Source organism: Halorubrum salsamenti (assembly GCF_007671685.1).
Classification (GTDB): domain Archaea; phylum Halobacteriota; class Halobacteria; order Halobacteriales; family Haloferacaceae; genus Halorubrum; species Halorubrum salsamenti.
Genome location: NZ_VCNL01000009.1, coordinates 1 through 56055, shown reverse-complemented (window position 1 = coordinate 56055; position 56055 = coordinate 1). Strand labels below are relative to the sequence as shown.

Genomic DNA, 56055 nt, shown 5'->3' with positions numbered 1-56055 from the left:
TCATGCGGTTCTTCGCTTAGCTAAAGACGAATGCTGCTTGGGTATCATCCGGTACGGTCTCTGAGAGCTCGCCGGTGATATTCTCGCGAAGATATGATGCATACTGCTCGCAGCAGCTACATCCTGGTGAGCTAAATTGCTGTGCTGATGCCACTACTACTGGTTCATTAATATCCCATGAATTCGTGCTTGAGCCACCCAGACAGCCTGTAAGACCTAGTATTCCAATTGTTCCACCAAGTTGAAGCATCCGACGACGATTCCACTGTTGCGGCATTATCGGACGTTACAGCAGTAGCTCTCATACGCTTTATCCCTATTACTAATAACCAGGAATGTGATCACAGTCACCTTCGGTAGGGTTGTCTATACCAAGACACGTCAGTCCCACACTCTCGCCCCCTGTTTTCTTTCGATACGGGAGTGATCCAGCAAGGGCTACGCCCGGTGAACCCCTCAATTCACTATCCCAGAGACCATTCGGCCGGTTTCGATTCTTAACAGAAAGTGCGGTAAATCGTCGTTACGTATAGATATATATGAGCTCCCCACGCCGTCTAGAAGTTCGAGAAGGCCCGGACATCAACCTGTACAACCAGATACTCATTCCACTCTACGGAACTGATGTAGTGGACTCAGTGGTCCAATACAGTCTATCACTTGCAGAAACATATGATGCGGCTCTCCACGTATTATCTATTCAAGATGAGGACCGCACGGGGCTGGAATCCGACCAGATCACTACACAAGAGGAGTGGGACACAGCAGCGGTAATTGAACCCGTGGTGGATCAGGCCCACTCGCTCGGACTCAATGTGATACCAGCAGTGGATAGTGGACACTCTCCAGGTGTTATTCGGCAATACGCTGAAGAGAATGATATTGATTTGCTTGTCCACCAGAAACCTAAACAGACTAGATTAGCACGAGTTCTCCGGAGAGACGTCTCCAGTCACATCATTCAAAATGTCCCCCTTCCTGTCTTGACGATACCTGATAGGGACCCCTCTGATCCGGTTGGAGGTTCATCTACCAGCCAGTTCACCGATATTCTCGTGCCTACGGATGGGTATGATGAGGCGTCTGTTGCGTTCAAACATGGGCTACAAATTGCTAAACGGCATAATGCGACCCTGCATGGACTTTTTGTTGTGGATGAACAGTCCTATTCGAGTCGGCCTGGATACACGTGGGGTGAGGTTACTGACTCTTGGGAACAGCGGGGAACTCGGCTTCTAGAAGACATTACGGAGAAGGCAGCGACCTTAGACGTTCCTGTCCGAACTACGTTGAGTTATGGTCAAGCTCAACAGGAGATTCTCGAATATACTGAGGTAAATGGCATTGACCTTGTTACAATGGGGACACGAGGATTGACTGGTATTCGCCGACTGTTACAGGGAAGTGTGGCATCTCGAGTGATCGAGGAAGCAGATTGCCCCGTTCTAACGATCAATCGCACGACAGCAGAATTGAAAAAGCACCCGTACACGTTTCTTCGAAAGGAAAACCAGAATCGAATGTCAATCAATTAACTCCCACTGGTTGGTCATTCCTCCATAGACACGCTTTAAAACTCGCCGTCTCGAGAAAATACGGGCGAACAAGACAGGGTGACAGAGGAGACGCAGTAGAACTGTGCTCGGAGACCGGTCAACGTGTTCAATATCGATTCCGGCGGCGGCACGAATTGCTGCTCCCAGAATTTGTGGGTTGCGAGTTTCAAGAAAATATCTCACAACTGTGGCGAATATATACTCTGCTTTCATCGTCTGATATAATCTGTCGGGGTATGTGTGTAATTGGCCGCTTTTAGCCAGCTCTGCGGCCAGAAATCCTGATTCGACGGCCTGTGAAATCCCCTTTCCGGTGAGTCGGTTTGCGAGACCTGCAGCATCACCAACCCGTACGACAGAGTGCTCCGGAAGATACGTTCTGTCGGGATCGAGGCTTGGTCCCTCCGGAATGATTGCGACGTTCGTCCGTTGCTGTGACGGGGCTGGCCACCCATTCCGCTTACAAGTTTGCTTAAATGTCTTCATATAATCACTAGGCCGATCACTGACCGTCCAGCCGATACCAACGTTGGCCCGTTGAGGTGTCTTCGCGAATGCCCATGAGTACCCAGTATAGTTCTCTAGAACAATCCGGCTGTTCGGGTACAACTCGGTGAAGTCCCCTTCGACATCACTGTTAAGCGCCACCATATATCCTGAATACTCGTTGGTTGTTCCGAGCGCTTTACTGGAGAGTGATGGCTGACCGGTTGCATCAACGACGAGATCATACTCATCGGCGAACTCGTGGAAATCTGTCCGTGTGATAGACTGGTTTTCGTGGATGTCAACACTCTTCTCTGAGAGGTGTTCTGCCCAGGACTGCTCAACGATATTTCGGTCCGTTATATATGTATCCGCAGCAGGAAAGGTACCGGCTCCAGTGCGGTGGCGATCGGCGTCAATTCCGTCATACACCTCCACTTCCATCGCTGGCAGCGGATTGAGAAAGCCGTTCTCTACAGTCGGCTCGAGTGGTATCTTCGATACCGCTGTCATCGCTTCTCCGCAATTAACGCGTTTGCTGTCGTAGGACTGACGCTCATACAGTTCGACGTCGAATCCAGCGTCGTCGAATCCTGCAGCTGCTGCAAGTCCGGCCATCCCACCTCCTATTATCGCAATTCTGGATATTTGATTCATTGGTCAGGCCCTGATCGTGATTCATAGAGAAACCGACGCCACTGTCCACTACGAGGAACAAACATCGGAACGTCTTGTATATATGTTCGGTAGCTATCACCAAATTGAGTGTTCATTTCGCGTTCTTCTTTGCGTGCTAACCACGCAAACGTCAGAACAATAATGGGGAATAACCCGACAGAAAAGATAGTTGGCCAGTGAACAATTCCCTCACCAAAAAGAGCAATGAATAAGCCAGTATATTGTGGGTGTCGTACTACGCTGTATAGGCCCTCAGTAACAAGCTGATCTTCTTGCCGCGCCTGATGAACTTGCCTCCATCCCTGAATGAAGACGCCAATTCCAACGAATGCAAGACCATATCCCAGTGCCATTGAGATGATCATACCGGTCTCGCCTACGCCAACCAGTGTTGACCAGAGATTCGCGCTCACGTACTCACGGTCGAGCCCAAAGTATCGAACCAATAGATAAATCGTCAACGGGAAGCCAAACATTTCGGCGTACAACGCGATTACGAAGGCCTGTACAACACCAGCACCAGCCCATTCCCGCCAATTTTGCGGTGCAAAATAGCGATAGAATATCCATGAAACTAGTACGATAACGATCAACGCGATTGCCCATCCTCCAGAATGAGCAATCGTCCCGTCCCAGTTTGGTAAGTTTTGAATCATATTTTTTGAATATTACCAGCGCATAGTTGCCGCCTTTGTGACATCGAGATCCTTGAAATTCCGGTACAAGACAAGAATAATTCCAAGTCCGACGGTGACCTCCGCAGCAGCGAGGGCCATGACGAAGAGGCTGAACGTTTGCCCCGTGAGATTCCCCCATTGATATGAGAAGGCAACGAAATTTATGTTTGCCGCGTTGAGCATTAGTTCAACAGACATCAAGAACATTAACGCGTTTCGTCGGGTCAAAATCCCGAACAACCCGATACTGAACAGTCCTGCCGACAGCAACAGGTAGTATTGAACTGCAATCATTAGTACATCACTCTCAATATGTCCCGGACTGCCTTCCACCAACGGGAGGCCAACTGCTGATTCTGGACCATCCCCACATAGAATCGTCTCTGTCCGAATGAATCTGCTTCATTTTGGGAAGAGGGCAACTTAGTCATCGTTGCTGGCACCTTGAGGAGGAGTTTCAGATGTTGATTGCGTCCGTGTGAGCATTACAACAAAGCTGATCAGAATAAGTACACCGCCGACATATACAAGAACCTGCATCGCAGCGACAAACTCAGCCTGTAACATCACGTAATGTACTGCAATACTTAGAAGAGTTACACCCATCAGCAATGCAGAGTGCCACATATCCTCAACAAGGACCATTGCGAGAGCACTCCCGAGTGTGACTAACGCGAAGAAAGCAAAAACGAGCAGTTCTAGATGTTGGGTCATATGTAAATCACTCTCGAAGGACTATATTGACGTGACCGTTTTGGGTAGATTTCATCGTTTCTCATTATTTGGCTAATAGGTCTAATTCTTGTAGCTTTGATTCTACTATATCGAATGCTGTTCCAGTCTGCTCAATACTGGTTGCTCCCGTGACCACGGCCTTTCCACTCCCAAACAGCAATATTACGACATCTGGTCTCTCTAGTCGATATATGAGACCAGGAAACTGCTCCGGCTCATATTCAATATTCTTAAGCCCAACTCCAATTGCAACCGCATGTAAATTCAGTCGATGGTTGAAATCCCCACTCGAAACAATGTTCTGGATCTGTATTTCACGGTCACAATCGATAGCGATCCCGAGTGTTTGTAGTTCGTTGAACACGAATTCTAACGCGTTATTCATGTCTTGAACACTTTTTGCGCCAGTACAGACCGCTTTCCCAGAGCGAAAAATAAGTGTGGCAGCTTTGGGAGATTGGGTTCGAAAGACCAGCCCTGGGAAGGATTCCGGCTGATACTCTGTAGTGGGAAGGTCGTCGGCTAACAGCTCTAGATTCAGTTCCTGACCCAATTCGGTTGAAGCGACCACGTTCTGGATTTCGAGGGTCTCCTTTGACTCAGGCATGGTTTTCAAGGGCCACGATAGTTTTACTACTCCCGCTCATAACCGCTGATCGTGAACGAGTCTCGCAGAAGCCTGCTACTGTTCTACTCGACACCATAATCACCACCGTACTTCATGAAGACGTAAGTCAACCCGAGCGTGCTCACCATCGCGGCGAACGCTAAGATACCTAGGGTTTTTGCACTGTCCGGCACCTGTGGTGCTGGTTGTCCACTACCACTCTCGCCACTGCCACCACTCGCGGTGCCAGTAAACGGGTACGCAATCGACCCTTGATCGACGATCGTTTGGCTATCTGGCATCTGTCCGCTCGGAGGGTTGGTCGGGATAGAGCTCTCTGTTGCCGGTCCACCGGGACTTCCGACGACGATTCGCCCGACCTGTCCCAATGATACGTGAGCGGTGCAGTTGTAATCATATGTCCCCTCGACCTCGAACGTATGTTCGAATGTCTCTCCTTCTTGCAGTAACCCGCTGTCCCAAGGCTCTGCATCGCTTGGGATGCGGTCTTCGTAGGCCGTCGAGGAATGTGGGGCCCCCGGACCAATTTCAAACGTGACTGTTTCACCGGGTTCAACGTATAGACCAACCGGATCGATGAAGAAGTTCCCACCGTCCATCGTGATCTGGACCGTGTTTGCTTCTTGTGCGGCTGTCGGTCGTGCGAGGGTACTTGCTGCTGCGACTCCTCCTGCTGTTTGTAGAAATGTTCGGCGATTCATTATTCTATTATGATGTTCTGGTGAATTCCCAGTATTATGCTACCAGCGGCGGCTTCGAGAAGACGATCTTTTCGCAGAACGCGTTGTAGCGTCAATAACGGCTTTTCTGGCCAGGGTTGGCCCCCAGCAGAGTGGGTGGACATTATCACGTCAATATACGTGCTTCCTATTCATTCGGATTTCTGTTAGGAAAGCCCAGACTCAGAGGGCGTGTTCTTTCGACTATTCGGCTATGACATCGGACAATCGGTATAGTCGAATGATGTGAGAGAAGCGGAACAACAAAGAATATCACCAATCCGCTTTTATCAAGCCTGTTAGTGCCTGTTTCTATTGGTATGGAAGCTTCAATCCGAGAGGTTTCCCCTATATGAATACGTTGCCAACAAACCCAGTCCCACCTGTTTGGGCTGACATCAGTTCGCTCTGGTGAAGACGGAGTACGTCAATTCCACCTCGCCTTCTGGAAAACGACTCTGTTGATCACGGCTCTCACGATCGGCAGTTCCCTTGGAACGCCAGCGTCGCGATGCTGAAATATGGTACATTCATGGTTCCACGCATTATATCGGACTTCAGGGCGTTTTGAAGTAACTACCGATGCCGGACCTGGCAAGTCGTCGATGAGGGGCAACAGATTTGAAGTTAGCTGGAGCAGGTAGACATATGCTCACCTCGCTAAGCGGTGCTGTTTCGACGGGAGTAATTCTCGTAAGTACTGTGTATATCGCGGTGAGAACACCCGCAATCTGGCACCGGTACAAGGGACAATATGGTCGACTACTCGTCGGTGTCCCACTCGTTGGCCTCCTGTTCGGGCTCGCTCACCTCGGGATGCTCACGCCGCTCTCACATGGCCTGCTTGCCACGATTGAAACAGGGGCTATTCTCGGTGTAGCAGCAGTAATCGGCGGACTCGGATACATTCATCCCCGACTTGGATATTCGGGGGGAGAGCTGCGATGACCGTACTACTGCTTTCGCTTCTCTCGATATTCGTCGCTGGTGGACTTGCACTCTTTTGCTACGCGCTCCTCTATCGAGACGTTGTATTGGTGATTCAGCGTCCGTTCTTTTTCAGAATCGGGTTCGGGGCGTTCGGTACTGCAGTCATCGGAACAAGTGCAGTACTGGTTGACTGGCTCCCGCCACATCTGGTTCACGCGGTCTTTGTGGTCTCGGTTGCGGCAGCGGTTCACGCTGTTCAGGGTGGTCTCCACCCGGATACCGAATCGTGGTTCTATTCGCTCTTTCGAACGTGAGCATTGATTCGTGCGAGTTCCACCCCGGATCGGGTTGGTTTGGATTCCTAACGGCAAGTAGTCTAAAGGAGGCGACCGAAAAGCGAGACGATGAGCGAGAAGTTGGGTCTCCTCGGTGCTGTCTCAATTGCACTGGGCGGCATGATTGGAGGTGGGATCTTCGCCGTACTCGGCGTTGTCGCGGAAATGTCGGGGGCTGCAGCGTGGATTGCATTTTTTGGCGGCGGTATCGTCGCGTTCTGTGCCGGCTACTCGTACATTCGGCTCCAGCGAGTCGGTGATGTGAGCGGTGGCTCTGTTAGTTTCTTAGAGGAGTTCATTGACTCGACGACAATCACAGGAATGGTCGGCTGGACCCTCCTGTTCGGCTATATCGGGTCAATGGGGATGTACGCGTTCGCATTCGGTAGTTTTGCGACGCGACTCCTCGGCGTTGAAGCCGCCTTCGGCGTTCCTCTCCGCCCAATAGTGTCGATTGTTGCCATCTTGGGCTTCGTGGGATTGAACGTTGTAGGCGCGCGAGCGAGTGGGCTGACCGAGGTTCTCCTGGTCGGGGCAAAGGTTGGGATTCTCCTCGTCTTCGGCGTGTGGGGATTCTATTTTGGGGCCCGGACGGGGCAACTGACGACCGGACTATCGTCGTCGGTCGAAGCGGGTGGATTGCTCATGTCCGCGGCGCTGTCGTTCGTCGCCTTTCAGGGCTGGCAACTGCTCTTTTACGACGAAGAGAGCCTCCGAGACGCTCGAACGACCATCCCCCGGGCGATCTACCTCTCGATTCCGCTGTCTCTCGGACTATATATTCTCGTAGCGGTCGTCACCACGGGACTGCTCCAGCCTGAGACGATCGCTGCGAATCCGGAAGTATCGTTGGCCATCGCGGCCGAACCGTTCATGGGGCGGATTGGATTCGCTCTCATCTCGGTGGCGGCGCTATTCTCTACGGGGAGCGCAATCAACGCGACGTTGTTCTCAGCAGCCCGCTTCGCCACGGGGATGCTTGAAGACGACCTGCTTCCCGATCAGATCGGGGATGCCGATGCCGACGGTGCTCCCACGCGACCCCTCCTTGTTTTGGGGCTGATCACGGCCACGTTCACCGCCTACGGAAGCCTCCAGGGGATTACGTCGTTCGCGTCGCTTGCGTTCATTACCGTCTTCGGATCAATGAGTCTGCTCGCCTTCAGGAATCGAGAGGGACTCCGTACAGGCGTCCTCCCAGCGGTCGGGGTACTCGGTGCTGTGTTATTTTTCCCCTCATTAGTATACCATCTCGCTGTGATGGAACCTGCAGTCTTCGGCGTGGTTCTCGTTGTAACAGTCGTCCTCATTGGGCTAGAAGTCCTCTATTTCGAGCGTGAAACTATTCGTTCCGGGATTGATGGCGTACGACGATAACAGTATCGCGGTGCTTAAAAGATTAAATATGCTGAGTAGAATTATCGGGTGTACTCTTCTGGGTCCACGCTGTAGTTGCCTATCTCACATACCGAGGTATTCTTGCCGTTGGTTCTACTGACCGACCTCGCGATATCGATGTCTTGGCAGTTGTGGGTGCTGCATTACTCCCTGATATCGTCGATAAGCCGCTTTCCTTCGTGGTAACATCGCTACCGAGCCGCTCTGCCGCACACTCACTCTTCAACGTGGCCCTCGTTAGTCTAGTGATTCTCTACGTCACAAGACGAGCAGATCGGTGGGAGTTCGGGGCCGCGTCTGTCTTCGGATATCTCTCACATATCGGTGCAGACCTCGTCGACTCACAGATTATTCCTGCAGAACCTCTCGTGTTCGTCTACTGGCCGCTGATTACGGACTACCATCATATCGATTCAATCGGAGGATTACTAGCGTTGGTTAGACCGACACCATATGTCATCCTCCAGATGTTGCTCACCGTTCTTGGCGTTGGGTTGTGGGTTTACGACGGGAAACCAGGTCTGCCTTCCAACCAGGCTGAAAGCCGATAAACTCGTGGAATTTCTGCTCTCGTCTATCGGGTATCTTCGTGAATCCCGAATCACTCTACAATTACATTTCCGATCATCCCATTCTCCTCGTGTGGAAGGCAGAAATATCGATACGTCCCAGAAACCTCGAATGTATATTGGTACGTTTCGCCCCGCTCGAGAAATCCGCGTGCCGATGTACTTTGACGGACAGCCTGTTCCGATTCGTAGTCTCCACTGGCGAAATACGCCGCTCCCTCTGGAAGTGATTGCTCGTAGGCTGACGTCGTGTGAGGAACGTTACTGTCGTTCTCCCACGTGACGGTCTCTCCGGATTCGATTGTTACTTCTGCTGGGTCGAACCGTAGGTCACTCGTCATCGTCACAGTCGGTCCTGAGGAACCGCTGCGTCCGCCGAGACATCCCGAGAGGGCTTACCATTCCTCCCCCGATAGCTAGGCCACTTCGACGGAGCACAGTGCGTCTAGAGAGTGTGTTCAGTGCCATGAGTCGCTTCTAGAACGCAGTACCCTGTGTGACTGTATAATATGCTATGCCGAACTGTACAGCGTTGTACGTCCCGTGAATGAGGGCTGGGACAGCGAGGTTATCCGTGAGTTCGTATGCCACCCCGAGCACGAGTGCAAGGGTGAAGACCACACCGATGTACACGAATTTCCCGTTTCCTTGAAGGGAGAAGACGTGTACCATCGCAAAGATGAGGCTGGCCAAGATGATTGCTCGAGCCGGGTGGAAGGATTCTCGCAACGTCCCCTGGATGACCCCTCGGTGCAGAAGTTCTTCACCGGGACCGACCAACAGGAACGAGAGCGGGATCAGTACCAGGAAGACAGCTGGGGCTTCTTGGCCGACCTCGATGATCTGATTGGTGGCCTGCTCGAATCCGAGAGACGCGATTATCGCTGAGAGCGCGCGAACCGTAATCAGTAGCGTGAGGAGTCCTCCGATGAACCACCCGATATCCCGTCGCGTCGGAGTATGCACCTGAATGAAGCCTACAGCTCTGTCGCTGATCCGTAGATAGACGAGCGCGACGCCTCCGAACGCCACCCCTTGGAGTAATACTGTGCTCAAGCCAAGACGTAATGCTGGCCGATTCTGGAGCTGTATTCCGACCGTAGAGAGCGACTGTGAAACGAGCGTTAGGAGAACTGCTCCAACAACGAAACTCCCGAACCCAATCCCGAGGGTCACACCTACGGCACGGAGCCGTTCTTGGAGTGTCGTCATGACTCAAGCCCTCCATCAGGCTTGTCGGTTGGTTGGTTCCCTTCAAGGGTGGTGGAAGACCGCTGAAGTTGGACCTTCTTCACCCGTGTGGCGAGGGCCAGGAACGTCGCCGCGAGTGTGAGCGCTACTGCTGCCGCCGCGGCGAGATCGTGCGCTCGCAGTGAATGATCGAGTGTCGTGCCGACGAGCTCGGCCCGAAGAAACGTGTGGTGATAGTCGCCTACCAACGGGACGAAGTAGTCCACGAGGTCGTTGAACCCGTACCAGACGGTGGCGATAGCGACCGCCCCGACTGAAAACTTGGCGTAGCGATAGATCAGGAACGACTGCAGACTCATCGCGAGATGGCTCATGATGAGGAACCAGTAGAGCCAGGGTTCGATGCCCCCTGGCCCATTGAGAACCAACTGGACAAACGGCGTCCAGAGGCCGAGCTTGATATTTCCGAAGAAGGCGAGCATGTGGAGCCACTCGACATCGTAGTCCAGTTTCCACGCCGCGAGACTGAGCGCGACGAACAGCGTCGCAGCGGGACTATCGGGAACGAACGGCCACATCATCAGCGGGGTTTGAGCGAGCTGGAAGCGATAGTACCAGAATCCGAACGCGGTCCCTGCGAGGTTGATCGCGACGATGAGCCACGCATATCGGAGTGCGAGGTCCTCAACACGCTGGGGAAGCGGTGCGAGGTACAAGGGAAAATTGTCCCGAGAGACAGTAGCTACCATTGGTTTTCCTGCTTACATTCCCGACCCGCTGTCGAGGCGGTTCGTCATGATAATCCCACTGAGCAGCATCAAGACTGCGAGCGCAACCATCCCGAGGTCCCAGCCCATCCCAGCAGTCATCGATGAACCCATGCCGCCGCCCATCCCCCAGTTCGTACTCCCAGTAACGCCGACGAGCGCCTGGTTGAGCAACATCACCAGCGAGTACCCGATCATCAGCGGCCCACTCGCGTTCCCGAGCCGACTCGCATAAGGCGTGAGCAGAACGACGCCGTGGACGATCACGACAACGCCGAGGAGCGCCATGAGAAGGCCGCTGTTAGAACTCATCATCCCGCTGCCGGTTGTCGCCGAGAGCAGCGAGTAGACTCCCGAAACGAGCGCGATAGCTGCGCCGTACTGCCGTGTCGTACTGTTCGTGTTCATCGTATCCATTATCAGACTCCGAGCATCATCCGAAATGACCCCCGGACGCCCATCGGGAGCCCGATCGCCCCGATGAAGAACGTCATGAGCCACCACCACGTGTGGTCCATTTCGTCTTTCGCGTCCGCGAGGAACCACACGATGCCAACAATCACGAGGAGTTTGAGGACGAACGTCGACCCCGAGAATCCAGTCGCCTGGTACACGAGGTTCGTCACGAACAGCTTCGGGGAATAGCCGAGGAACGTGACGCCGATGAGGTTCTGTGCGGCGTCCCACATCTGTCCGAAGACGGCCAACAGAAACAGCGGGTGACGGATGTGTGCAATGTCGACGAAGCTCGTCCCCCAGTAATAGAGGGCGGTCACGCCGAGAGCAATCCCCGTCGTCGCGACAGGCACCCATAGGCGGAGTGGGGTCGACGTTGAGAGGCCGTGCCAAACTGCCCACCCGACGGCACCGACAGCCCACACCGACCCGACAAGCCCGACTGTTAGCGGGATAGAACCGATATTTTGGTCACGCACGAGTGCACCGACGCCGAGCGCGAGGACGGTGACAGCGGTGACGACGAAGTAGATCGACGGCGTAATGAACCACACCGCGTAGTCTCCCAGCAGGCCGATGTCCTCGAGCGCTCGCATCGCGCCGCCGGCGATAATGATCGGAGCGAATCCGTAAGCCAGGCGTGCGTCGAACGTTACATCGAGCTGGTCGAGATACGCCCGCAGTCCGGGGAGGCTGTACACGACCGCCGCGAGGTAGGTTACCGTGTTCACCGCATTGTAGCCCCGGACAGCACGAATCCCCTCGTGCGTGACTGGCTGACTAACGGCGTCGGCGACGACTGGCCCCCAGAGGTACTGCCAGATGAACCGGTCGTAGACCAGCGTCGGGAACACGAGGATGCCCCCACCGAGAAGGACGAGCGGGGCCAGCAGGTACAGCGCCCACCACTCGCGTGAGCCGGTCTCCGGAAGGACGGTTTCGACGCGTCGGGTGACAGTACTCACGACTCGTTCACCTCCAATCGCCACGTCGTACTCTTCGAGCGCCCCCACTGTTCGAGTGAGACGTTTGAGAGGTCGTCCTGAAGTTGACTGAGGTACTGTGCAACGGCCTTCGGCGATCCGTCAAGGTCGCCGGCGATCTCGCGAGCCCGGAGGTATGTCGGTTCGCTACTGGCTGTCTCGACGAGGTACCTCCGAACCGTTTGGCGGGAAATATTTGACATTGATATAGAGGTGACGTTCAGCGGAGGCGACCGAAGAGCTTGTAGTCGTGATCGGGGGTGTACCGCCGGAACAGCAAGCTGTTCGTCAGCACCGACACGCTGGAGAACGCCATTGCTGCTGCAGCGAGCACGGGCTGGAGCAGGCCGAGCGATGCTAACGGGATCATCGCCGTGTTGTAGCCGAGCGCCCACACGAGGTTCTGCTTGATCTTCTTGAGTGTCGCGTCCGAGATCCGGATCGCCTTCACCACGTCGAGCGGATCATCGCGCATCAGCGTAAGGTCCGCAGCCTCAATGGCGACGTCCGTGCCGGAGCCGATGGCTGTCCCGACGTGTGCGACCGCGAGCGCCGGCGCGTCGTTGACGCCGTCACCGACCATCATCGCCTGCCGACCCTCGTCCTGAATACTGTCGACGGCGTTGGACTTGTCCTCGGGAAGGACCTCTGCACGGACATTCTCCGGATCGATACCGACCTGTTTGGCGACCGCACGAGCAGTTCGTTCGTTGTCGCCCGTAATCATCATCACGTCAACGCCCCGTTCTTGCAGGGCCGTAACGGCCTGCTTGGAGCTCTCTTTGATTGTGTCGGCGTCAGCCACTACACCAACCAGTTCGCCCTCGAAAGCGACGAGCATCGCCGTCTTCCCCTCGTTTTCGAGGCGTTCCATCGTCTCTTCGGCGGGAGACGGGTCGATGTCGTTGTCTCGCAGCAACTTGCGGTTGCCGACCAGTACCTCGCTGTCACCAACGACCGCTTTGATCCCGTGACCAGGAACGTTCTCGAAGTCATCGGGCTCAGTCACGTCCAGCCCGCGTTCTTCGGCCCCCTCGACGATTGCGCGGGCGAGGGGGTGTTCGCTCCCGCTTTCGGCTGTCGCCGCCAGCCGCAGCACGTCGTTCTCAGAGAGACGTTCACGAGTGCTGAGCTGTCCACCATCCGGTGTCGGCTCGCCACCGTCAGTCACCGCATTTCCATCGCTATCGAAGACGACCACGTCGGTCAGTTCCATTTCACCCTTCGTGAGGGTGCCCGTCTTGTCGAAGACGACCGTGTCGACGTCTTTCGCGCGTTCGAGGATGTCACCGCCCTTGAACAGGACGCCGTTCTGAGCGCCGATAGTCGTCCCGACCATGGTGGCTGCGGGCGTCGCCAGCCCGAGCGCACAGGGACAGGCGATGAGGATCGAGGACGCGAAGACAATAATCGCGAACTCGAAGACCGAAACGCTCCCACCGACGGGGGCGGGGCCGCCAGCGACTTGACCCCACAGCGGAAGCCAGTCGACGAAGCCAGCCAGCACCTCCGGGAACAGGAACCAAATAACGCTCCAGAGGATAGCGTTCGCGATAACTGCCGGCACGAAATACGCCGAGATGCGGTCTGCTAGATTCTGGATATCTGGCTGGCGCGATTGTGCTTCCTTGACGGTCTGAACGATTTGCTGGAGAGCGGTATCTTCGCCGACGTTAGTGGCCTCCACGAGAAGAACGCCGTTCTCGTTAATCGTCGAGCCGACGACCTCATCTCCCTCCTCTTTTTCTACAGGGACAGACTCACCGGTAACCATCGACTCGTCGACGGCGGACTGGCCGTCAACGACGACCCCGTCGGTTGGGATCTTCTCACCGGGGCGGACTTTCATCTGGTCACCCGTTGTGACCTCTTCAAGTGGAATCTCTTCTTCACTACCATCCTCACGGACAATGGTCGCCGTTTCGGCTTCCATTTCGAGGAGCTTCCGGAGGGCCTCGCCCGCTTGACCCTTCGACCGAGCTTCAAGATAGTTACCGAGCGTAATGAACACGAGGATGAGGGCTGCCGTGTCGAAGTAGAGCCCACCTGCAATAAGTTCAGATAGGACTGCCACAGAGTATAGATAGGCGGTTGTTGAACCGATCGCGATCAGTACGTCCATATTGGCGCGGCCGTTTTTCACGATCGCCTTGTACGAGTTCTTATAGAACGGCCAGCCGAGGATCGCCTGTACCGGCGTGGCGAGCAGGAACTCGACCCAGCCGAGTTCCACGCCGAAAACGGTTTCAGGGACGAACACACCACCAAGAAGATAGCTGTCGATGAGGAAGAAGAGCAGTGGAACTGATAATACTGCCCCAAAAAGGGTTAGCCTGAGCTGTTTCCGTATCTCAGCCTGGCGGGCGGCATCACGCGCATCCTGCCCCGAGCCCTCATCGCCACTGTCTTCGCGAACTGGCGAATAGCCGGCGTCTTCGATGGCATCGTACAGCGCATCGAGAGACACCTCTGCCGGATTGTAGGTCACCTGTGCCTCGTCAGTCGCGTAGTTTACCTCCGCGGTAATGACTCCGAGTGTACTTTCGAGAGCAGTTTCGTTAGTTTCGGCGCAGTTGGCACACGTCATATCGGAGATGGCAATCGTTACCGTCTCCGAGACTGCACCGTAGCCCGCCCCGTCGATTGCGTCGTAGATTTCGTGAAGCGATACTGTCTCGGGATCGTAGGTAACAGACCCCTCATCGGTGGCGAAGTTTGCATCCGCCTCCGATACCCCCTCAAGGGATTCGAGAGTGTCCTGGATCGTCGCCGAGCAGTTGGCGCAGGACATTCCCGTAATGTCAAGATGTATTGTTTGGCTTGTCATGCTCGTATTACTATACGGGGTCTATATTTACACGATTTACTGTTTCGAGAGGGTGGTTATCGAACCCACAAAAGTTTGGAATCTAAAAGGATACTACACCCCTTCTTCGAGTCGCTGATAGCGGTCTTCGAAGCGTGCGAGACAAGATGGACAACAAAAGTGATAAACCTCGCCGTCAATCCGTGTTGTCTCTCCTTCAGTATCGACAGTATTGTTACATTCAGCACAAGTAAGCGCAAACTCGGCACCATCAACGGATGGCGTCCATTCCATTGCGTCGATTAGCGTGACCGTATAATCTGCTATATTGATCTCATCGAAGAGTCCATTCATCCACTGACGAACGTTATGAGCTTCGACACGTGCGTAAAACCAGAGATCCCCCTCAGAGGTCGTGAAGACGTGTTCGACACCATCTGACTCCCGGGCCTGCTTGCAGGCTGGTTCCAGCGACTCAGATCCAATCTCAGCCTGAATGAATACCGGAACACCAGCTCGGAGTTGGGCTCGGTTGACATCAATCGTGAACCCGTTGATGATGTCGGATTCCTCTAACCGTTTCACGCGGTCTGATACGGCCGGACCAGAGAGATCCACCTCCTCACCGATGCTGCTGAACGGACGTCGCGCGTCCTCTGCCAGTAGCGAGAGGATCTTCATGTCAGTCTCATCTAAATCACGCATATCTATCTGTAGGTATCTCGAATTACAATATTGTTTCCCAGCGTTGGGCTTCGTATGCCATTTCATTTTCAGGATTGACTTTGGATTCGAAGCAGTAACTGACAAAGACGTGCATCTCATACGTATAGCTGTATGACGCAGACGATCACCGTCGAAGGCATGACCTGCGGCCACTGTGAACAGACAGTCGAAGACGCGCTTCGAGAAGTGAGCGGTGTGACCGACGCGACCGCCGACCGCGAAACCGAACAAGCGAGCGTCGATGGAGACGTGAACGTCACGGAACTGGTTCAGGCCGTGGAGGACGCTGGATACACGGCATCTGCCTGAGAACCCCCCGGAACGTCCGCTGACGAACATCCCACCGTTCTTATTCAACTCCGATTTCCAGAAGTCGCGCGGAGTATCGGAGCTCGGACAGAATTATAACGAACGGCCTCAACACCAATCTATGAGCAACCATCCAGATCACGAACATTCCGAGACCGAACACGCTCACACTGGAGAAGCGGAGCACGCCCACGACGCGCACAATCACGGTGGGAACACCCACGAAGGGGGACATGGGGATCACGGCGATCACACGGATCACTCGGGCCACGAAGAAATGTTCCGGCGACGGTTCTGGGTGTCGCTCGTTCTCTCGGTGCCAGTCATCTTCTTTAGCGAATTCATTCAGGATATTTTCGGCTACACAGCGCCGACGTTCCCCGGAAGCGTCTGGATCACACCTGTCCTTTCGGTAATCATCTTCGCGTACGGTGGCGTGCCATTCCTCTCAATGGCCCGAACGGAACTGAAAAACCGCGAGCCGGGAATGATGATGCTCATCTCGCTGGCAATTTCGGTCGCATTTATCTACTCGATTGCGAGTCTGTTTCTCGAAGGGACGACGCCGTTCTTCTGGGAACTCGTTACGCTGATCGACATCATGCTCCTCGGGCACTGGGTGGAGATGCGGTCGGTCCGAGCAGCCTCAGGGGCGCTTGACGAACTGGCGAAACTCATGCCCGACACCGCCGAGCGCGTCACCGAGAGTGGGGATACCGAAGAAGTGCCAGTCTCAGAACTCGGCGAGGACGATGTCGTGCTCGTTCGCCCGGGCGCGAGCGTGCCTGCTGACGGCGAAGTCGTCGAGGGTGAGTCGTCCGTCGACGAATCGATGATTACGGGCGAATCCAGGTCCGTGGGCAAGGAACCTGGATCAGAAGTGGTCGCCGGGACGGTCAACCAGGACGGGAGCCTCCGCATTAAGATCACGAAGACGGGCGAGGAGACGACGTTAGCGGGCATCATGCGGCTCGTTGATGAAGCCCAGAAATCGAAATCTCGAACCCAGTTGCTCGCCGACAAGGCAGCTGGCTGGCTATTCTACGTGGCACTTGGCGTCGCGGCGATTACGGCCGTCGCGTGGATCGTCGCCACCGGGTACAACATCACCGTCCTCGAGCGCGTTGTGACTGTACTGGTCATCGCGTGTCCCCACGCACTCGGCCTGGCCGTCCCGCTCGTGGTAGCGATCAACACCTCGACCGCTGCCAAGAACGGGATGCTCATCCGCGACCGCATTGCCATGGAGGAATCCCGGAACCTCGATACGGTGATGTTCGACAAGACCGGGACTCTCACAAAGGGCGAACAGGGCGTCGTCGGTGTCGAAACGGCAGGTGACTGGAGTGAAGAGCGAGCGTTCGAGGTCGCCGCTGGTGTCGAGGGTGACTCTGAGCACATGATCGCTCGCGCCATCCGGGACGCCGCCGAGGAACGGGGCGTCCAGCGAGCGAGCGTTTCGAACTTCGAGAACTTCCGCGGTCTCGGCGTCAGAGCCACTGTGGACGGTGAGACGGTTCATATCGGTGGACCAAACCTGATCGAGAAATTCGATATCGAACGATCGGACGGCATCGCTGCCTTCGCGGAGGAAGCCGGCTCGAACGCAGAGACGGTTATCTACCTGGTTCACGACGAATCCGAAGTCGTTGCAGCATTCGCGCTCGCGGACGTTATTCGGGAGGAAAGCCGGCAGGCCATCGAGGCGCTACACGCGATGGATATTGAGGTGGCAATGCTCACCGGCGACTCCGAAGACGTTGCACGGGCTGTCTCGGAGGAACTCGGCATCGACCAGTACTTCGCGGAGGTACTCCCCGACGAGAAGGATACGAAGGTCGAAGCGCTCCAGTCCGAGGGGAAACTGGTCGCGATGGTCGGCGACGGCGTCAACGACGCGCCCGCGCTCACACGAGCCGACGTCGGTATCGCCATCGGTTCAGGGACTGACGTCGCCATCGAGTCGGGCGATATCATCCTCGTCGACAATAATCCGGTGGACGTAGTGCGGCTCATCAAGCTCTCGAAGGCGAGCTACCGGAAGATGCAGGAGAACCTTGTCTGGGCGACCGGCTACAACGTCTTCGCCCTCCCGCTCGCGGCAGGGATCCTCGCGCCTATCGGCATCCTCCTGTCGCCAGCGATCGGCGCGGTGTTCATGTCGTTGTCGACGATCATCGTTGCGATTAACGCCCGTCGCCTCCGCAGCACCGATATTTCCGTGCCCGGCGTGAGTGCGTGATCGCCATGCCATTCGATACGTCACCGGTGTGGTTCAGCGTCGGTCTCCTATCCGGGGGACTCCTACTGGGTGGCCTCCTTGCCACCATCGTCAGTCCGACATTCCGGTTCTGGCCGCACGGGACGCGGAACTGGACGTTCTGGGTCAGCTGGACCGCCTGGACGCTATACGTCGTGGGTCTGGTCGGCATTGCATACCTCGACTGGTGGCACTGGTACAAACCACCGGTGGTGGTGCAACTCGTCTGTGTGCTTGTTTTCGTAGCAGGCACAACGCTGTCTATCTGGGCGATGTGGACACTCGGATTCTGGGAGAGCAGTGGTCTCGAAGGCCACCTTCAAACTGAGGGACCGTATCGCTTCTCTCGCAATCCACAGTATGTGGGGTTCATCACCATGCTCGCCAGCGGAGGCCTCCTCGCAGGTTCGATTCAAACGGTCATTCTCGTTATCGGTGGAATCCTGTGGTTCCTGCTCGCACCACTCGCCGAAGAGCCGTGGCTCCGCGAGCAGTACGGGGGCGAATATGAGTCATACTGCGAGGCGATTCCACGATTCCTTGGTAAACCCAGTAGACGTGCAGCGCAGACACATTCAGAGCAGTCCGAGAGTGATTCTCAATGACTGGATCCGCGACACAACCGATTGAGGTCGGCGGCCGAACCATCTCACCCGGAGAGAAGCGCCAGTTCCGCTATTCGGTGGGAACGAGTTTCCACGGCGACCCGATCGACATTCCGGTCACGGTCGTCAACGGAGAGAATGATGGCCCGGCGGTGTTCCTCAGTGCTGCCGTGCACGGCGACGAACTGAACGGCATCAAGATCGTCCAAGAGGTCGCAGAAACCTACGGTCCCCCGGACATCCACGGGGCACTCGTCTGCCTCCACGTACTGAACGTCCCGGGATTCATGGCCCAACAGCGCTACATCCCGATCTATGACGAGGACCTCAACCGGTCGTTCCCCGGGAATCCACAGGGAACGATGGCGAAACGTCTCGCCCATACTATCTTCGAGGAATTCGTCTCGAAGTGCGACCTAGGGCTGGATTTCCACACCTCGACGCGCAACAGGACGACGATGTATCACGTTCGGGCAGATATGCGCGACTCTGACGTCGAACGCATCGCCCGTGCATTCGGAACGAGCGTGATTCTCGACGGTGAAGGCTCAAACGGGACGCTCCGAAAGGCAGCATCGAAGACGGGGGTTCCGACCGTAACTGTGGAGATGGGGCGCGCCCACCGGTTCCAATCGACGCATCTCGAACGCGCCCTTCACTGCGTGGCGAGTGTCCTCGCTGAACATGAGGTTCTGCCAGACCGGCCGGTCTCTTGGCCTGGGTGGACGCGTGTGGTCGCACGCGACGGTGAGAAGACGTGGCTTCGTGCTGCCACCGGCGGACTCGTCGATATGAAGTGGGGCCCACAGCCGCTCGTCGAGGACGGGGAGCAGCTGTTCACTATCTCCGATCACTTCAAAGATGAGGTCGAAGTCGTTCGTGCACCGTCAACTGGCCTCGTCGTCGGTGTACTCGAGAACGCAGTCGCGTACCCGGGGCATCCGCTGTGTCACTTCGTGAGCGTCGACGAAACGACCGCAGACATCATCCGGGACGACATCGAGCGGGGTGAGTTCGATGTCTACCGTGAGGGTGGTTTCCAGCGGCCGGAATATGGTGAGAGCGGTGAGTATGAAGGACGAGATCCGCTCTCTTGACGGGCCAGCGTCTGCTGACAGGCTCTTCATCGGTTCGGAGAACCCCCCATAATTGCCTACTGGCTCGTTCTTCGGCCAATAACCGTTCCAAGTTCTAATTCGTACGGTATGATGGTCGGCTTTTATCGAACATCGTCGAGATCACCTCAGCAAGATCGTGCCCTCTCAACTACAGACTCGCCGGGTACCAGTGTGTAAACTGTACAGATCTGCTAGGTGATGCCCGGTATAGTAACGCTCACCCCAACTTTTTCGCGACCTATTGCGCGTTTTCAACCGCTTTCCTTACGTCAACCCAGACTTCATCAGGAGACTGTTTTCCGTCGACACGTTCCAGTTGGCCTCGTTCTTCGTAGTATTCAATAACTGGTTCAGTGGTCTCACGAAATACACGTAGACGTTCACGGACTGTCTCCTCGGTATCGTCATCCCGCTGCTCAAGTCGTCTTTCAACTTCAGGATCTTCAGGCGGACTGTATTCTATATGATAAGTGTCCCCTGTTTTTGGGTCTATACGGCGACCCGTGAGTCGTTGAACAAGTTCCTCCTCGTCTACGTCAAGATATAGAATAACGTCAACGTCGGTCATATTATTGAGTTCCTCAGCCTGTTCTACGTTGCGGGGATACCCATCCAGAACAAAGCCATTGACTTGCGATAGAGCCTCTTTAACGAGCAGAGTGACAACCTCGTCCGGAACAAGCTCACCTTGATCCATATATGTGCGCGGGACATCATACTCTGATTCAAATTCTGAAATATCCCTGTCCTTATTTGCCCGAAGGAGCTCCCCGGTAGTGATATGCTTTATATTAAACTCCTCAGAAGCCTTTCTACTCTGCGTCCCCTTTCCTGCGCCTGGTCCACCGAGGATTAGAATCCGTGGTTCGGCCATGTCTCTCTTTTGATGTCAGTCACGAAAAAGACACGTATCGAGAGTCTCAGATGCGGGGTTACTTTCTCTGGGACTCTGACCGGATGATCCCGGAGAGATTGTCCATCTGTGCGGAGACATGGGCAGCTTCTCCCGCGAGGTGAGTGATGAGATCGTCAAGGGTGACGATCCCCACAACTGAGCCATCTTCGACAACGGGAACATGGCGGGCAGCCGCCTCGTTCATTTGTCGCAGTACCCTCGGTACCTCCGCCTCAGGCGTTACGGTGAGGGGGTCGGAGGTCATCACATCTCCGGCGGTTATGTTGGATTCGCTCTGATCCGTTGCGAGAACGTTGAACTCACTATCTGGCGTGAGGAGCGCGCCAATCAAATCTCGATCTGTAATGATGCCCACGAGCTGGTCGTTTTCTTCCACAACGACGTAGCGGGCACATTTGGTTTGGGCGACCATCGTTTGGGCGACCTCTGCTACCGACGTATCCGGAATAACGCGACCAACTGACTCGTCGGCGATACTCCCAACACGTAGTGTGAGATCGGATCGATTCTGTTCCACACTGGGGGATTGGTTAGAGAGACTAAATAATATGGCGGCAGTTCCTCACTTCATAGAAGCATCTCAGGGAGTTACGGTGCTTGCCTTCGGTAGATAGTAGCACGTTTTGCGCTGCTACTATCCGACTGGTCTCCCGCGTAATGTTGGAACCAAGTGTGGTGAATGTGCGACCGTAGTTACTAGTGGGCAGTCCAGCCTCCGTCGACAGGAATGTTTGTGCCTGTGATGTACGTCGCCTCATCAGAGGCGAGAAACATCGCAATGCCGCCGATCTCCTCGGGTTCGGCCACTCGCTGCATGGGTGTCTCGTCTCGGACGAACTCGTAGAACTGTTCCTGGTCGAGGTAGTCGTCTGTCATCGGCGTTTCAACGAATCCAGGGCAGATACTATTGACACGTATCCCTTCTGTGGCGTAGTCGATGGCGAGCTCTCGTGTGAAATTCACGACACCACCTTTTGCTGCCGAATAGGCAGGTGATCCAGGACCACCAACGAGGCCATAAATCGACGCGACATTAATGATGCACCCCTCACTGTCTTTGAGATACGGGATCGCCGCCCGCGAGCCGTACATAACCCCCGTGAGATTAATTTGAATGACCGTATCCCACTCTTCGAGCGACATTTCTTCGATGGACCCTACTTGGCCAATTCCAGCGTTGTTTACGATTGCGTCAAGCTGTCCGTATTCGTCAACCGTACTGTTGACGAGGGTCTCTACCTGCTCATACTCCGTGACGTCACATTGGTGGAATTCACAGCCGAGTTCTTCGGCAGTCTCTCGGCCGGTTTCTTCCGTGCGACCTGCGATAACGACTTCGGCTCCGTAATCAATGTACTTCGAAGCAATTGCTTTGCCGATCCCGGTTGCACCACCAGTGATGATCGCAACTTTATCTTTGAGCATATCAGGTACTTCGCATAGACGCCACAAAATAGTTTGAGGCGTCGTGGAGGTACTCCGTATTCGAGATATCAGTTATCGACGCTGTTGCCTTGATGAATGAATGAATAAAATGGTGAAGCCGAGTGCGACGACGACCCCAACAGTAGCAGAGATCTGACTTACGGATAATGCGAGACCACTCGCTACAAATGTTCCTCCTGCGAGGATGGCGTACCCGATCGAACGAGTCTGCCGTCGTTGGCTCTGTGCGATCTCCTGAGGTATCACTGTGCGTTCCTGTTCTCGTGCGTCCAGTTCACGATCCAATTTCGTGGGTAGCCGGAGGAGGGCCCAGAGGGAGGTTTCCATGTCGGACCGAGCTTCGGCAAGTTTCATCCGGGCTGCTCGCTGGAGGAAGCCGTGTTCGCGGAGGAACGCCTGCGCAGCTGCGAGGATATCGAACTCGGGATCGAGCTGTCTGAGAACGCCTTCACCGATCGATCCCACCCGAATGACTAACATCACGTCTGGCGGGATACGAAACGGAAACTCTCGGAGCATTCCGACGACCACGTCGATTATCTGCTGCCAGTTCACGTCACCACCCCCTTCGAGGTCATCGATAACTAACTCGAGAACGTGACCGACGGCGGCCCTGTCGGCGTCGGGATCGAGTGCACCAAGGGCGACAAGTTCGTCAATGATTGCGTCGACATCCCGATTGACAGCGGCCAGATAGAGGTTAATCACGCTCGCTTGCATCGCCGGCGTGAACCGACCGCTCATCCCGAAGTCATAGAAGACGATGCGGCCGTCGTTGTCGACGGCGATATTACCAGGATGAGGATCGCCGTGGTACACACCGTGGTCGAGTCCCATCGTGAAGTAGGCATTCGCCACTCGTCGAGCGACGTTCTCCGGATCGTAGCCCTTCGCTTCGAGTTCCTCGAGGTCAGTAACCTTCGTTCCCTCGGCGTACTCCATAGTGAGGACACGTTCGGAGCAGACGTCACGAAATACGCGTGGGATCGTAACGGTCTCATTCTCGTCGGCAGCGAAATTTTCCCGAATCTCCTCCATCATCTGGGCCTCTCGCTCGAAGTCCAGTTCCTCCAGAATGATGCGCTCAAAGTCGTCCGCCATGTTCCGGAGTGAGAAACTGAACCGATCAGGTGCGAGAAACAGTGCAAGGGGAACGAGGCGACGAATAATGCGCAGATCGGTCTCGATGAGGTCCTTGATTCCGGGGCGTCTTACTTTCACGACCACCTGTTTTCCCTGATAGGTCGCCCGATAGACCTGTGCTAGCGATCCGCCGGCGATGGGTTCGGGATCGAAGTCGTCGTACGAGTGATACCCGACGTCTTCGGCGAGAGCCGGAATCATCTCTCGATACGGACCCGCCGGGATCGCATCTTGGAGCACTGCGAACTCCTCCGCGTACACTTGCGGAACGAGATCTGGGCGCGTCGAGAGAACTTGGCCGATCTTTACGAACGTCGGCCCAAGGTTGAGCATCGCCTCCCGTAGACGGCGGGCACGCTGCTCGTGCTGGTCCCGTGGCACAGTGCGTGACCCACCGACGATCAGAAACCGATGCCGATCACGGAGAAAGCGTAGGATGAACGGGGTGAACGTCCCAAGAATACGAATTAGACGGAGAAGAAATCGAACCATGGGCGTTGTCATAGAGTTCTTCCGACGGCCCTTAATACGTGCCCGTCGACCTACTTCGAAATACCCAATCGGCTTGGAGACGGATCTGTGAACAGAATGCCGAGGGATCCCGTCTGCGGTATGCAACTCAGAGTTGACGAAGCGGTAGCTTCAGTCCGGCACGACCAGGTGACGTACTATCTCTGTAGCGAAGAATGTCGACAGCGCTTCGAGAAACAGCCCGCAGTATACACCGAGTAGGGAGCCTACGCACAGTAGCAAATGGCCGACTGACGTTTATGGAAGGGCGAGGCGTACTGCCAGTATGCCAGTTGAGCCGGTCTGCGGTATGGAAGCCAGCGACTCAAGCGAAATCACCGCCGATTTCGAGGGGACGACGTTCTACTTCTGTTCGTCCGACTGTCGTGATTTCTTCGAAGAGCACCCGAAGCGATTCGTCGACGAGCCACGACCCCACCTCTGTGATGCGAGTGGCGTAATGGTACCGCGCTTGCACTACGGCCGCGCCGTCGGTGAGTTCAACCTGACGGTCGCCGACCCGGAATTGCTGAGCGTCGGTCTCGAGGACGACACCGACCTTCAGTTCGATCTCGAACGGGCGAATAAAGCTACAGAACGATCCTGATTCCTTAGCGAACTTCGGATACTTCGCTACCGTTTTCGTCGACCGATTCTCGAACCGTCATTTCCAAATCCCGGTCCTCTCGAACCGTCTTGATGAGTGCTTCAAGCAGACTGTTATACGCATTCGGGCGCTCTATCATAGCGACGTGACCGGTACGCTGTAGCCTGCAGAAAACGCTCTCGGGAATCCGCCTCGCGGTTCCGCGTGCCACCTCGATGGGAACAATACCGTCGGCTGGTCCGTGGATGACGAGCGTTGGGGCATCGACTCGCTCAATATCGGGGCGACCGTCGTACCCCCAGAAGGCCTCGGTGACAGTCGTCCACGCTGAGCGACGGTGGGGAAGCGGGTTCGATTGCAGGAAGTCCTCAACCACGACCGATGGCGTCTCCTCGTGGAAGCCGACGCTGTAGGCTAACTGCCGGATGAGCGCGTCGTTCGCGGGTATCTTATAGAGTCGGAGTGCCAGAAATAGTCGCAAAAGCGGTTTCTCCCCCGCGGGGGTGAGATCATGATCGCCCCCTGCGTGTAACACGAGCCCGGCTGTGGGATGGCGCTTCGCGTACTCGATAGCGAGGGCGGTACCGTAACTGTGGCCGTGGATGATCGGATTCGTGATACCGAGTTCATCAAGGAGATTCAGGAGGTCAGCTACATGCCCGGAGAGGGACTGCTCCTGCCGCATGGTCGAGTTTCCGTTGCCGGCGAGCGCATACGTGACCAACTCGTGGGGCCCCTCGAACGCGTCTAGTTGTGGATACGGGTTCCAAAGCGACCCGAGACCACCGTGGACGAACACGATCGCCGGGTCCGGCCCGGGGAGGTGAAGCGTCTCCAGTTCAACTGATTCCGACACCGGAACGGGTGTCGGTTCAGGAAGCGTTTCGGAAACGTCGTCGAACCGGACGTATCCCGGTGGAAAAGATGGTGACGCCATACTGAGTTAGAGATACCCCCTGCGGTGGTGTCGAATAGACGGTCCATCTGAGAGCCTGCTCCGAGGATCGTCTCGGTGGACACTAACCATCCTTGACAGTTATCGGTTGAGGGCGATTGTCTGGATGACCGGGTTACCCGTCATCGTGGATCTCATGCCGATTCCAGAGCAGGGCGAACAACCCGCCCATGAGATATCCTGCAACTAACGCGATCATGAGGCCGGCACCAGCCAGAGAGAGGTCGAAATCGACCGTGTCCTCGTACTCAACGAAGTTGGTCCGGGCGACAGTGGCGACCGCTGTTTCAGAGAAGCCCGAGACGACGAATCCGATCCATGCAGCGTGCGACGCTGCGAAGATGGCACCGAATATGAGTCCTGCCCGGTTGGCGGAGATTTCCTCGCTCATGGTTCCGCCTCTCCTATCGAGTCATGAGCTGGTCGCTCTTCAGGGGCGGTTTCATCAGCGAACAAACCCAGCATGTCTGTCATACTTGTAGCACCGGCTACGGTCGCCTATTTCACTACGATTGTGGTTTCGATACTGGCATGACAGAACACCTCTCGTTAGAATGTGAAACCGATCCGTGGCTGTAGTGACGATGACCCCAACCTGTCGAATCAAATTTCGGAGTTCTCTGGTAATCGAGCGTCCAGAGCGAACGCTCGGTCGTCCTTTAGAATTGTAAGCGTAATCGACTGAAACGAGGGGAACGACAACCAACATGAAAACGTAGGTGACCATATGGAACTGGCACTCTTCGGTGCGACAGGCGGGACCGGACGTGAACTGACGGCACAAGCGACCGAAGTGAATCACTCGATTCGCGCGCTCACTCGAAGCCCTGCAAAACTCCCACCGAACCAGGCAGTCACCGCCGTAGAGGGGGATGTACTCGATCCGGACGCGGTCGAAGCCACCGTAAACGGATCAGATGCGGTCATCTGTCTTCTCGGTCGAACGTCGGACAATCCCTCCGACGTGGTCTCTCGCGGGACCGCGAACATTATCGATGCAATGCAGGAACGGGGGATCGAACGCCTGGTCGTCCTGACATCGATGGGGTTAGGATCGAGCGTCCAGCAGGTTCCGTGGTACGTCCGCCTTGCGAACGTGACGGTGCTCTATGACCTGATGGCCGACAAAGCCAGACAGGAGGAACTCGTCGCTGGGAGCGGTCTCGACTGGACGATCGTCCGCCCCGGCGGTCTTACAGATGGACCCAAAACCGGGGAGTACGAACACGGCGTCGACATTGACGCCACGGCTGGTCCGATTTCACGCGCTGACGTTGCGGACTTCCTCCTTGAGATCCTTCAGACGGACTCCTATCTCCGTGACGTGCCAGTCGTAACGACGAACCAGAGCGTTGACGCCGAATTCCTCTGGGACCAAGTCACGGCTGTCGCGCAACGTCTACGAGGATGAGTGAATAACCGTCTCACTAATTCACGATTCCAAGATACTTTGCTGAATCGGGAATTCAGGGGTTCGGCGCATAGAGCGCGTACAAGATAGAAAGCATTCCCGCCGCCGCGACTAGTGCAGCCACGAGACCTGCCTGGAAGATTGACACCTGGAGCAGTTCGAATAGAACTCCTTCGAGGAGTCCACCGAGGCCAATTAGTGCGAACCCAAGGGCGACGTAGAGCATCAGCTGTGTTCCGTGGCGTTGGTAGCCTCGATAGGCTTGGTACGCGATAACCAGAGCCAACGCGGTCATGAACAACTTGGCGATGACGAATAATGTGTGTTTCATGAATCAGTCTCCCCGCATGTTTTCGAAGATGGATGTAATCCGGTCCGCGGGATCCGGCCGGACATCGATCTGGATGTCAAACCCCTCGTCTTGGAGGAGGACTTCGATACGTTCGAGACGTGCCTCATACTCCCGATAGTGCCGACCAGCGGGATCGACATGCGTGTACTCTTCGAGAAGTCCTTGCTCAACGAGTGTGTTGACGCGACGAGAGACGGTTGGGCGTGACATATCGCATTCCTCGCTGAGTTCTTTTGCAGAGAGTCGGTCCGTGTTCGTCGCCACGAGAATATCGCGAGCGTACTCGTCGTCGAGTGTGGCAAAGACGGCTGGTGGGCTCAACTCCTCAGTCACACTCGCATACTCGTCCTAGTGGGGTAAAATAGCCGCCCGGTTTTCTGACTCAGAACACTGGCTCACCGGTATATCGTCTCTCCCTGCCTACACTCACTCGGTGAAGTAACAATGTCTACGATTCCCTCTGGAGTCAACCAGCTAGAGAGCAAGGTCGGCGGTCTGACCATCGGTGGTCGTGTCCACAGCCTGAGCGCATGGTTCGTGCTCGCGCTACGGCTCATGATGGGCTACGCGTTTGCGTACTCGGGATTCACGAAGATCGTTGCCGCCGAGCCGTTCTCGGCGGGTGGCTATCTGGCGAACGTCGCGGCGACCAACGGCAACCCCCTCGCGGGTATGTTCGCGTGGATGGGGTCGACCCCGTGGTTCGTCGAGTTCGCGAACGTCGCTGTCCCGTGGGGCGAGCTGTTCATCGGTCTCGGACTGCTCGTCGGTGCCGTCGTCCGCCTCGCGGCGTTCTTCGGCGCGCTCATGATGCTCATGTTCTACTTCGGGAACTGGGACATCGCCCACGGCGTCATCAACGGTGACTTCGCGTACATGCTCGTGTTCCTCGCGGTTGCGGCGTTCGGTGCGGGCCGCATCCTCGGGCTCGATCAGTACATCGAACAGTACGAGATCGGCGGCGAGGCGCTCGTCGAGCGCTACCCCGTCCTCGAGTACATCCTCGGCTAACCACGCCGAACCATTTCAGGAGAAATACGCATGACAAACTCAATTCAACCACGCGGTACTCGATCCCTCGGACTGATCGTCGTCGGTGCGCTGACGGTCGCGGTTATCGGGGGTATGGCCCTGACGCACGCAGCCGTCCCGGACGCGGTGATGTGGGACTGGCACTACGGAATGTGGGACGACGGCCACATGACCGGCTGGGGACTATGGGGATGGGGGATGATGCTGTTCGGCCTCCTCTGGATGGCCCTCATCATCGGTCTTCCCATCTATCTCGTCTACTGGCTGGTGGCTCGATCTCAGACTGACGGACCCGCTGAGGATAGAGCCCTCGGGGCTCTCCGTGAGCAGTACGCCCGCGGTGAGATCGACGACGAAGAATTCGAACGCCGCCGTGGCCGCCTCACGGCGAATCGCTGACGTACGTCGCTCCCGAAGAGGAGAGATACTACCGACATCATCCGAGATGGAAATCACGCCCATCGCGGATTTTCAGATGATTCATAGACAATGGGGTAGCTGATCTGTACGAGAGAACCTACGCAGGCGCAGACTCACCAATCTCGATGTACTGACGTTCCCACTCACGGCGGGCTTCGATTTCACGGCGGCCGCGCCGCGTGAGCGTCTAGACGTTCGTCCGTCGGTCTTTCTCGCCTTTCTTGACGAGCGTATCGAGATTCGGGTAAAGTCGCCCGTGATGGATCTCCTTCTGGTAGTAGTCTTCGAGTTCCTGCTTGATGGCGAGGCCGTGAGAATCTTAGAGGCCGGCGATCACGTACAGGAGGTCGCGCTGGAAGCCGGTCAGGTCGTACATCGTCCTGCTCACTGATACGAAGCGCTATCGCATACGTCTGTTCCCCCTCAGAGGACAATACAACCCCACAGACACCGAATCAGATACCTGTATTTTATACAGAGGACGGGAGAAATGTCGCTACGTATGGCATACCTGATCGTCAAATCGGCCGTGAAAGAAGCGCTCAACGACCACAACGTCTCGGCGGATTTCTACGACGCCCTCGATGAGGAAGTTGCTGACCTGCTTGACGACGCCGCGAAGCGGGCTGAGGCCAACGACCGAAAGACCGTCCAGCCTCGCGACCTCTAACGCGGCCAGCGCCAATACCCGGGGCCCATTCTCGATAGTGCGACCAGTCTTTAAGAGCGGCGTGTGAACTATGTAGCGATATGGGTACGCTCACAGAGTCAGTTGACATCGAGAACGTCGTCGCGTCAACCGGTATCGGTCAGGAACTCGACCTCGAAACGCTTGCTGATGACCTCCGGGCGACCAAGTATGACCCTGAACACTTTCCTGGCCTCGTCTATCGGATGCAAGACCCCAAGGCCGCGGCCCTCATCTTCCGCTCGGGTAAGATTGTTTGCACCGGCGCGAAAAGCGTCGCCGATGTTACGGCTGCGCTCGAACAGGTCTTCGACAAACTTCGGGGTTTGGGTATTCAGGTAGATGACTCGCCAGAAATCGAGATTCAGAACATCGTCTCGAGTGCGGATCTCGGCCACACACTCAATCTGAACGCGATTGCGATCGGCCTTGGTCTCGAGCACATCGAGTACGAACCCGAACAGTTTCCCGGGCTCGTCTATCGTCTCGATGAGCCATCAGTCGTTGCGTTACTCTTTGGGAGCGGGAAGCTCGTCATTACAGGTGGGAAACGGATTGAGGATGCCGAACAAGCCCTCGAGGTGATCGAGGACCAGCTCACCGAGCTCGGCTTGCTCGAGTGAGCCTGAATCTGTTATCGATCGAGAACGGCAACTCGATAGTAGTTGGAGAAGATACTGCTTCACTTTTGCACTCATATCAGAGCTTGGTCATGGTTGGGTTGCTTCGTTTGAGCAGAGTGCCTCCGATAATGATGCCTGCCGGCAGCCAAAGAACGCCGGTCACGAGACCCGTCTTGACGAGCGGATAGCCGATTGCGTAGTACTGGATTCCGCCGAACAGGAGACCGGCACCGAGCGAACTTCCGGCCACTACCTTCGGGAGATGGTAGCCGACGACAACAATCACGCCCATCACGCCACCCGCGATGAGAGTCTGCCATGTCATCGACATCGTCAGCAATTGAATGATTGCCCAGGAGTAGGCGAACCCGCCACCAACGGTTCCGAGGGCGAGGAGGGCAAGATACGCGAGAAGTCGAGGAACGAGCGGTGGACCGTTTCGATGCGGAGCGCTGCTCGATCGCCGGCTTTGCTGCGGTGTCTCGAACAGGTCATGCCCATGGAGTTCGGCATGACAGGGTTCACAGAGTGTCGTCAAGTTCGAAAGACGATTTGAGCCGCCTGCCGAATGCGGGACGATATGGTGGGCGTGGAGGCGAACGCCATCGTCGCCGGCGTGAGGGCCGCTCTTGCGCCCACAATTCGTGCACGTCCAGTCATCGCGTTCGTAGACCGTCCGACGACGGGCGTCCCAATCCGGTGGATACTCACCCCCATACGCCGATGGGTCGTCCCATTGGGGATGGATGTCGTATCTGGCCGTGCCCATCAGTTTTACAATTGAGTGCTGCTGGATTATGAAATAGGTGGTGCCCGCAGGTACTCCGTTGGTGAGTGATGCTCTCGAGACTCATACAGAAATAACCGATTAACGGAATATTATTTTAACTGAATTGAGGTGCTGAGTCCTCTTCCTCAAGGAGCAACGCAGGGAGCGAAGTGACCGAATAGCGCAGTAGAGAGGGGGTACAGCACCGCACAGTTCTCGAACTGGATTGCCGCAGACGTTTAATGATATGGTTAACCAACACCGTAGATCGATGTGGCACCACTGTTGGTTAATACGGTCCTTGAGTGGTGAGTCTTCTGATCGGGATGGTAATCGAGTTCTATTCAGGATCTATCCCAGTAGCCAGAAAGTATTTACCTCACATACAACTACCACGTCAACGTGTACCACAGTTTAATCGGTGCATACCTGAACCCGCACACATGATTACACGGTCAGTCACCATCGAAGACATCGATGAGCTGTACCTGATGTGGAACGACCACATCAACGCCTCGGCCCTCTATCGCCGCGCCCTCCGCGAAGAGATGGCGGTTCGGGATGTCGATCCCGACGAGCTTCGAGACCTTTTCGAACGGGCCCGCGAACAGGGCTACAGCAAAGACGAAATCGTCGCCGAGACCAATCGATACGCCGATCTCAAGACACTCGTCGACGACGCAGAGGAGTAACCCACTATGTCACAGGACACCACTCCCTCCGAAACGACTCCGAATCGCGCCGAAAGCCAGTCGACGGCGGCAAGTAGGCTCCCCAAGCAGGCGGCACTCGTCATCGTCTTCCTGAGCCTGTTCGCTGTGGAACCCGCCGCTGCACAGACGAACGCCGTCTGCAGTGCGGACAACCTCCCGGGTATGATCGAAGGCTTCTTCCAGCTCACCACGGCGCTGGGGATTGTCGGCCTCGCGGTCGTGTGGCAGGCCGATTCCCTTATCGAGATGTTCACGATCACGCCCGACCAGAAGAAGGGCCTCAAGCGCCACAAGCGCTCCGCGATGAAGTCTGCGGTCGTCCTTGTCGCCCTCGGGCCACTCTACACCGTCGCCGGATCGATGATGAACCTCCCGCTGGCGCAGTGCGTCGACCTCGCCCCCTGGTAGGCGACTACCGCCCCCGTCGCGAGCCCCCATGAAACAACGAGAGCTCTCCGTGCTAATGGCCGCCCTGTTCGTGACGAGTTTAGTCACGGGTCTCGTCACTGCAAGCCCGCCACGGCCAGGCACGGAGGGAAATGGGCTCACTGAGAATGAATCAGCGACGCTGTGGTCTCGCGACGCGGACAACTACATCACCCAGGAAGAGTACCAGCAGCGCTACGGCGAGAGCCGGACCGCGATGCACCAGCTCGCAAACGGGACGGACATCACGTTCAAGCGCCCGCCGGAGACAGCTGCAACGTGGACGCGAAACGATTTCGCTGATCTCGAACCCGGTGGGTCGGATACGTCTGTGCATCCGCGCCACGCGTCGCTCGAAGATGGGGTGTTCATCGAGGACGCCCACGCCACAGTGTTCGCAGTGCAGCCGTCGACGCGAGGTCACTTGGAGTCGGGTGAAACCCCGCTCTATATCGCGCCGAACGGCACGATGCGGGGGTTCGTTGACTATCGTGTTCGCGTCCCGAACGGAAGCTCTTCGGGGAACACGACGATCGAGTGGTCGCTCACGAGCAACGAGGTCGAGGAGGTTCGATTGCAGAAGGACGGCGAAACCATCGTCGAGAGCGACGGCTCGCACACGCCGGCCCTCGACTACCAGATCGAGGACGACTGGAGTGCAAACCTCACGCTCGAAGCCGAGATCAGCGTCCGGTTGAAGAAGACCACGCGAATCGACCGAGGCGACGAGACCGATGTCGAGGTCACGTACCGAACCGAATCGCTCAACGTCTCGGATTCGATCGCCGTCGAGATTTACGACCTCTCGGCGTACCCCTACTACGCCGAGTACCCCAATGGTGACGCTGGTGTGGCTATCTTCCAGTCCAGACCGTGGCAGGGGTACACGCTCACGGAGAATGGAAGCGCACGAGTGCGTGGCGTCTGGCGGTTCTACACCGCTCGGAACACCAACTGGGATACACTCGTCAGGTCGAACCGGACCGACAGCGCCACCGTCGAGTCTGACGCGATTCCGGTCTATGTTCACGCGTATCCGTCGCGAATCGGCCCGCGTGCTGAACCAGTTCGCGATGGCCCAGAGATCATCGACACCTGGGGCACTGACCGACCGTCTCCGGACGGAACGCTCGGTGAGAACATCAACATCGACATCGTCAACCAGTCGTACACGACGACGTACGGCGTCGCAGTTCGCGCGGAGAACGTCGACCGCAACGCGCTCCAGGTAGCGGGGATCGTACGGGGCGTGAACGCCTCGATTGTGGCACCTGACGCTGGCTCTGAGCGGCAGCTCCGGCGCAGTAATCTGACTGTTGAGGTGCTCCAGCAGAACGAAAGTCAGGCCACACTCCGCATCGAACTCCGGGACAACGAGACCGGCGCACCAATCGTGCTCAGCGATCCCGACCGACGATATCCAATCGGTGGGAACACTCGCAACGGGTACATCACCGTCGCGGAGCAACGCGTCGAGACCAACGCCTCCGGGGTGGCGATCGTGACGATCGACGAGCCGGGTATCTACACGGCTCGGTACCATCCGGGTTCGTGGCTCGGGCACGACCCCGCGTATGTGAGTGCGACGGCAACAGCTCGGTGGCATCCGCTCGGCACCATCGACGGTTGGTTCTCGTTCATTTTCGAGGTTGGCTGGCAGCTCATCCCGTTTATTGTGATGTTCTACGCTGGCAAGCGGCTCCTCCGAATGCTCGGTCCAGAAGACATCTTCCAACGGAACCCATAGTCCATGACTAGAAACCACCCACACATCAGTCGGCGAACCGCCCTCCGAACAGTCGCAGGTGCCGCCCTCGTAAGCGTCGCTGGCTGTCTGAACGACAATGACGGTTCTGGGACGCCTGGTGACGGAACGACCTCCCCAGATAGCAACGGCCCACTCACGCGTATCGCTGTTGAGGGGATAACACTCGTCGTCGAACTCTCCGAAGAGACCGACATCGACCAAGTCAATCTCATCCAGCCGAACGGCGAGTTATTCGGAAAGCGTGACGTAGCCGCAGGTGCTCAGCAGGTTTCATTCGAGATTGGCACCGCGTATGCGCCCGGTGAGTACCGCGTACTCGCGTTGAAAGGCGAGGAGACTGTCGCAGAAACCTCGCTCGCTATCCAGCCGGAATTGGTGATACGAGATGTTGGGCTCTATCGGAATAACCCGGATAAACCATGGGATGAAGTCTATGGCGAAAGCCAAACGGATTCGAAAAAGAATGGGGAAGCATTCGTCACCGTGGAGAATACCGGGAGTGGTCCAGAAGCAGTAGTTGAACTCCGATTTACCGGGGACGTTCCCAATCCTGTCGATGATCCCCGTGGAAGTGGGATATACGAAAAAGAACGTGTCATAGTCGGTGCAGGTGAGACAGTAGATATCTTCAGCGACTCGTTCCCGTTTGGCTCGGAAATCGGGGAGGATGGTATGGGTTGTTCAACTGATGGAAATAGCGGGCAGTTTACTGTCGTACTGGAGACTCGAACTACAGGCCAACAAGTCACGAAATCCTACGACGTGGAGTACACTGGCTCTGACGAGATGCAGAATTGCGAGGTCACAATTAGCGAGGCTTGATGTATGGTTGATCTCATTGATGTCGTCTTAGAGGGGTTCAAGGGCGTTGTTGACTGGATTATTGGCCTCTTCATGGATGGCCTGACGACCGGTTATAATACGCTCACCGAGGAATTATTCGGAACTCCTACACCTCAAACAGATGGCGCATTCGTTTTTGGCGAACCATCGAACGCACCCTGGACCACAATTCAAGATTCCCTCGTTGGCGGCGAAATCATGCTCATCGCATTACTGCTGCTCGTAATGAGCGTCCAAGGCCGGCATACAATCCGGATATTCAACATCGGAAGTGCCTATGAGGCAAGGAAGACGAAGAAAACGGCGTGGGTGGGTGCCTTCCTGATTATCGTCTGGTATTGGATTGGTGTACTCTCTCTCTATATCGTGGACGGGTTTTCAATCGCACTGATGCCGAGTATGGCTTCGCTTCGGAACGCTATGTTGGGCTTCCTCACCGTGTCTCTAACGAATCCAGGATTGTCTCTTCTATTCGCCCTGCTCGGAGGAATTTCGATGTGGGCATTGCAGGCACTGTTCTACATCCGTGAGATTCTCCTCTACGTGTATCTCTACGGAATGCCAATCGCAATCGCTCTCGGATATGGGAATATTCCTGTTGTGTCTGATATCGCATTGGGCTTTGCCAAGCGATTTGTGCCCCTGGCTGTCCTGCCATTGCCGGCAGCGATGGTCTTCAAGGGGTACGATTTGATATACGGCGGTGGAACTCTCACGCCAGGAACAGCGTTCCTCAAATATCTCGTCGCTGCGTCCCTCCCGCTGGTCGCCCTCTACATCACGTGGAAGACGTTCAAATACGCGACTCCGCTGACGGCCAAAGTCGTCGGCGGTGCAACGAAAGGCGCAGCACTCGTTGGCGGTGTCGCCGCTGGAGCCTACGTCGGTGGCGCCGGCGTCGCGACGACCGCCGCTCGGTGGGGGCCGAAAGCCGCCGCTGGCCACGCCGTCGCCCAAAAAGCGGCTGCCCGCGGTGGGCATGGAGGAGACGATGGCGGGACGCCATCGTACCGTCGAACAGAGAATGACCCTGGTGGAGCGACAGCGGAATCGGCGAGTGACGACCGTGGGATGGAGTTTGATCGAGGAATCCACTAACAATGTCAGCAGATCAAGACGCGGCCGCACGGCGCATCATGGATCAGTTCGGCGAGGAGAGCCGCATCCCGTATCTCAATATCGAGGAAGGGGACGTCGGCATGCTCATCGCCTTCCCCATTATTGGGCTGTTTATCGCGGGCCTCACCGGGATCGAATCACTGGCTCTCCCGTTCGTTGCTGGCGGGCTTGGCTTTGGCGTTGCCGTCATCTACGTCTCACCAACCCACCTGAACGCCTGGACGTGGACCAAAGACGTCTATCGGTACCTCAAACGGCCTCAGGTCACGTTCAGTGCGCCCGCCAACGCCGACACGGGTACCAACGAGTCAGAGCGCAACGAGGGCGGACTCACGAACTACACGCCGTTCAAGCCGGACGAGCGAACGCAGGATCTCACCAACATCAAGCGAGCGTGGCCGGGCGCTGGTGCTATCCAGCGTGAAGACGGCTCGATGGAGGCATTCATCGAGATCGATCCGGCCAACATGGACTTCGCAATGTCCGACGACTGGGCACAGCTGCAAGACGCCGGAGAAGAGTTCGCCAACAAAGAGCTGGACTCGAAGCTCAAACTCCACGCCACAACCCGTTCCTTCCCGGTCGAGCAGATCACCGAGACCATCGAGGAGCGCCTCACTGACGAAGACGTTACGGAGAACCCGATCTTCCGGGAACTCCTCGAAGAATATCGGGAAACACGGCCGAAGGAGATGCGTGACCGGGGCATTCAGCAGGTCCGGTACTACATCGGCGTTGAAGTCAGCCCGATAGAAGTGTACGACCGCTTCCGCGACGAGGGCACCCCCGCCGAGAAGCTGACCCAGTTCCCCGTCATCGGGTTCCTGTTCAACCCGTTCGTCACCCGCCGCGAGGACCTCACCGACGTCGAACGTCGTGCGCAGATGTTCGAGAAGCTCGACAGTCGCGTGAATGATGTTCGCTCCGAGTTCATCCAGCAGGCGTCGGGGTGGTCCGCACGTCGACTCAGCACGGTCGAGCTGTTCGTCCTGAATATGGACTTCTGGAACGGCCGCGAACATGACTACGACGAGGCGGAACGTGTCGTTCGCGACCAATCGATCATCGGCCACTCGCGCCGGGAGGACCCACACGATGCGTAACGTGATCCTCCAGACTGATGGTGGCGCGCTTGGCTCCGTCGCCGGGTGGCTCCAGAACCTGACACCAGCAGAGAGTGCAGTACTAGCCCTTGCAGTGGGTCTCGGCCTTGGCGTCGGCAGTAAGTACCTCTGGGACCGCTTCACTGCGGATGATGAACCAGAGGTAAACTTCACCGATGTCCTCGATGAGGAGACACTCGAAGAAGGCGAGGCCGAACGCAAGCTCCTCGACGACATCTCCGAGTCGCACAAGACCGTCACCGCGCCCGGAGCTGTCGAGTGGGAGACGCGAGCGGCACGGGTCGGCGAACAGTGGACGACGACGCTGTACATCGCTAACTATGCCGACTATCCCAACGACGGGTATCTGAGTGACCTCTTCGAGATGACCGATGTCCAGTTCGATCTGACGGCCCACATCACGCCGAAAAATCAGGAGCGGGCCCGGAACGAACTGCAGGACATCGCTGACGACCTCCAGGTCGATGCTGACCTCGAACAGAGTATCCGGAGTGCCTACCTGCAGGAACGCGCCAACGAGGCCGCAGCGACGTACAAGGCCGTCGAGAACGGCGCGAACGTGTTCGACCAAGGGATGTTCATCACCGCCCGGGCCGACGAGAAAGACGAGCTCAGAGATGCCGTCCAGACGGTCAAGAGCGCGCTCCGCGACGACCCGGCGAACCTCACGCCGAAGACCGCAATTTGCCGGCAGGATCTCGCCCTCCAGTCCGCCGCGCCCATCGGCGACAACGAGTTCGGGCGGACGTCGATTGCGCTCGGCGGCGCCGTCGGCGCGTTACTCTCCTCCCCGCACAACGCGACGATTCTCGAGGAGGGTGGCGTCGAGTTCGGAATTCACAAGGACAACCAGAGTCCGGTGGTCATCGACCCGTTTGCCCGTGATAACGGGTACGCGATGTTCACCGTCGGCGACACCGGCTCCGGAAAATCGTTCAGCTCCAAGCAGAATTTCATCCGCTCTATCGAGCAGAGCAAGGACCGCATCGGCATCATCCTTGAGCCATTGAACAACTGGGCTGGTGTCTCAGAGGCGCTCGACGCCAAGCGGATCACCGTCGGTGGGACGCTCGGGCTGAATCCCCTGGAGATCCGCGAGACGCCCGAGCACGTCCAGCGAGCGATGGGTGAGGACGCGAGTCCGTTCAACGAGAAGCTCGACGACGCGATGAGCTTCCTCACGAACTTCTTCGCCCTCCGGGGTATCTCACTGGGAGATCGGCGCACCACGCTCGAACTCGCCCTCAAACGTGCCTACCAGCGCAACGGGATCACCGACGACATCTCGACGCACGACAATCCGAGTCCGACCATCCGTGATATGATGGACGTGTTCGAGGATATGGTCGACGACCCCGAGGAGTTCGTCGTCCGGTCCGACGAAGAGGCAGGGAAGATCAAGGAGGATGCGACGTGGCTCCTCGACCAGCTCCGCCCCTTCGAGGACGACGGTCGCCACGCGAATCTCGGCCAAGAATCGGATTTCGACATCCGCAATGAGAAGGTCATCTACCTCGACCTCGCCCAGCAGGAGGGCAGCGTCGACAGCAGCACGGCGCTGACGATGCAGTTGTTGATCTCGTTGGTGTACGAACGGGCGAAGGTCTCGGACAAGGAGGTCGTGTTCTACATCGACGAAGCGCGCTACATCATGCAGGACGCCGCGAGTCTGGCGTTCCTCGAAACGGTGTTCCGGCACCACCGCCACCACGACCTCTCGATCCGTCTGGTCACGCAGACCGTCGACGAGTTCTTCGAGCACGCCGAATCAGAAGCGATCTTGGACCAGTGTGCCGTCAAGCAGTTCCACCGCCTCGACGGGATGGACAAAGAGTGGGCCGACGAGTTCGGCCTGAACTACGCACAGATGCGGTTCGTTCAGGACGCCGTTCCTGGCAACGAGGACGCCGGGTTCTCCGAGGCGCTCGTCGGCGTCGACGGCGAGTGGCGCGGCATTCAGGTCAAAGCGATGCCCAAGGAGAAGCAGGTCATCGACTTCGAGCCAACCGAGCAACGGCGAGACTCACTCCCCGGAACTGGTGAGAACGCCGTGGACGCGGAGGTACAGGCGTTCCAAGATGATATTGAAAGCCGAGCGACCGACAACGGACAACGCCCACCTGAGCAGACGCCAGCAGAGACTGATGGTGGCGCAGCGGGAGGTGACGACGATGCGTGAGTACCTTCGCGTGACGCCAACCTCCGAACGGCTCAATCCGGAGCGTCTGCCGCAGGCACTGGAGAGCCTCCACAAACTGACCTCAACGGACTCGACAGGGCTAGCTGACAAACTCAATCCGCTACATAGCGACACGCCGATACGATTCGAATTTCTCGCGCTGAGCGAGGGGGCGGATGACCCCGTCGAATTCTACTACGGTGCCGATGACCATCTGGATACCCTGAAGAAACGGCTCCGGTCGATCTATCCAGAGACGTTCGACATCGAGCGTACCGAGGTCGACGTCGCATCCCGACTCGTTCAACCTGTCGAATTCGACCGCGAGACATTCGTCGAGCACTATGAGTCGGGCGAGCTCTCGTACGAGTTCGGTCCTGACGAGCAATACGAGCGTGGCAGTGACGACAACAGTCAAGCGGGTCAAGGGGACGCCAAATCAGTCGCGGATGGAGGAACAGTCGGCGACCAGTCTCCCGACCACTTCATCGAGATCGGCGATACTGCCCTCGAACTCGCCCCACCAGATGCGATTCCCGAGGATGAGCCACTCACGACACTTGCCAAACCAACGGTAACATCGGAGGGGACGATACTCGCCCGGCCAGCGACCGAATCCGTCTCCCCACTCGGCGTGCGGTGGCAAGGGTCGGCAACTCGGAAGCAAGACTGGATGACCTCACTCTCGCCATTTACTGCCGACGACGAAGCAGAGCTCCCAGCCGTGGATCAACCAGGGGGTGCGCTCGCGTCGCTCGTCGATCACCTAATGGAGGCGACAGCACCAGTAGCGTTCCAGGTCGTCTTCCAGCGACGCGAGAACTGGCAGTCCGATGCCGACCTTCGCAAGGAGGACGTCATCGACGGACGGGACACACTCGCACAGGAGATTATTGGCTCCCTCTTCGAACTCGACGATCAGCCGGAGAGTCGGGATAGAAACCAGCTGAGCGACGCGGTTGCAAAACGTGTCGCGGCAATCGAGGCAACAAATCCGAAGCGGTCGTTCACCGCGAACATCCGAGCAGTCGGGATTCCATCCGGTGGTGACGGTCGCGATGATCTCGATGAGCGGATGCAATCACTTGTTCCGGTATTCGACCCGCTTGACGGGCCGTACTACCAGGTTGAAGCCGAGCGGTTGCGTGACAGCGGCTTCCGGGCAGCCACGAAAGACCGGAACGCACGAGCGGCGCTGCAGCGGCTCTTGGATCGTGAGATCACGACTGGCCGTGGAAAGACCCGACCGGAGTTCGTCCTGAGTGGCCGAGAACTCGCGCACTTCGTACTCGTCCCCTCCTCGGAACAGCTTACTGTCGAAGGGGCACGTGGGACGCGTGCAGAACAGCAGAGTCGGAATCCGTTGCCCCGTCCTCATCAGGACCTCATGCGTGAGTTCCGAGACGGGATGGCAATCGGGTATGCCCTCGACGACACCGGCGAGGCCGAAGACGTGCCGACACACATTCCACCCGGGCTGTTGCCCACTCATTTCGGCCGGTTCGGAACAACCGGCTCTGGGAAGTCGAAAGCCCTCATCAACGATATGCTGTCGCTGTACGACAACACCGAGGGGCCGACGATCCTCATCATCCCGAAAAACGACGATATGGCCCAGAATTACATGCGGGCTCACGCGCGTCGGTTCGGAATGACCGACCTCGAAGAGAACGTCGTCCACTTCCCGATTCCGGACGTCCTCCCCGGGTTCTCGTTTTTCGATCTCGAACCGTCGATGGAGAGCGGACGGCGCCGCGAAGACGCCGTCCAACGGAAGGCCGACCACTACGAAGAGATTTTGAAGCTCGTGATGGGAACCGACCGCTACGAGCGGGCGACTGTGGCTCCAACTCTCATCAAGACACTCATCAAGGCACTGTTCGACGAGGAATACGGGCGTGAGAACGGGCTCTACCGAGCGTCGACGGATTACTTTGCCCACCGACAGCTCGAACACGTCGTCGACCAGCTCTGGGAGGCCGGGCCACCGAACGAGAACATCGGCGACGCCCCACGGTCGAGCGACGAGGAAGTCACGCGGACGATTCGACGGCAACTCCAGTTAGATTCGAACACCTTCGCGAACGTGATGGGGGGTGTCGGAAACCGCCTCGCCTACATCTCACAGGATACGCACCTGCGGCAGATCTTCAACAATACCGAGAACCAGTTCGACTTTCGGGATGTCCTCGACGAGGATACGGTCATCCTCTTCGACCTCGGAGATCTCCGCGACGACGCTGCCCGGATCATGACTGGTGTGATCCTGACCAATCTCGATGCAGCTCTCAAGGACCGCAAACAGGCCCTCTCCCAGCACTCGGACGACTACGTCGTGAACTTGCTCGTCGACGAGGCAGCGTCGGTCGTAGTCTCCGACATCATGAATGATCTCCTCGAGAAAGGCCGGGGATTCCGGCTCTCTGTTGGCCTGTCGATGCAGTTCCCCGAACAGATGGAGGCTGAAGGTGGGCGGAAGATCTACCTGAATGCTCTGAACAACATCGGCAGTTCACTCATCGGGAAAATCAACGTCGACCGGGAACTGGCGCGAGCGATGGCCCACGAAGAGATGGACCCCGCGGATTTCGCCAATCGGATTCGTTCGTTGCCACGAGGGGAGTGGATCGCCAGCCTGCCAAGCCCGACGTTCGGTGAAACGGGGCCGTATCCGTTCAGTCTCGAACCACTCCCGATTCCACCGGGCCACCCCGAGAGCGAATCTCCGCTCACAGAGCGTGAAGAGGAGCAGTTCACTGAGACACTCTCCTCGATGCACGAGAACATCAGCGAGGAACACGGCGTGCCGGCTGCAACAGACGCCTCAACAACGAGAACACCGACCGACGGACACGGAGTGCTCGATATCGCGAGCGACGACCTGGACGTCGCGATTGCGACGGTGGTCCGGAGTCTCCAGCTTCGAGAAGGATGCCGTGAGGAGAACGGTTGGGTGGCCGTTGAAGCGGTTGACGACGAACTCAGACGCCTCTTTGACGACGTCGACGCCGAGCCGCCATCGTATGATGCACTCGCGGACATTCGCGAACGATCACGATACCTCGATACGACCGTCGATATCGACGCCGACGAGCTCCGCATCCGGCTCACTGACGCCGGAGAAAAGGTCGCGACACCCGATACTGGTGGCGTGCAGGCCGCCGGTGGGAGTGCCCACGACGCAGCACTCCTTCAGATCGAAGAAGAACTCACTGCACTCGGTTTCACCGTCTCGATCCTCGCACAGGATGGCAGCGAGAAACCTGACGCGAGGGCGAGCCACCCCGACGTTTCCGACCGATTCGCCATCGAAGTCGAAACGACGACACCCGAGAATCCCGCGAAGGTGCTCACGAATCTCCGGAAAGCCCAAGAAGCAGGGGATATCCCGCTGTTTGTCGTTCGACCAGGAAACGACGAAACTGAGTGGGCCGAGCGTGTCGACGGCATTCTCACACCACCCGTTCGCACACTCCAGAATGGTGAGACACGGTTCTACACGACTGACTCGAATCTCACGTTCAACGGTGGAGCGACCGAAGAAGGTGGAGTGACGGCCGTCCGACCGGCGACCGACGACGAGAACGGGACTCAGAACATCTGGCAGCGTGATGGCGATGAGATCATCCTTCGTGATGCCAGCGGGACGGAACACATCCGCCTCCCGTCGCTTGGAAAACTCTCGAAAGATCGTGTTCCGGCCATCTACAGCTACGACCACGCTGCCGACGAGTACGTCGTATACGAGCACGGTGAGCAACACATCTACGAGACGAAATCGGCGTTCGAGGGCGACTGGGTGCGTATCAAGAAGCCATTCGTCCCCGAAGCCGAACTCCAGACACCCGATTATAGCCCCACGTCGTACGCTATCGTCATTCTCCCTGAAGAAGGCAACCCGGTCGTGTACGATACTGACGGTACGTACTCGATGGACACCTTACTCGATACCGTCACCACAAGTGGGTGCGAAGAAACGACAGGAGAACAGGCAGACCATATTCAGCAGGCGCCTCAGCCATCGATTGACGATATTGCTGAGGATCCAGAGGCGGTTGTTGAGCGATTCGCAGAGACACACCTCGTCGAAGATCCGGAAAGCAGAGTAGCCGCCGGAGATGTCTACGAAATCTACGAGCAGTGGGCTGAGGCTCACGGGATTGATACAGATAGCAAACCCTGGTTCGGCCGTCGCCTCGGGAACTATGTCACGTTCGAGCGGAACACAGACAATGAGAACGGCGACTCTGTTCGATACTACGAGGGGCTTGCACTCAAATCAGAATAGATCTGGAGGGGAATACAATGCAATCCACACTCAGCGCCAAATATATCGTAAATGTAAATTTGAGTTTGCATAACAGGAAATGCCTCTCGCGTTACGGAAACATCGAGGCATATCGTCTCCGCAGCACCGAAATCAGCAGACGGAGAGGGGTTACGGCAACCAACCGAAATGCCGTAACACAAGCATTCTGGAGAGATTTTGCTGTATGCACGTATCGGGAGCCTCAGACCCAGGATTTCACTGATTTGAATGATCTGTTACGGCAAAAACCAACTAGGATAGAACGGGGGTTCCCCGTTGGGACCAAGGGATTGGATCGACACGCAGAGCAGCGTGAAGTCTGTGCTGGCTCAGAGCCAGTGAGAGCCATGCGAGGTGCTATGTGAGGATGAGTGAGAGTAGTATCGACGAATCGGAGGCGATTCCGGAGACGCTACGCGAACGGGACCAGTGGGTGTGCTGGCGCGAAGAGGAGCGGGACGGCAAGTCGACGAAGATTCCGGTGACGCCGGGAGGTGGGGGGTTCGCGTCATCAACAGAGTCGGAGACCTGGGCGAGCTTCGAGACAGCGCTCGACTACACCGAGACGGCACACGCCGATGGCGTTGGGTTCGTGTTTACCGACGACGATCCCATCGTCGGTGTCGACCTGGACGACTGCCGTGATCCTGAAACCGGCGACGTCGACGACGCGGCACTAGACATCATCGAGCGCCTCGACTCCTATACGGAGGTGTCACCGTCCGGCACCGGCTATCACGTCCTCATCAGGGGCGAACTTCCCGAGGGGCGGAACCGTCGCGGGAGCATCGAACTGTACGACACGGCACGATTTTTCACCGTCACTGGCGATCACGTCGAGCGGACACCAACGTGCGTCGCACGTCGACAGGACGCGCTCAGAGCGATTCACCGTGAGTACGTTCAGGAGACAGAGCGTGACACGGCAGCAGAGTCCGAACAGCGTGGTAGCGCTGACGACGAGTCACCGACGACCGGTGCAGCCGGCGTTGACGTCGACCTCGAAGACGAGGACCTCCTCGAGAAAGCGCGGAATGCATCGAACGGCGAGAAGTTCGAGCGGCTCTGGAACGGGAACACAGCCGGCTACGACAGCCAGTCCGAGGCCGACATGGCGCTGTGCTGTCTGCTGGCGTTCTGGACCGGCGGCGACCGGACGCAGATGGATCACCTGTTTCGCCAGTCAGGATTGCTTCGGGAGAAGTGGGACGAGGTCCACTACGCTGATGGGTCGACGTATGGGGAGAAGACCATCGAGCGAGCAATTGCGACTACTTCGGAGTTCTACGACCCGGACGCCGGCGACGATACCGCGGACGAGATCCCCGCCACATCGTCGCCAGACGTCGGCGCTGCTGACTCGGAGCGGAGTCGCGCGTATCTCGCCGAGAAGAACCAGATCTTGAGCGACCGCGTCGACGAGCTCGAGGCGACACTCACGGAGAAAACCGAGCGCATCGACGCTCTCGAAGCGGAGGTCAAGCGACTCACTGACGAACTCGCCACCCGTGGCCAGGAGGAGGAGTGCCAGGGCGAGCACGCCGCTACTACGAGTGAGAACAGTAGTGAGTCAGAGTCATCCTCACTGTTGGGTCGGTTATTCGGCGGTCGGTCCAAGTAGCGTTGCGACCGCAGCGGCACGTCTGTCACCCCCGCCAGGGGGCGGCGGGGTACATCACGTGCCCCCGATAGACGATGGCTTCGGAACGTACGACCCAAACGCAGACGGTACAGCAAGCAGCAACCAACTCCGACGGGGAGGCTCCGTGGGCAGACCTCGAGGTGGCGATCCCGAACGACCGCGATCACGCGTCGCTCGTCGCGCTCGTGGAGTGTGCCCTAATCGAGCTGACGCACGAGCACGTGGGGGCAGTCGTCGTCACCCACCAGGTCCGGGGGACAAACCGCACGCAGTACGTCGCCGTCGACGACGTCAGCGAGCAGTTCCAAAAGCGGCACTTCGACGCCCGGCTGGGCTGGCACGAGACAACCGTTCCTCGGGAGATCGTTCGCGACGAACTCGTCACCCAGCTCACCCGGTCGGCAGCCTCACAAGCGGAACGCACACGAGAAGCAGCAGCCAGCGAGCCGGACACGTTCAACGTGAAGCCGGTTCAGGAACTCCGGACTCCATAGGCCACACTCTTAACCAACACTCGGGACCAGTTCTGTCGAAGTGTTGGTTAACGACGTTGCCAGAATTCATGCCCTCAACCCCCGCCCACCGCCCTATCCCTCCGCGACGTTGCCGTTTTCGAGTATCGCGACCCAGGGTCGGACTGACGCCCTCCGACTGGGCTGTTTATCGGCGCCGAGAGGCGTGCAGCGCGCGAGAGCGTGCGCGGCGTGATTCACCATGGCTGGTCCCGATCCTCACGACGACACGAGTGCCGACCACGAACAGCTCGAAACCGAACTCCTCGCACAGGACCGTGACGCCGCGAGCGTCGCGACCGCGGACGTCGACGACGCAACGGCCCGCAGCCTAGTCGACGACCTCATCGACGCGGACGTCGTCACACCCGTTCCCGAGGATCGCGTTCTCGTTCACGAGCCGAGTGTTACTACCTTCGACTCGACGACGCAATTGGCCGTCTTCCACCGTGGCTGGACGGCCGGCCGCGACGCCGACGCGGAGGCGGAGTAATGCAGCAGACGCTTACAGGGTGTGCGTTCTGCGACGCTCCGCCCAGCACCGAGACTGGCGAGGCCCACACCTGGGGGGAAGATGAGCGGGTCACCCACCCTATCTGCGTCGACTGCGCGATCCAGATGGAGCCGGATCCCGACGAGCGCGATCGCGACGCCTGCGATGGCTGTGGGCTCGTCGTCGACGCTCTCGCGGCGCTCACGCGCTTCCGTGTGGAACTCGGCCATCTCGAGGGGCCGCTGCAGCTGTGTGCGCGATGTAGTCCTGGCGGGCCCGCGACGTACTGGACGCACGACCTCGATGAGCATCTCGTTGAGTGAGACATGTTGCCGACGCTTACACCGTTTCCATGGAGGACCTCGTTGACGAAGTCGACGTCGCGCTTGACCGCGACTAATGGGGAGTCTCCCTATCCATGGATAGGGAAAGTATCCAATAAGCCGCACCGCTTGGCATTACGCCATAGATTCCGGTATCCCTCGCCGTCAGATCGTCGTCGAAAGACGCTCGATGCGATCAGCGGTTCCCTTGACTGCGTCTTTCTCCTCGAGACGACTCACGATATCCTGTAATTCAACCGTGGTGTAATCGAGTTCCTGCTGGAGGGCAGGCATAGATTTCGGTTCGTCGAGGGCGTGAAGCACTTCGAGTTCCTCGTATACGCGCTCTGTAATCTCCGCGACCGGCTCATGCAGGGGTGTCCTCACGTTGTGTTGCTCGGTGAGATCGGCCAACGCCTCGTTCACGTATGTTACGAATAGCTCTTGATCCAAGAGGTCGATCTGCGCGGCGAGTTCTGCTTCGACGACGTCGAAATCGAGGTCAGTCTGCAGCAGCGAAAACATATCTTCGATATCGTCCACCCGTCCGGCGACCGCCTTGAATAGGAAGATGTCCTCTGGGCTCACGAGTTCGACCACCAAGTTGCTGGGGTTGAGGTACCGCTCGCTACGCTTCCGAATCCCGTCAGAAAGAACCAGTTTATCGATTACCTGCTGGTGAAAGATGTCGATTCGACACCCATCATCGTTCTCGAGGATTCGCTGAGCACCGAGCGCTTCGTATTCTTCGTCCGGTTCCCGAACGATATCGTAACCAAGTTCGAGCAGTACTGCTTGGAGCTGCCCGAGGTCATCACCGGATGCGACGATGAGATCGATATCCTTGGTAGTGGTCTTGAGATCCTGGAACGCCATTGCCCCACCGCCGATCAAGAAGACAGTGAGTGGGTCGTCTAGCTGCTCGCCGATGCGCTCGAGTTCCGACCGAATGTACGAACTGTCGAATCGCGCCCTCATGCTGACACCCCGTAGTCCGCAGCCAATTCTTGGAACTCTTCCCACTCGGGAAGTCGAGATGCCCGCTCCTCGCCACTCGTGTCGAGATACGTGAGCAAGTCCTCGACGAGATCGTCGACGCCGTACTTTGTGGCCTGGTCACGCAGTTCGTCACGGTCGACGTCAACGTGGCTGAGCAGGAGCAGACAGTATGACTGGGTACGTGCGCCCGAATCGATTACGAGCATATGACAGCACAGCATCGCCGGCGAGAGATCATTCATCGTCTCTGAATGGAAATAGTACCGACGGTCGCGGGCCAGAAGGGGCAGGTCGTAGGTCTGGAAACGCTCTGGCCCCGTCGAAAGGAAGTCCTCGGCGGTAATCTCATCTGCGGTCTGGACGAGGAACTCGTCGAGTGACTCCCAGAGAATCGTGTAGGTGTCGGTGTGTTGTTCGACGGTCTGGCGATGGTCGTGGTGAACGAGTTCCCGAGCAAGCGTACTCAGTTGTTCGAATCCCTCGTTCAGCACATATGCATCCTCGTCAGTTTCGTAGATGATCCCTCGATGCTGAAGTGGATCGAGGGCGCGATGGACGGTACTCCTGTGAATGTTGGCCCGGCGTGCGAGCTCCATTACGACCCGCGGTGTTTCAAGATAGTAGAGAACGCGGAGCGTCGCACCCGACAACAGTTCAGGCCAGTCGATGTGCGAATACTCTTGGGTGATGTCTGCGAGGAGTTCGAGTGCTTTCGCGTCCGATGGCCGGATCTGCTTTGTTTTCCCTTGTCGACGCGTCTCGACGAGTCCGGTCGCTTCGAGACGATCGACAAGTTCAGACGTGTAGCTGAGACTGCGGTCCAGCTGGGTCGCAAATTCGGAGACTGTCTGCTCACCGTGAAGGACGGTGAGCGCGCGAACCTCGCCTTCGGTAAGCATCTGTTGCGTAGATACGAACCGATATTTAAATAACTTCGCTATCTCGCAACGAGTATGACTGACTCAGCTGAGGTTGCTGGGTGAGCAACACGATGAAGGCCCTCGGCCGTTCACGGGCGGCGCGCCGCCCGTTAGCTCGGGAGAGCCTGCTTTCCCGGTGACCGAGACGGCCTCGCCCTTTCTGAGTCCGCCAGGGCAGTAGTTGGGTCGCTGAGTGTCGCGGCTGGGTGGACAGATGTGTCCGTTATGGCCCGCACCGCTCGCCGCTGCCGCCCTCCGCGTCGCTCGCGACCGACCATTCCGGGCATGCGGGCGCTCTCCGCACCGCCCGCGCCCGTTCCGGGCTAAAATGGATGTGCCCTCGGCGCCAGCGGGTATCCCCGTCGGTTGCGCCCCTTGCGGGCTTTCGCGTTCCAGCGCTTTGTGCCGCCTGCGCTGTCGCGCGCCACACCGCGGCGCGCGTTCTCGGCGACAGTCGCCCTGGACACGGACCCGCACATCGGGCCGGACACGAGCGGGCATATCCCGCTGGCCGCTCGCTCCGGGCGGGTCGGCGCGCGGTGCTGGTTGGTCGTCCGCCTCGGGCGCGCTCTCGCTCGCGCCCAGGGGGCGCTCGCGAAGGCGCGAGCGAGAGCGCGCAGACGAGTCTGTCGGTCGGTGTCGTCGAGGAAATCCACGATGTTTGAGGCATCGCGGTGTCGGGCGCGTGAGCGCCTTCAGGAACCGGTGAGTTCCAATGTCAAGTAAGAACGTCTCCAGTGAAGTAGTTTCGGTCGATGAACAGGCTTTCGAGAAACACGATGACGTCGAGGTCGACGAGGACGGATTCGAGGTCGTCGACGAGACCCCGGAGTTCCGGGCGACAGTCGACATGGAAGTGCAGGCGAAAGTCGATTCCAACCATCCAGACGCGCGGGTCGAAGAAGGTCCGGATCACCTGTTCGGGAAGACCCTCGAACAGGAAGAGCGCATCGAGGCACGGGAGGCCGAGTTGGAGCACATCAGTGCCCAAGCGGAACTCAGTCAGCAGGAGGGGCGTGCGAAGCGGACGCGAGACATCGCAGCGAAGCGATGCGCTGAGCGGCGTGTGAAGTTCCAGAAGCGGGCAGCGAGCGTGAATTCGATGACTGACCCGGAGCGAGACGATCCTCGTGCAGAGCTCACGCAGGAGCAGTTGGCGGCGGTGAACAAGCAGTCGATGCGACTGGCGGAGAAGCTGGATGGCTGGTCGCGAGCAGCGATTGGCCGGCGGTTGGGTGAAGCCGTCGTCAGTGGGAAAGACCTAACGAGTGCAGTCGTCGAGGTGTTCGAGGAGTTGCAGAAGGCGCCTGGGACGGTGATCCCCATTGGGAAGCTCGAGGACGTCAATCGCAAAGAAGTGAGCATCGAGGGTCGAGTCGAAGTACTCTGGGATGCAGACTCGCCGGCCATCGCTCAAGTCGGGCTGATCGCAGACGACAGTGGAAAAACGAAGGTGACGATCTGGGAGAAATCAGATGCGCCGTGGATTGAAGAGGGCGAGCAGGTGCGTATTCACAAGGTAGCCCGGAACTGGTACGAGGGGCGCGTCTCACTGGCTGTCACTGGGTGGACCACCATTATGTTCCCTGAGCGCGGTCGGTGGTGGGAATAGCCGGTCGGCGCACCCCTTTTTTGCTGGTGTGTACGCGGTCACCGCCACCTCCCACCACCTCCACGGTCCGGGCTGCTCACGGCGCTCACGCGCCGTTTCGCGGCCGGGCTTTCGCCACCGCGGCCCATCAGTGTCAGCGCTGTTCCGTGTGGTGTGTATGTGCCCCCTGATGGGTGAGGGGCACTCCGAGAGACGCGATCCGCGTGAGTCCCCTCGTGAGTATCCATGGCAACCAGAGAGATCTACGAAACGACGTTCGACGAAGACGTCCAGACCGACTCGAATGCTACGCAGTGTCCCGAGTGTAACGGGCAAGTTACAACCAACGCGGTTGAAACCGTCTGCGAGGACTGTGGACTCGTCGTCGACGAGCAGCGGATCGACCACGGGCCAGAGTGGCGAGGGTTCGACGACGAACGAGAGCGCACGGGCGCTCCGTTGACGGCAGCACGACACGATCGAGGGTTGTCAACGGAGATCGGTCGCGGGGCCGATGCGAACGGGAACAGCCTCTCCGAACAGAAGCGACGCCGGCTGTTCCGGATGCGCCGTGAACAGACCCGTGGGCGGTTTCAGTCGAAAGCTGAACGCAACCTCGCACACGGGCTTAGTGAAGTCCGCCGGATCAGTAGTACGCTCGAACTATCCGAGACGATCCGTGACCAGGCCTGCCAGCTCTTCCGCAGCGCTCAGAACGAGGAACTCCTGCAGGGCCGGTCGATTGAGGCGATGGCCGCCGCGAGTGTCTACGGAGCGTGTCGGTGTAACGGGCGACCACGAACGCTCGACGACATCACCGAGTCGGCGCGCGTCGAGCAATCGCGGGTGACGAACGCATACACGACGCTGAATACAGAACTCGGCCTACCAGCCCAACCCGTGACGCCCAGTGCGTTCGTCCCGCGGTTGGCGTCGGAGCTCGACGTCTCCGATCAAATCCGGCAGCGGGCTCGGCAGCTGGCGGAAGCATCCGAATCGACCGGAGCAACCACGGGGGTTCGGCCATCCGGGTTCGCCGCAGCCTGTCTGTACAAAGCCGGACGCGAAGACGGGCGGTGGCTCACCCAGTCGGACATCGCTGACGTTGCGAACGTCTCAGTGGTCACCGTGCGGACCCACCGCGACGCGCTGGACGAACTGGCTGTCTAAGGCCCACACTGCTGATTTTCGGTTGTATGTCTGTAGGCTGATTGATGTGAGAGCCATTGTTTAAACCCGAAGACGAAGCATGATACGGCCAGATCACTCTATGACCGACCAGTACGCCGACTACGAAGCCCTCCGACCGCTCGGCGAAGCGACCCACGTTCCCGACGATCAACTCGCCAGTAGTAGTGGTGAGCCCCGGCGGCAGCGCTCCGGTGGCGTCGACGCGGGCTATCCAGACGGCCCGACAGCAGATGCGACCGAGTGCGCTTCCTGTGGAGCGTCGATCCCCGCTGGCCAGTCGAAGTGCCGGTTTTGTCTCACGAACCATCTCGAAGCAGCCGATGATCAGGACACATCGACTGCCGAACGGACTCTCATCCACGTCATCCAGCTGCTCGTCGAGGCGTCGACGTTCTACGGCGCCGTCGGGAAGGGATCTGCTGCGGCTACCCTCCTCGTGAAGGCAGACGATGACCCAGTAGTCGATGACTGCAAGCTAATCTACGATCTCGACGAGGAACCGGCCCCACAGCTTGTCGATCAGTGGCCCTCGCTCCCCTCGGCGACACGGGTCACGTCTGAATGTGGTAATCAGCTGCTCGCGGTTGCTCGTGAGCGGACGGCGTGGACAGAGACGACGCAGTCCTGTCACGACGGCGAGCACGCGACGTTTCTCTACGACGAAACTGGGAGCGCGGTTCGCACCGAAGAGGGGCTTGCAAGCCTTCGTGAGGACGCAGACGACGACTTCTGGCTGGTGCCAGCGATTGCGCTCCAGGAATCCGTTGACAAGACCGATACCGAACAGCCACGACGCGAGCGCCCAAACAGGACTCACCTCGAGTGTCGGGAATGTGATCGGGAGACTAAGCATCGATTCCGCGAATTCGAGGCTGTCCCCGATGATGAGTGGACCGGGCAGCCCATGTGGGAGTGTCAGCGGTGCGGGACACCTCGCTATGGACCCGAACCAGAAGCCGATCAATAGAGGCGGAGTCAGTTTAACCAACGGACCTGATATCGACTCGTTCTGTTGGTTAACTAGAGGTCAGTTCGTGATCACTCCCAGACTGCCCCGCTGACTGCCCGCCGGTGTTTTTTCGCGCCAGAAATTGGCGGAGGCGCACACATGGACCCACGAGACACCCCCGGCTATCGACTCCACCGCGCGCTCAGTAGCCTCACCAGTATCGACAGCGACCAATTGGAGCCCGCTGATCAAGAGCGAATTAGCACCGCGACGACGCTCCTCGAGCAGGTGGATGTTCTCACCCAACCGAATACGACGAGGGACGGTGACGTCAACAGAGAATCCTGACAGCTCGATGCATCGGCAGCGCAACGTCATGTGGCCGTCACAGCGTGAGCAGTTGCTCGCCCCCTGAAGGGGTGCGGGGGCGCGAGACAGCTCCCGAGAACAACCGATGGCAACTCTCCAAGCCGCAACGACATCGACCGGCGCGCTCGTAACAGACCCACAGGCCGTCCGCCAGCTCTGTGAGAACCACTGCTTCGGGACGCTCAACTGGGAGGTGGACGACGACGGCGAACTGATCATCTGGGGCTACGATAGCTTCGAAGTGTACGAGGCCCGTGAGAACGGGCTTCCTGACTACGACGGTGGCATCGTCACCCACGAGTTCCTCCGGTCGCTCGCGGAGTATCTCGAACCGGACGAAGAATTCGACATCCAGACAGCCGGATTTACCAAATGCCGATTTCCCGTGCTGGCGAAACGGTACGTCGTCCGCGACGGTGAGGTGCTGTACGCGGACCTCAGTTCCCCCGACCCGATCGACGAGTAGCGTTGTTCGTCCCCCGGGAGGGGTGCGGGGCGATCCAGTCGTGGATCGTTCTGCGAGGTGATTGTTCAATGGGCCACCGCGCACTTGTTGCGTACGAACGAACCGACGGACAGTACACGCTCCATTACTCTCATTGGGGTGCATCAAATCTGAAGCTCAAGCACCGAATCTCGGCTGAGTCGCCGTTCGGTGGCGAAGACACCGACTCCAAGTGGGCGAAACAGCTGCTGGCGGAGTTAGCCGATGGCCTCGAGGCAGATGCGGTCGACGGCTACCTCGCCGGCGAAGACCGACCGTCGACGGTCGTCGAGCCGAAGCCTCGCGCCACCGGGCTCACGCTCGAGGAGATTATCGCTGACCATCTCGACTACCTCCACCATGAGGCGTTTTACGTGGTGTCGACGACGTTCGAGGTGACCGCCTATCGGACGCTGTGGTTCGGCCTGCAGTACGACTCGGAGACAGTCGAACAGGGGGAGACGGTCGGGAACGGCGCGCTCGCGACGGTGCGCTGGTACGACGGCGAGCCGGTCGGCGACGGCCACCTGCAGGGCCAGTTCGCGGCCCTCAAAGACGTCGTCGGCGACATGCTCGACAAGGGCGTCTTCACACCGTCAACGGCGAGACAGTATCTGAAACGGAAGCTCGCTGAGCGGGTCGGAGACCGACAGGAGCTGCTCATTCCGACCGGAGAATCACCCTTCGAGACAGCGAGTCTCGGCAAGCCGTAACACCAATCCCTTAGTGGATATCGGGGGATGTCTAAGTATGTCAAATCAGTCTGAAGATGACGTTCGTGTTTGGCTTGTCGAACGGACGTACTCCGATGACGAGCAGAACCTGATCATCCTCACCTACGCAACACCCGATGGAGAACAGTACTATCGGAAGGAACGCGCACTCACGTCCTTCACCGACGTCCGAGATACGACAGCAGCAGTCGATGCTGAACCCGGCAATCTTGGCATGGTCGATGACCCCGACCTCCAGGAGCAATACGCGGCCGAAGCACAGCGAATGCAGGAAGTTCACGACCCTGACGACGTAATCTGAGATCTACTGGTCGACAACGCTGCAGGCCATGGGTTATGTCGTAGCAGGCCTTAGACGGGGTATGCGCGAACTCGTCTTCGCTCTCGAATACGAGCCCGGCTGCAACAGGGTGGCGGACGCCCTCGCCGACCACCCCGACGCTCGCGTTCGCTCGCTCTCGCTGCACGCCACTGCCGAGCGTCTCTGGCGGGTCGACCATGCCACCGGTACGCCTGAGGCGCTCAACGCCATCGAGGACGCCTTTCTCAACGGCGACTACTACGCTGACTGTCTCGCCACCGAGGACTGCAACGCCACACAGACCACCCGCGTCCTCGACCGCACGGACGACGCGCTCATCCTCTACTCAGATTGGGAGCGCACTCCGACCTGCGCCTCAGTCCCCCACATCGCTCGCGACCACCTCGGCGACGGCGTGCTGTTCGAGACTCGTCACGAGGGCCGCCACTACACGTGGCGACTCATCCACTCCGGCGATGGCGACGTGGCGGCGTTCTTCGACGCTCTCAAAGTCGCCGTCGGGGAGTGCGCCCAGATGGAGATGCTCCGCACAGCGGACACAACATCAGCTAGGGGAAGCGACGGAACACCAAGTGGATTGCCTCCAGCCCAAGAGGCTGCTCTCCAGGCCGCCGTCGAACACGGCTACTACGAATCACCCCGCGAGGTCGATGTTGGAGAACTCGCAGAGCATCTCGACGTGCCACGGTCAACACTCACCTACCGACTCCGTCGGGCGGAAGAACATTTGGCGAAGCAACATGTCGCCGGCGAGCGGGTAGCGGAAGAACGGCTGGCATCCCACTGAGGGCCGTAGTTGGAATATTCCAACAAAGACATATCGAACTCCCGCTCCTACCGTGACGTGATGACAGAGAATCCGGACGCAGCAGGAGGAACGAGCGGCGGCGGACAGCGACGTGAGCTGACCGCCCGCCTCGCCGTTCCCGAGATGGACTGTCCCTCTTGCGCCCAAAAGGTGAACAAGAGCCTCCAGCGTGTCGACGGCATTACTGACGTCACGCTCCAGCCGACCACCGGCACAGCCAACGTCACGTACGACCCTGATCGGACTAGCGAAGCCGACGTCGTCAAGGCGATTGAAGGCGCCGGCTACGAGGTCGTCGGGGGCTCGGACGCCGAGGGCGATGATGAGGACAACCAGGCGGCCGATGGCGTCGACATCGCACCACCATCGGAGGTCTGGACGAGTCCTCGCGCGAAGAAGACGTGGCTCGGCGCGGCGTTCCTCACCGTCGGGCTCCTCTTCGAGTTCTTCCTCGCAGGACAGAACATCGCCATCGCAAGTGTCCTCGAGTACCCGCTCCACATCGCAGATGTCCTGTTCCTCGGCGCCGTCGCGGCCAGTGGCATCCCGGTCGTCCGTAGCGGGTACTACTCCGCGAAGAACCGGAGTCTGGACATCGACCTGCTAATGGGGACGGCCATCATCGCCGCGACCGGTATCGGCTACTTCGTCGAGGCGGCGACGCTGGCCGTCCTATTCAGCATCGCCGAGCTGCTCGAGGACTATGCGATGGACAGGGCACGGGACTCCCTGCGCGAGCTGATGGAACTCTCGCCCGACGAGGCGACCGTCCTTCGCGATGGTGAGGAAGTCACGGTGCCCGCCGAGGAGGTGGAGGTGGGCGAGACCGTGGTTGTTCGCCCCGGTGACAAGATTCCGCTCGACGGGACGGTCATCGAAGGCGAGAGTGCAGTCGACCAGTCGCCGATCACGGGCGAGAGCGTCCCCGTCGACAAGGCTGCCGGCGACGAAGTGTACGCGGGCAGCATCAACGAGGAAGGATACCTCGAGTTCGAGGCCACTTCGGCCGCCTCGGAGTCGACGCTCTCGCAGATCATCGAGATGGTGCAGGGCGCACAGGCGAAGAAGACCGAGTCCGAGCAGTTCGTCGACCAGTTCGCCGGCTACTACACACCCCTCGTCGTCGTGCTGGCAATCCTGACCGCCGCTATCCCGCCGCTGGTTATCGCTGATCCGGTGTCGGTGGACCTAGCCGGTTACGGGTTCACCTTCGCGGGCGACTGGCAGGCGTGGTTCATTCGGGGGCTTACTCTGCTGGTGATCGCCTGCCCGTGTGCGTTTGTCATCTCGACCCCAGTCTCCGTGGTGTCGGGGATCACCAGTGCCGCGAAGAACGGTGTCCTCATCAAAGGCGGCAACCACCTCGAAGCGATGGGCGAGGTGGACGCCATCGCCCTCGACAAGACTGGTACCCTCACCAAGGGCGAACTCGC

The 56055-nt window shown here is 58.0% G+C and carries 60 protein-coding genes and 3 pseudogenes; 36 read left to right on the top strand and 27 right to left on the bottom strand.

Annotated elements, in window-relative coordinates:
• The first annotated feature begins 539 nt into the window (after positions 1–539).
• Positions 540–1535 carry a universal stress protein gene (locus FGL94_RS16840; protein ID WP_144927754.1) on the top strand — a complete coding sequence of 332 codons (996 nt, stop codon included), beginning with the start codon at positions 540–542 and terminating at the stop codon, positions 1533–1535.
• Here FGL94_RS16840 and FGL94_RS16835 read toward each other — a convergent pair.
• From FGL94_RS16835 to FGL94_RS18935, 7 genes and pseudogenes are all read right to left on the bottom strand, one after another.
• Positions 1524–2699, bottom strand: coding sequence for an NAD(P)/FAD-dependent oxidoreductase (locus FGL94_RS16835; RefSeq protein WP_144927749.1), 1176 nt, complete (start codon positions 2697–2699; stop codon positions 1524–1526). The genes FGL94_RS16840 and FGL94_RS16835 overlap by 12 nt on opposite strands.
• A complete protein-coding gene (locus FGL94_RS16830; RefSeq protein WP_144927746.1) occupies positions 2696–3376 on the bottom strand; it encodes a methyltransferase family protein in 681 nt (226 codons plus the stop codon). Before FGL94_RS16830 ends, FGL94_RS16835 begins: the two co-directional genes overlap by 4 nt.
• A 12-nt stretch (positions 3377–3388) precedes the next feature.
• A complete protein-coding gene (nuoK, locus tag FGL94_RS16825) occupies positions 3389–3691 on the bottom strand; it encodes an NADH-quinone oxidoreductase subunit NuoK (protein WP_144927743.1) in 303 nt (100 codons plus the stop codon).
• A gap of 129 nt (positions 3692–3820) precedes the next feature.
• Positions 3821–4111: an NADH-quinone oxidoreductase subunit J gene (locus tag FGL94_RS16820; RefSeq protein ID WP_144927740.1), complete on the bottom strand. Its 291-nt coding sequence runs from the start codon at positions 4109–4111 to the stop codon at positions 3821–3823.
• Between the two features lie 64 nt (positions 4112–4175).
• Complete coding sequence (locus FGL94_RS16815; protein ID WP_144927737.1) at positions 4176–4739, bottom strand: TATA-box-binding protein; 564 nt, start codon at positions 4737–4739, stop codon at positions 4176–4178.
• An 83-nt stretch (positions 4740–4822) separates the two neighbouring features.
• Complete coding sequence (locus FGL94_RS16810; protein ID WP_241659225.1) at positions 4823–5359, bottom strand: plastocyanin/azurin family copper-binding protein; 537 nt, start codon at positions 5357–5359, stop codon at positions 4823–4825.
• Between the two features lie 45 nt (positions 5360–5404).
• Positions 5405–5461 (bottom strand): annotated as a pseudogene (locus tag FGL94_RS18935) (twin-arginine translocation signal domain-containing protein); the annotation flags it as partial.
• A 666-nt stretch (positions 5462–6127) separates the two neighbouring features.
• On the opposite strand from FGL94_RS18935, the gene FGL94_RS16805 reads away from it, so the two are divergent.
• The 4 genes and pseudogenes from FGL94_RS16805 to FGL94_RS16790 form a co-directional block, all read left to right on the top strand.
• On the top strand, positions 6128–6427 hold the full coding sequence (locus FGL94_RS16805) for a hypothetical protein (RefSeq protein ID WP_144927731.1): 300 nt from the start codon (positions 6128–6130) through the stop codon (positions 6425–6427).
• Positions 6424–6723: a hypothetical protein gene (locus FGL94_RS16800; protein WP_144927728.1), complete on the top strand. Its 300-nt coding sequence runs from the start codon at positions 6424–6426 to the stop codon at positions 6721–6723. Before FGL94_RS16805 ends, FGL94_RS16800 begins: the two co-directional genes overlap by 4 nt.
• Before the next feature lie 90 nt (positions 6724–6813).
• A complete protein-coding gene (locus FGL94_RS16795; protein WP_144927725.1) occupies positions 6814–8121 on the top strand; it encodes an APC family permease in 1308 nt (435 codons plus the stop codon).
• Positions 8122–8198: 77 nt separating this feature from the next.
• Positions 8199–8693 (top strand): annotated as a pseudogene (locus FGL94_RS16790) (metal-dependent hydrolase); the annotation flags it as partial.
• A 50-nt stretch (positions 8694–8743) separates the two neighbouring features.
• Here FGL94_RS16790 and FGL94_RS16785 read toward each other — a convergent pair.
• The 8 genes from FGL94_RS16785 to FGL94_RS16750 form a co-directional block, all read right to left on the bottom strand.
• Positions 8744–9052: a cupredoxin domain-containing protein gene (locus FGL94_RS16785; RefSeq protein ID WP_144927719.1), complete on the bottom strand. Its 309-nt coding sequence runs from the start codon at positions 9050–9052 to the stop codon at positions 8744–8746.
• A gap of 136 nt (positions 9053–9188) precedes the next feature.
• A complete protein-coding gene (locus tag FGL94_RS16780) occupies positions 9189–9923 on the bottom strand; it encodes a CPBP family intramembrane glutamic endopeptidase (RefSeq protein ID WP_144927716.1) in 735 nt (244 codons plus the stop codon).
• Complete coding sequence (locus FGL94_RS16775; RefSeq protein WP_144927713.1) at positions 9920–10651, bottom strand: DUF1405 domain-containing protein; 732 nt, start codon at positions 10649–10651, stop codon at positions 9920–9922. Before FGL94_RS16775 ends, FGL94_RS16780 begins: the two co-directional genes overlap by 4 nt.
• A 12-nt stretch (positions 10652–10663) precedes the next feature.
• Positions 10664–11086, bottom strand: a complete 423-nt coding sequence (locus tag FGL94_RS16770; protein WP_144927710.1) for a hypothetical protein — start codon at positions 11084–11086, stop codon at positions 10664–10666.
• A 2-nt stretch (positions 11087–11088) separates the two neighbouring features.
• The gene (locus FGL94_RS16765; protein ID WP_144927707.1) at positions 11089–12090 is read right to left on the bottom strand and encodes a DUF63 family protein; all 1002 of its coding nucleotides are present in this window, start codon (positions 12088–12090) and stop codon (positions 11089–11091) included.
• Entirely contained in the window at positions 12087–12311 is a 225-nt protein-coding gene (locus FGL94_RS16760; RefSeq protein ID WP_080508364.1) for a DUF7123 family protein, read from the bottom strand. The genes FGL94_RS16765 and FGL94_RS16760 overlap by 4 nt, the downstream gene beginning before the upstream one ends.
• Positions 12312–12328: 17 nt before the next feature.
• Positions 12329–14935, bottom strand: a complete 2607-nt coding sequence (locus tag FGL94_RS16755) for a heavy metal translocating P-type ATPase (protein ID WP_144927704.1) — start codon at positions 14933–14935, stop codon at positions 12329–12331.
• Between the two features lie 93 nt (positions 14936–15028).
• On the bottom strand, positions 15029–15619 hold the full coding sequence (locus tag FGL94_RS16750; RefSeq protein WP_144927701.1) for an AsnC family transcriptional regulator: 591 nt from the start codon (positions 15617–15619) through the stop codon (positions 15029–15031).
• 132 nt (positions 15620–15751) lie between these two features.
• Between FGL94_RS16750 and FGL94_RS16745 the strand changes: the two genes are divergently transcribed.
• From FGL94_RS16745 to FGL94_RS16730, 4 genes are all read left to right on the top strand, one after another.
• Complete coding sequence (locus FGL94_RS16745) at positions 15752–15949, top strand: heavy-metal-associated domain-containing protein (RefSeq protein WP_144927698.1); 198 nt, start codon at positions 15752–15754, stop codon at positions 15947–15949.
• Positions 15950–16226: 277 nt separating this feature from the next.
• Entirely contained in the window at positions 16227–18191 is a 1965-nt protein-coding gene (locus FGL94_RS16740; RefSeq protein WP_144927799.1) for a copper-translocating P-type ATPase, read from the top strand.
• 5 nt (positions 18192–18196) lie between these two features.
• A complete protein-coding gene (locus tag FGL94_RS16735) occupies positions 18197–18814 on the top strand; it encodes a methyltransferase family protein (RefSeq protein ID WP_144927695.1) in 618 nt (205 codons plus the stop codon).
• On the top strand, positions 18811–19911 hold the full coding sequence (locus tag FGL94_RS16730; protein WP_144927692.1) for a succinylglutamate desuccinylase/aspartoacylase family protein: 1101 nt from the start codon (positions 18811–18813) through the stop codon (positions 19909–19911). The genes FGL94_RS16735 and FGL94_RS16730 overlap by 4 nt, the downstream gene beginning before the upstream one ends.
• Before the next feature lie 259 nt (positions 19912–20170).
• On the opposite strand, the gene FGL94_RS16725 is transcribed toward FGL94_RS16730, so the two are convergent.
• From FGL94_RS16725 to FGL94_RS16710, 4 genes are all read right to left on the bottom strand, one after another.
• Positions 20171–20806: an adenylate kinase gene (locus tag FGL94_RS16725; protein ID WP_144927690.1), complete on the bottom strand. Its 636-nt coding sequence runs from the start codon at positions 20804–20806 to the stop codon at positions 20171–20173.
• A gap of 58 nt (positions 20807–20864) precedes the next feature.
• Positions 20865–21365, bottom strand: a complete 501-nt coding sequence (locus FGL94_RS16720) for a CBS domain-containing protein (protein WP_058365806.1) — start codon at positions 21363–21365, stop codon at positions 20865–20867.
• 179 nt (positions 21366–21544) lie between these two features.
• Positions 21545–22273: an SDR family NAD(P)-dependent oxidoreductase gene (locus tag FGL94_RS16715; RefSeq protein WP_119713009.1), complete on the bottom strand. Its 729-nt coding sequence runs from the start codon at positions 22271–22273 to the stop codon at positions 21545–21547.
• A 72-nt stretch (positions 22274–22345) separates the two neighbouring features.
• Complete coding sequence (locus tag FGL94_RS16710) at positions 22346–23818, bottom strand: ABC1 kinase family protein (protein ID WP_186313439.1); 1473 nt, start codon at positions 23816–23818, stop codon at positions 22346–22348.
• Between the two features lie 415 nt (positions 23819–24233).
• Here FGL94_RS16710 and FGL94_RS16700 point away from each other — a divergent pair, with 415 nt between their 5' ends.
• Complete coding sequence (locus tag FGL94_RS16700) at positions 24234–24554, top strand: YHS domain-containing protein (protein WP_144927683.1); 321 nt, start codon at positions 24234–24236, stop codon at positions 24552–24554.
• A 4-nt stretch (positions 24555–24558) separates the two neighbouring features.
• Here the strand turns inward: FGL94_RS16700 and FGL94_RS16695 are convergent, their stop codons facing one another.
• Positions 24559–25491: an alpha/beta fold hydrolase gene (locus tag FGL94_RS16695; RefSeq protein WP_119712795.1), complete on the bottom strand. Its 933-nt coding sequence runs from the start codon at positions 25489–25491 to the stop codon at positions 24559–24561.
• 133 nt (positions 25492–25624) lie between these two features.
• Positions 25625–25900 (bottom strand): hypothetical protein, encoded by a 276-nt coding sequence (locus tag FGL94_RS16690; protein ID WP_144927681.1) that lies wholly within the window; start codon positions 25898–25900, stop codon positions 25625–25627.
• Between the two features lie 336 nt (positions 25901–26236).
• Between FGL94_RS16690 and FGL94_RS16685 the strand changes: the two genes are divergently transcribed.
• Positions 26237–26920, top strand: coding sequence for an NAD(P)-dependent oxidoreductase (locus tag FGL94_RS16685; RefSeq protein WP_119712797.1), 684 nt, complete (start codon positions 26237–26239; stop codon positions 26918–26920).
• Positions 26921–26975: 55 nt separating this feature from the next.
• Here the strand turns inward: FGL94_RS16685 and FGL94_RS16680 are convergent, their stop codons facing one another.
• Positions 26976–27251, bottom strand: a complete 276-nt coding sequence (locus FGL94_RS16680) for a DUF7521 family protein (protein WP_119712798.1) — start codon at positions 27249–27251, stop codon at positions 26976–26978.
• A 3-nt stretch (positions 27252–27254) separates the two neighbouring features.
• Positions 27255–27605 (bottom strand): ArsR/SmtB family transcription factor, encoded by a 351-nt coding sequence (locus tag FGL94_RS16675; protein ID WP_144927678.1) that lies wholly within the window; start codon positions 27603–27605, stop codon positions 27255–27257.
• A 111-nt stretch (positions 27606–27716) separates the two neighbouring features.
• Here FGL94_RS16675 and FGL94_RS16670 point away from each other — a divergent pair, with 111 nt between their 5' ends.
• Complete coding sequence (locus tag FGL94_RS16670; protein ID WP_144927676.1) at positions 27717–28283, top strand: DoxX family protein; 567 nt, start codon at positions 27717–27719, stop codon at positions 28281–28283.
• 30 nt (positions 28284–28313) lie between these two features.
• Positions 28314–28703: an SHOCT domain-containing protein gene (locus FGL94_RS16665; RefSeq protein WP_144927673.1), complete on the top strand. Its 390-nt coding sequence runs from the start codon at positions 28314–28316 to the stop codon at positions 28701–28703.
• Positions 28704–28821: 118 nt separating this feature from the next.
• Here FGL94_RS16665 and FGL94_RS16660 read toward each other — a convergent pair.
• Positions 28822–29100, bottom strand: a pseudogene (locus FGL94_RS16660) (helix-turn-helix transcriptional regulator).
• Between the two features lie 126 nt (positions 29101–29226).
• Here FGL94_RS16660 and FGL94_RS16655 point away from each other — a divergent pair.
• On the top strand, positions 29227–29394 hold the full coding sequence (locus tag FGL94_RS16655; protein ID WP_142980856.1) for a DUF1931 domain-containing protein: 168 nt from the start codon (positions 29227–29229) through the stop codon (positions 29392–29394).
• An 80-nt stretch (positions 29395–29474) separates the two neighbouring features.
• Complete coding sequence (locus FGL94_RS16650; RefSeq protein ID WP_142980855.1) at positions 29475–30035, top strand: TATA-box-binding protein; 561 nt, start codon at positions 29475–29477, stop codon at positions 30033–30035.
• 76 nt (positions 30036–30111) lie between these two features.
• Here FGL94_RS16650 and FGL94_RS16645 read toward each other — a convergent pair whose 3' ends face one another.
• A complete protein-coding gene (locus FGL94_RS16645; RefSeq protein WP_144927670.1) occupies positions 30112–30804 on the bottom strand; it encodes an HNH endonuclease in 693 nt (230 codons plus the stop codon).
• A 443-nt stretch (positions 30805–31247) separates the two neighbouring features.
• Between FGL94_RS16645 and FGL94_RS16640 the strand changes: the two genes are divergently transcribed.
• The 12 genes from FGL94_RS16640 to FGL94_RS16585 all read left to right on the top strand — a co-directional run bounded on the left by FGL94_RS16640 (position 31248) and on the right by FGL94_RS16585 (position 46255).
• The gene (locus FGL94_RS16640; RefSeq protein WP_049983715.1) at positions 31248–31496 is read left to right on the top strand and encodes a hypothetical protein; all 249 of its coding nucleotides are present in this window, start codon (positions 31248–31250) and stop codon (positions 31494–31496) included.
• 6 nt (positions 31497–31502) lie between these two features.
• Positions 31503–31925 carry a hypothetical protein gene (locus FGL94_RS16635; RefSeq protein WP_049983716.1) on the top strand — a complete coding sequence of 141 codons (423 nt, stop codon included), beginning with the start codon at positions 31503–31505 and terminating at the stop codon, positions 31923–31925.
• A 28-nt stretch (positions 31926–31953) separates the two neighbouring features.
• Positions 31954–33690: a hypothetical protein gene (locus FGL94_RS16630; RefSeq protein ID WP_144927667.1), complete on the top strand. Its 1737-nt coding sequence runs from the start codon at positions 31954–31956 to the stop codon at positions 33688–33690.
• Positions 33691–33693: 3 nt separating this feature from the next.
• Positions 33694–34533, top strand: a complete 840-nt coding sequence (locus FGL94_RS16625; RefSeq protein WP_144927664.1) for a hypothetical protein — start codon at positions 33694–33696, stop codon at positions 34531–34533.
• Positions 34534–34536: 3 nt separating this feature from the next.
• Complete coding sequence (locus FGL94_RS16620) at positions 34537–35652, top strand: hypothetical protein (RefSeq protein WP_142980851.1); 1116 nt, start codon at positions 34537–34539, stop codon at positions 35650–35652.
• A 2-nt stretch (positions 35653–35654) separates the two neighbouring features.
• The gene (locus FGL94_RS16615; protein ID WP_144927662.1) at positions 35655–36776 is read left to right on the top strand and encodes a hypothetical protein; all 1122 of its coding nucleotides are present in this window, start codon (positions 35655–35657) and stop codon (positions 36774–36776) included.
• Positions 36769–38976: a VirB4 family type IV secretion system protein gene (locus FGL94_RS16610; RefSeq protein WP_144927660.1), complete on the top strand. Its 2208-nt coding sequence runs from the start codon at positions 36769–36771 to the stop codon at positions 38974–38976. The genes FGL94_RS16615 and FGL94_RS16610 overlap by 8 nt, the downstream gene beginning before the upstream one ends.
• Entirely contained in the window at positions 38969–43264 is a 4296-nt protein-coding gene (locus FGL94_RS16605) for a type IV secretory system conjugative DNA transfer family protein (protein ID WP_144927658.1), read from the top strand. The genes FGL94_RS16610 and FGL94_RS16605 overlap by 8 nt, the downstream gene beginning before the upstream one ends.
• Before the next feature lie 388 nt (positions 43265–43652).
• Positions 43653–44906: a phage NrS-1 polymerase family protein gene (locus tag FGL94_RS16600; RefSeq protein ID WP_135806891.1), complete on the top strand. Its 1254-nt coding sequence runs from the start codon at positions 43653–43655 to the stop codon at positions 44904–44906.
• Positions 44907–44980: 74 nt separating this feature from the next.
• Positions 44981–45421 carry a hypothetical protein gene (locus tag FGL94_RS16595; protein WP_135806890.1) on the top strand — a complete coding sequence of 147 codons (441 nt, stop codon included), beginning with the start codon at positions 44981–44983 and terminating at the stop codon, positions 45419–45421.
• A 220-nt stretch (positions 45422–45641) separates the two neighbouring features.
• Positions 45642–45932, top strand: a complete 291-nt coding sequence (locus FGL94_RS16590; protein ID WP_135806889.1) for a hypothetical protein — start codon at positions 45642–45644, stop codon at positions 45930–45932.
• On the top strand, positions 45932–46255 hold the full coding sequence (locus FGL94_RS16585; RefSeq protein WP_135806888.1) for a DUF7558 family protein: 324 nt from the start codon (positions 45932–45934) through the stop codon (positions 46253–46255). The genes FGL94_RS16590 and FGL94_RS16585 overlap by 1 nt, the downstream gene beginning before the upstream one ends.
• Before the next feature lie 165 nt (positions 46256–46420).
• On the opposite strand, the gene FGL94_RS16580 is transcribed toward FGL94_RS16585, so the two are convergent.
• Together FGL94_RS16580 and FGL94_RS16575 are read right to left on the bottom strand one after the other, a co-directional pair.
• Complete coding sequence (locus FGL94_RS16580; protein ID WP_135806887.1) at positions 46421–47233, bottom strand: DUF6036 family nucleotidyltransferase; 813 nt, start codon at positions 47231–47233, stop codon at positions 46421–46423.
• Positions 47230–48153 carry a winged helix-turn-helix domain-containing protein gene (locus FGL94_RS16575; RefSeq protein ID WP_049983728.1) on the bottom strand — a complete coding sequence of 308 codons (924 nt, stop codon included), beginning with the start codon at positions 48151–48153 and terminating at the stop codon, positions 47230–47232. The genes FGL94_RS16580 and FGL94_RS16575 overlap by 4 nt, the downstream gene beginning before the upstream one ends.
• 736 nt (positions 48154–48889) lie before the next feature.
• Here FGL94_RS16575 and FGL94_RS16565 point away from each other — a divergent pair.
• The 9 genes from FGL94_RS16565 to FGL94_RS16520 all read left to right on the top strand — a co-directional run.
• The gene (locus FGL94_RS16565) at positions 48890–49786 is read left to right on the top strand and encodes a DNA-binding protein (protein ID WP_144927656.1); all 897 of its coding nucleotides are present in this window, start codon (positions 48890–48892) and stop codon (positions 49784–49786) included.
• A gap of 225 nt (positions 49787–50011) precedes the next feature.
• Positions 50012–50935: a transcription initiation factor IIB gene (locus FGL94_RS16555; protein ID WP_123115083.1), complete on the top strand. Its 924-nt coding sequence runs from the start codon at positions 50012–50014 to the stop codon at positions 50933–50935.
• Between the two features lie 100 nt (positions 50936–51035).
• Positions 51036–51923 carry a biosurfactant protein 1 gene (locus tag FGL94_RS16550; RefSeq protein WP_123115222.1) on the top strand — a complete coding sequence of 296 codons (888 nt, stop codon included), beginning with the start codon at positions 51036–51038 and terminating at the stop codon, positions 51921–51923.
• A 141-nt stretch (positions 51924–52064) separates the two neighbouring features.
• Positions 52065–52253 carry a hypothetical protein gene (locus FGL94_RS16545; RefSeq protein WP_049983731.1) on the top strand — a complete coding sequence of 63 codons (189 nt, stop codon included), beginning with the start codon at positions 52065–52067 and terminating at the stop codon, positions 52251–52253.
• A 106-nt stretch (positions 52254–52359) separates the two neighbouring features.
• Positions 52360–52740, top strand: a complete 381-nt coding sequence (locus FGL94_RS16540; protein WP_058366987.1) for a hypothetical protein — start codon at positions 52360–52362, stop codon at positions 52738–52740.
• A 68-nt stretch (positions 52741–52808) separates the two neighbouring features.
• Complete coding sequence (locus FGL94_RS16535; protein WP_144927654.1) at positions 52809–53471, top strand: DUF6735 family protein; 663 nt, start codon at positions 52809–52811, stop codon at positions 53469–53471.
• Between the two features lie 37 nt (positions 53472–53508).
• Complete coding sequence (locus FGL94_RS16530; protein WP_006183450.1) at positions 53509–53793, top strand: hypothetical protein; 285 nt, start codon at positions 53509–53511, stop codon at positions 53791–53793.
• Positions 53794–53854: 61 nt separating this feature from the next.
• Entirely contained in the window at positions 53855–54601 is a 747-nt protein-coding gene (locus tag FGL94_RS16525; protein WP_050051691.1) for a helix-turn-helix domain-containing protein, read from the top strand.
• A 60-nt stretch (positions 54602–54661) separates the two neighbouring features.
• Positions 54662–56055 (top strand): heavy metal translocating P-type ATPase (locus FGL94_RS16520; protein WP_186313438.1); only part of this gene is annotated, 1394 nt, incomplete at its 3' end.

Excerpts from the sequence above, each read along its gene's own strand:
- FGL94_RS16840 (WP_144927754.1), top strand. The coding sequence starts at position 540 with ATGAGCTCCCCACGCCGTCTAGAAGTTCGAGAAGGCCCGGACATCAAC.
- FGL94_RS16835 (WP_144927749.1), bottom strand. The coding sequence starts at position 2,699 with ATGAATCAAATATCCAGAATTGCGATAATAGGAGGTGGGATGGCCGGA.
- FGL94_RS16830 (WP_144927746.1), bottom strand. The coding sequence starts at position 3,376 with ATGATTCAAAACTTACCAAACTGGGACGGGACGATTGCTCATTCTGGA.
- nuoK (WP_144927743.1), bottom strand. The coding sequence starts at position 3,691 with ATGATTGCAGTTCAATACTACCTGTTGCTGTCGGCAGGACTGTTCAGT.
- FGL94_RS16820 (WP_144927740.1), bottom strand. The coding sequence starts at position 4,111 with ATGACCCAACATCTAGAACTGCTCGTTTTTGCTTTCTTCGCGTTAGTC.
- FGL94_RS16815 (WP_144927737.1), bottom strand. The coding sequence starts at position 4,739 with ATGCCTGAGTCAAAGGAGACCCTCGAAATCCAGAACGTGGTCGCTTCA.
- FGL94_RS16810 (WP_241659225.1), bottom strand. The coding sequence starts at position 5,359 with ATGGACGGTGGGAACTTCTTCATCGATCCGGTTGGTCTATACGTTGAA.
- FGL94_RS16805 (WP_144927731.1), top strand. The coding sequence starts at position 6,128 with ATGCTCACCTCGCTAAGCGGTGCTGTTTCGACGGGAGTAATTCTCGTA.
- FGL94_RS16800 (WP_144927728.1), top strand. The coding sequence starts at position 6,424 with ATGACCGTACTACTGCTTTCGCTTCTCTCGATATTCGTCGCTGGTGGA.
- FGL94_RS16795 (WP_144927725.1), top strand. The coding sequence starts at position 6,814 with ATGAGCGAGAAGTTGGGTCTCCTCGGTGCTGTCTCAATTGCACTGGGC.
- FGL94_RS16785 (WP_144927719.1), bottom strand. The coding sequence starts at position 9,052 with ATGACGAGTGACCTACGGTTCGACCCAGCAGAAGTAACAATCGAATCC.
- FGL94_RS16780 (WP_144927716.1), bottom strand. The coding sequence starts at position 9,923 with ATGACGACACTCCAAGAACGGCTCCGTGCCGTAGGTGTGACCCTCGGG.
- FGL94_RS16775 (WP_144927713.1), bottom strand. The coding sequence starts at position 10,651 with ATGGTAGCTACTGTCTCTCGGGACAATTTTCCCTTGTACCTCGCACCG.
- FGL94_RS16770 (WP_144927710.1), bottom strand. The coding sequence starts at position 11,086 with ATGGATACGATGAACACGAACAGTACGACACGGCAGTACGGCGCAGCT.
- FGL94_RS16760 (WP_080508364.1), bottom strand. The coding sequence starts at position 12,311 with ATGTCAAATATTTCCCGCCAAACGGTTCGGAGGTACCTCGTCGAGACA.
- FGL94_RS16755 (WP_144927704.1), bottom strand. The coding sequence starts at position 14,935 with ATGACAAGCCAAACAATACATCTTGACATTACGGGAATGTCCTGCGCC.
- FGL94_RS16750 (WP_144927701.1), bottom strand. The coding sequence starts at position 15,619 with ATGCGTGATTTAGATGAGACTGACATGAAGATCCTCTCGCTACTGGCA.
- FGL94_RS16745 (WP_144927698.1), top strand. The coding sequence starts at position 15,752 with ATGACGCAGACGATCACCGTCGAAGGCATGACCTGCGGCCACTGTGAA.
- FGL94_RS16740 (WP_144927799.1), top strand. The coding sequence starts at position 16,227 with ATGTTCCGGCGACGGTTCTGGGTGTCGCTCGTTCTCTCGGTGCCAGTC.
- FGL94_RS16735 (WP_144927695.1), top strand. The coding sequence starts at position 18,197 with ATGCCATTCGATACGTCACCGGTGTGGTTCAGCGTCGGTCTCCTATCC.
- FGL94_RS16730 (WP_144927692.1), top strand. The coding sequence starts at position 18,811 with ATGACTGGATCCGCGACACAACCGATTGAGGTCGGCGGCCGAACCATC.
- FGL94_RS16725 (WP_144927690.1), bottom strand. The coding sequence starts at position 20,806 with ATGGCCGAACCACGGATTCTAATCCTCGGTGGACCAGGCGCAGGAAAG.
- FGL94_RS16715 (WP_119713009.1), bottom strand. The coding sequence starts at position 22,273 with ATGCTCAAAGATAAAGTTGCGATCATCACTGGTGGTGCAACCGGGATC.
- FGL94_RS16700 (WP_144927683.1), top strand. The coding sequence starts at position 24,234 with ATGCCAGTTGAGCCGGTCTGCGGTATGGAAGCCAGCGACTCAAGCGAA.
- FGL94_RS16695 (WP_119712795.1), bottom strand. The coding sequence starts at position 25,491 with ATGGCGTCACCATCTTTTCCACCGGGATACGTCCGGTTCGACGACGTT.
- FGL94_RS16690 (WP_144927681.1), bottom strand. The coding sequence starts at position 25,900 with ATGAGCGAGGAAATCTCCGCCAACCGGGCAGGACTCATATTCGGTGCC.
- FGL94_RS16685 (WP_119712797.1), top strand. The coding sequence starts at position 26,237 with ATGGAACTGGCACTCTTCGGTGCGACAGGCGGGACCGGACGTGAACTG.
- FGL94_RS16680 (WP_119712798.1), bottom strand. The coding sequence starts at position 27,251 with ATGAAACACACATTATTCGTCATCGCCAAGTTGTTCATGACCGCGTTG.
- FGL94_RS16670 (WP_144927676.1), top strand. The coding sequence starts at position 27,717 with ATGTCTACGATTCCCTCTGGAGTCAACCAGCTAGAGAGCAAGGTCGGC.
- FGL94_RS16665 (WP_144927673.1), top strand. The coding sequence starts at position 28,314 with ATGACAAACTCAATTCAACCACGCGGTACTCGATCCCTCGGACTGATC.
- FGL94_RS16655 (WP_142980856.1), top strand. The coding sequence starts at position 29,227 with ATGGCATACCTGATCGTCAAATCGGCCGTGAAAGAAGCGCTCAACGAC.
- FGL94_RS16650 (WP_142980855.1), top strand. The coding sequence starts at position 29,475 with ATGGGTACGCTCACAGAGTCAGTTGACATCGAGAACGTCGTCGCGTCA.
- FGL94_RS16645 (WP_144927670.1), bottom strand. The coding sequence starts at position 30,804 with ATGGGCACGGCCAGATACGACATCCATCCCCAATGGGACGACCCATCG.
- FGL94_RS16640 (WP_049983715.1), top strand. The coding sequence starts at position 31,248 with ATGATTACACGGTCAGTCACCATCGAAGACATCGATGAGCTGTACCTG.
- FGL94_RS16635 (WP_049983716.1), top strand. The coding sequence starts at position 31,503 with ATGTCACAGGACACCACTCCCTCCGAAACGACTCCGAATCGCGCCGAA.
- FGL94_RS16630 (WP_144927667.1), top strand. The coding sequence starts at position 31,954 with ATGAAACAACGAGAGCTCTCCGTGCTAATGGCCGCCCTGTTCGTGACG.
- FGL94_RS16625 (WP_144927664.1), top strand. The coding sequence starts at position 33,694 with ATGACTAGAAACCACCCACACATCAGTCGGCGAACCGCCCTCCGAACA.
- FGL94_RS16620 (WP_142980851.1), top strand. The coding sequence starts at position 34,537 with ATGGTTGATCTCATTGATGTCGTCTTAGAGGGGTTCAAGGGCGTTGTT.
- FGL94_RS16615 (WP_144927662.1), top strand. The coding sequence starts at position 35,655 with ATGTCAGCAGATCAAGACGCGGCCGCACGGCGCATCATGGATCAGTTC.
- FGL94_RS16610 (WP_144927660.1), top strand. The coding sequence starts at position 36,769 with ATGCGTAACGTGATCCTCCAGACTGATGGTGGCGCGCTTGGCTCCGTC.
- FGL94_RS16605 (WP_144927658.1), top strand. The coding sequence starts at position 38,969 with ATGCGTGAGTACCTTCGCGTGACGCCAACCTCCGAACGGCTCAATCCG.
- FGL94_RS16600 (WP_135806891.1), top strand. The coding sequence starts at position 43,653 with ATGAGTGAGAGTAGTATCGACGAATCGGAGGCGATTCCGGAGACGCTA.
- FGL94_RS16595 (WP_135806890.1), top strand. The coding sequence starts at position 44,981 with ATGGCTTCGGAACGTACGACCCAAACGCAGACGGTACAGCAAGCAGCA.
- FGL94_RS16590 (WP_135806889.1), top strand. The coding sequence starts at position 45,642 with ATGGCTGGTCCCGATCCTCACGACGACACGAGTGCCGACCACGAACAG.
- FGL94_RS16585 (WP_135806888.1), top strand. The coding sequence starts at position 45,932 with ATGCAGCAGACGCTTACAGGGTGTGCGTTCTGCGACGCTCCGCCCAGC.
- FGL94_RS16580 (WP_135806887.1), bottom strand. The coding sequence starts at position 47,233 with ATGAGGGCGCGATTCGACAGTTCGTACATTCGGTCGGAACTCGAGCGC.
- FGL94_RS16575 (WP_049983728.1), bottom strand. The coding sequence starts at position 48,153 with ATGCTTACCGAAGGCGAGGTTCGCGCGCTCACCGTCCTTCACGGTGAG.
- FGL94_RS16565 (WP_144927656.1), top strand. The coding sequence starts at position 48,890 with ATGTCAAGTAAGAACGTCTCCAGTGAAGTAGTTTCGGTCGATGAACAG.
- FGL94_RS16555 (WP_123115083.1), top strand. The coding sequence starts at position 50,012 with ATGGCAACCAGAGAGATCTACGAAACGACGTTCGACGAAGACGTCCAG.
- FGL94_RS16550 (WP_123115222.1), top strand. The coding sequence starts at position 51,036 with ATGACCGACCAGTACGCCGACTACGAAGCCCTCCGACCGCTCGGCGAA.
- FGL94_RS16545 (WP_049983731.1), top strand. The coding sequence starts at position 52,065 with ATGGACCCACGAGACACCCCCGGCTATCGACTCCACCGCGCGCTCAGT.
- FGL94_RS16540 (WP_058366987.1), top strand. The coding sequence starts at position 52,360 with ATGGCAACTCTCCAAGCCGCAACGACATCGACCGGCGCGCTCGTAACA.
- FGL94_RS16535 (WP_144927654.1), top strand. The coding sequence starts at position 52,809 with ATGGGCCACCGCGCACTTGTTGCGTACGAACGAACCGACGGACAGTAC.
- FGL94_RS16530 (WP_006183450.1), top strand. The coding sequence starts at position 53,509 with ATGTCAAATCAGTCTGAAGATGACGTTCGTGTTTGGCTTGTCGAACGG.
- FGL94_RS16525 (WP_050051691.1), top strand. The coding sequence starts at position 53,855 with ATGCGCGAACTCGTCTTCGCTCTCGAATACGAGCCCGGCTGCAACAGG.